This is a genomic window from Streptomyces sp. NPDC006798 (assembly GCF_040635975.1).
Taxonomy (GTDB): Bacteria; Actinomycetota; Actinomycetes; order Streptomycetales; family Streptomycetaceae; genus Streptomyces.
In genome coordinates this window covers 57,672-114,253 of record NZ_JBEYIS010000001.1, presented here as the reverse complement: position 1 = coordinate 114,253, position 56,582 = coordinate 57,672, and the positions used below count along the sequence as shown (strand labels likewise).

The following is a 56,582-nucleotide window of genomic DNA, read 5'->3' as shown; positions in this document are numbered from 1 at the left end:
CCAGGCTGACGCTTCCGCTGTCGGCCTTCACTCCGGCTCCGGAGGATCCGAGACGCGCAGGAAATCCACAGCGATCCTGAAACCAGCGGAGGATCGGTGTTTCACGGCCCGGTAGGGAAGATCGACGACGATGCCAAGGCCCCACCCACCCTCTGCCTCACCGTCAAATACTTTTCGGTGAGGAATGTTACCCATCCGCCCTTCGTCCACAACCGACAGGGTAACGACCCGCTCCGATACCGCATACTCCAGAGTGAATCTACCAAGAATCCCCCCACTGACCGTGTGCCGGATAGCGTTCGCACTCAGCTCGGCCACAATCAGTGCTGCATCATCTGAAAATGACTCACCCTTCAACCTTCCCTTTGCCCAGATGCGGGCCCGGCTGACCTCTTCTTCACGCCCCGGGAACTTCTTCTTCCGAATCTGGCGCTCTGCCACTCCGTGCAAGTCCAGCCAACAATCCGACGGGAACTCGCTCAAGACGGCTCCCCGCGTAACACACGGGCAGGCGCGTAGCTCCGAACCCACCACATCAACCCCTTCTTGCCTAGATACTCGATGACCACCAGGCGCACAGGGGTGCCCATGCACACAATCCGACCGTTCCTATTGACCACGAGGCTTAGCTGCTAGCCTCACTGTCAACCAGGTCCCCGCGCAGGCGGGGTTGATCCCCGATCTCATTGCGTCGGCTGCTTCGAACCGTCGTACTCCCCGCCCAAGCGGGGTTTTCTCCCCTACAGAGGTAATGGACTGCATGCATCCCCCTACAGAATCCGTGCTGACGGCCGAATCCTCCCAGAAAACTCGAGACAGGAGGGTTCAATGCATCCGTACCCAAAGGGATCGCGAGAATTAATACATTTCTCGCGATCCCTTTGGGTACGGATGAACATTGCCCCCAAAGGGATCGGTTCCAATCATCCGCTTCCCGCTCCGTTCAGGTCGTGGGCCACTCCCCACCGGGAAACGACAGCAGGGCCGCCAACAGGAAGACTCCGAGCAGGACCAACACGCGGGGCCGGCGGTGACCGCTCAGCTCCGGGCCGGAGGGAATCCCCGCAGGCCCCGAGGGCTGAGGCCAGGAAGGTCTCCCGGTCTGCCCCCGTCCTGTCGCGCACGACCGGTCCACATGGTCACCGGCACGCCATCGATGCCGTGCTCCGCGCCGCAGTCCTCACCGGACCTCGGCGCCGGATGGTTCCGGACTCACCCTGACGGCCTGGTTCCGCCGGACCGTGGGCCGAGCGCGGACCGTGTGGGGGGTCGCGGATCCCTGTCGCTCACCTCGTCCCGGCGCATGCCTCGGCCTCGGCGATGTACCGCGCCACCGGGCCCATGGTCAGCATTCCGCTCGCGGCGCCGGCGTGTGCGGGCCATGGAGGCGACGGACATCACCGCGCTCTCGGGCCGGCCGGTCGACGAACTCTCCGGCGGGCAGCGCCAGCGGGTGTGGGTGGCGATGGTCCTCGCCCAGGAGACCCCCCTGCTACTGCTCGACGAGCCGACGACCTTCCTCGACATCGCGCACCAGATCGAATTGCTGGAGCTGTTCACCCGGCTCAACCGGGAGGGCCGCACCCTGGTCGCGGTCCTCCACGACCTCAACCAGGCCGCACGCTACGGAACCCATGTCGTCGCCATGAAGGACGGGACCGTCGTCGCCGAGGGCGCGCCCTCGGACATCATCACCGGGGAACTCGTCGAAGAGGTCTTCGGGCTCCCCTGCACCATCATCACGGACCCCGTCGCGAGAAGCCCGCTCGTCATCCCCCTGGGTAGCGCGGGCACCGCCGACCGCACGGCGGCGACCGCCGGTGGATGACCAGGCACCAACCCACGATCGGTCCGCGACCACACCGCCGGTGGCAGGAACGGCCAACGGCGCCGCATCCGTTGGTACATCGACCAGCAAGCCCGCCTCGACTCCCCGGCCTTCGGCCTCGACGGCAGTTGCTACCCCCGAAACGACTCCAGCAACCGCCGTAAAGGACACACCTTAGCTGCCGTTCCAGGGCCGTCCGCAAGACTCTGCGATCCGCTGCCACTCCACTGTCAGCGCTGGCGAGTACGGTGAAATTCCGCACATGCATAGCACGAGGACGGGAGACCGTCCGACAGCAAGGGGGATCGATGGCGCCGAGGCCAGGCGGCGAAGCGGATAAGTTGGGCAACCGCTACGAGGGCATCTGGACGATCAGGCACGCCCTCTACGTCCTGCTTGGCCAGGGCGAGTCGATCACCCTTGAACCGGACGGGGTTCTGGGCGAGGGAGCAGAGTTCGTCTACCGCTCCAACGGCAGAACCGAGGTACACCAGGTAAAGCGACAGAACCGGAATGCCAATGGCTGGAGTGTGGCATCGCTCCACAACAAGGAGATTTGGCGGCATCTCAGGACGCATGCCGAGCTTGGCCACGAGTTCCACTTCGTCTCCACGGTGCCTGCCCGGCCGTTGCAAGAGCTCAGCAACCAGGCCCGCAACTCGGACGACTATGCCTCCTTCGTTCGTCACCGGCTGACCAAAGAGCTTCAGCCGTCCTTCAACGAACTGTCCTCCCCGAAGATCTATGGCACACCCGAGATGGCGTGGCGCATGCTTCGCTCTTTGTGGGTGGCATGGCCCGACGAGCGGGACATCATCGCGATCAATGCCACCCTCGCGGAACAAGTTCTGGCCGGCGCCTCCGGTCAAGTCGCAGCCCTCGGGCTGGGTGATCTCCTCAATGACGCCCTGGGTGTCCGTCTCGATGCCGCAGCCGTCACCGCCCGGCTCCCGCGGTACAGGCTGCGGCGCGTACGTCTGCTGGACGGCGGGGCCGTGGCCGGAGCGGTAGGCGAGGCCACGCAGCGCTGGGCAGCGAGCGCCGAACGCGATCTCCTGCAGCCGGTCATCCCTCGCCCGGAGGCTGACCTGCTCAAGGAGCGAGCGTCCGACGGCCCACCGCTCACCCTGCTCACGGGAGCCGCCGGGGGCGGCAAGAGTGCCGTGCTGCACCAAGCATTCACGGGTCTCAACACCGAGGAGACTCCGGTGCTGGCGTTCCGGCTCGACCGACTTGGTGCCTTCTCCACCACAACCGAGCTGGGCGAATGCATCGGACTGACCACATCGCCTGTCAGCGCGCTCGGTGCCTTGGCGGACGGGCGGCCGTCTGTCCTGATCGTGGACCAGCTCGACGCCGTCAGCGTGATGTCCGGGCGCATCCCGAACGCCTTCGACGCAGTCGCCGATCTGGTCCGTGAGGCGGGTGCCTACCCCGCCATGCGGGTCATCCTCGCCTGCCGGAAGTTCGACGCCGAGCACGACCACCGTATCCGGCAGCTCACCGATCCGGAACGCTGGGCCCATGTCACGATCGGGGAGCTCGATGACGGGCAGCTCGACTCGGCCATCACCGCCATGGGGCTCGATGCCGCTGGCGTCGGTCCGGATCAGCGGCGGCAGCTGCGATCCCCCCTGCATCTGGTACTGCTCGCCCAGGTTGCCGACAGGGAAGGAGCACTGGCCTTCCGGACCGCCCAGCAGCTCTTCGATTCCTTCTGGAACCACAAGGAGAGGGAATGTCGGCGCCGAAATCCAGACGCGAGATTCCAGGAGGCAGTCTCCGCCGTCGCCGAGGCCATCAGCCGTCGGCAGCAGCTGTCAGTCCCTCACACCGTCCTCGACGGAAATGGTCTGTCTGCCAGCAGGGACACGTTGGTGTCGGAACACGTACTGGTGCGGGACGGCCCGCGGATCGCCTTCTTCCACGAGAGCTTCTTCGACTACGCATTCGCACGTGGCTGGATGCACCGCAACGAGACTCTGGTCGCCTTCCTCACCAGCAGCGAACAAGAACTCTTCCGACGCAGCCAGGTGCGCCAGATCCTCGCACATTTGCGGGAGTTGGATCCCGAGCGGTTTATCGAGGAGACCGAGGCGCTGCTGCTGTGCCAGGAAATCCGCTACCACATCAAGGAAGCGACACTCACGCTGCTCGGCAGCTTGGAGACACCGACGGCCGAGGAGTGGGACTCCGTAGCACGGGTACTGGAGACCCGGCCCGCCTATCTGGACCGGCTGGTGCACACCATCGGCTGCGCCAGCTGGTTCGGCTGCGCCGACGCTGACGGGGTAATCGAGGACTGGTTGAGTGGGCACGATTCGCAGGAGCGTGAGTGGGCGCTCCGGATCATGGCGGGCGCCGTCAAGATGTACCCCGATCGGGTGGCCGAACTCCTGGCGCCCCACACCACGCATCCGGATTATCCTCTGTGGCTGCTCGGGATCACTCGTTTCGCCGAGGTCAGAGACAGCAGACCTCTCTTCGACCTGCTTCTCAGTGCGGTGCGGGCCGGGCAGTGTGCGGCCTACGAGCGTGCTCTCTGGGTCTCCGTGCATGACCTCGGTGAGCAGCGGCCGGAGTGGGCGGTCGAGCTGCTCGTCGCCCATCTTTCCGAGCGGCCGGATGCTCTGCGACTCGACGATCACCGGAGGGTCGTCGCTCTTCGCAGCGAAGATCACTTCGTCATGCGCTTGGTCGAGCACGCCTCCACTGGTGCTTCAGCGTTCTTCTGTGACCGGCTGGTCCCCGTTCTTCTGGTGGTCATGGAAGCCACCGCGCATCCTTTGCGGGCCGGCTGGCCTATCAGTGATGGCCACTTCGCCTTCCGATGGCCGAGCCAGGAAGCCAGGGGGTTGGACTCCGCTCTACTGAATGGTGCGGCTACAGCACTGCGAGCCAGCGCGCTGCGCTCCCCTGCCCGGCTCCGCCCGCTCTTGGAGGAGCTGGCGGCTGTCCCGTACGACACGGCTCAGTGGCTGCTGTACCAGGCCCTTGATGCTGCGGGCGAGGCCCTCGCCTCATGGTCGGCCGAGCTATTGATTGAGGGCCGACACCGCCTGCTGGCCGGGTACTCGAACCATGTGGTCTGGAGTGCCCGCGAGGTCATCCAATCTGCAAGCCCCTCCCTTCCCGGTCACACCCTCCGTCAGCTGGAGGAAGCCGTGCTCCATCTCCGTCTTCCCCCCAAGGAGGAGTTCTCGCCCTGGGATGAGTTCGCTCTGCTTTCGGCACTGCCCGAGCAGAGGCTCTCCGAGCAAGGGGCCCGGCGGCTGGGTGAGCTGCGCCGCCGCTATGGCGGTGCGCATCAGCCAGAGGTGCCGAAGGAAATCACCACAGGGACCATCGCGCCTCCCATCGCCGAAGAAGCCGCCCGCAAGATGGGCGATGCCCAATGGATGCAGGCCATGAGGAAGCACAATGAGGACCGCACCAACTGGGACACCTTCACAGGCGGCGCCCTGGAGCAGTGCCATGTACTGGAGGCCCAGACCACCGAGGAACCTAAGCGATTCGCCCGACTCGCCCTGACCTTCGACCGCGAAATTCACCCCGCATACGGCACGTCGCTCCTCATGGGGCTCGGGAAGGCCGAAGAGCTCAGCGATCCGGAACCGGTCTTCGCCGCAATACGGCACCTCGCCGGACTGAACCTGGCCGAGCACGACCGCTGGCTCGGCCAGCCACTCCAGAAGTACCTGGCAACCGCACCGCTCGATCTGGTCGAAATCATCCTCAACCGGGCTCTTGGCGCCGGCCGCCCGGAGGACGAACCCAGTGAGCTGAACAGCCCCGATCTGTACTTCGTCGGCATCAACACGGTGCGCGGCGGTGCCGCCGAGAGCCTGGGCGACCTACTACTCCACGACTCCGACGGCTCCCGGACCGCCTTGGTGGCCCCCCATCTGCACCGCTTGGCCGCCGATCCATCCCCTGCGGTCCGCTCCTGCACCGCCCACGTCCTCCTCACCGCCATGCGACACACCAGCGCTCAGGCGACCGCGGCTTTCCACGTGCTCATCACAGCGGATGACGCGCTGCTGGCCACTCCGCGCGTGGTCCGACTCACCGTGGCCATGGGGTACGAAGATCCTCCCGCGGTCAAGCCGGTGATCCAGCGAATGCTGTCCTCCGCCGACGACACGGTGCGGCGCTCCGGTGGACTCCTCGCGGCGCTGGGAGCCATGCAATGGGACATGCCAGACCTGTTGCAAGCGATCCTCGCGGGTAACGACGGCGCACAGCGCCAAGGTGCCGCTGAACTATGTGCCCAAAAGCTTTCCAGCACCGCCGATCTCGCCCTCGCTCACGAAGCACTCAGCCAGTTCTTCCACGACCCAAACCAGCAAGTACGTGAGGCCGCCGCCACAACGGCTTCAGCCCTGCGAAGCCGACGCCTTCGCCCGTTCCGGAAGCCACTCACCGACCTCATGGCTTCGCCCGCGTTCAGCTATGCCCTCCCCCAGTTGTTGATCACTCTGGAGGAAGCGCCCGACCGAGTCGACGACCTGATCCTGCAGTGCGTCCGCCGCTTCATCGAAGAGCACGGCGCTGATTCCGCAGACATCTCCACTCGTGCGGCAGCCGACGCACACCACATCGGAGAAATACTGGTCCGTGCCTACACCCAAGTCGGCTCCAGCTCACGCCGCTCGGGCGTCCTCGACCTACTGGATAACCTTCTCCTCAATGGGGCACAGGGTTTGACCGAAGCAGTCAACAGCGTCGGTCGCCCGTGATCACACCCACACCGATCAGGCCGAACCCTAGACCTACGCATTACGAGCACGCTAGTGATCGTGCCGGGCCGTGCTGCCTCGTACTGTCCGATGGTGTTTTGCCTGATCAGAGCAGCACTGGTGGTCCGGCGGGTGCCGGTCGGTGTTGCACCGTCCAAAGGCGTCCGCGCTCCCCGTGCGCTCCCCTGGTGGCTGCCCGTGACCGGCGATGTCCGGTCAGCGACTGGTCGGTGGCTCCGGAATGGTCCTTGTCACCATCCCACAGTCACCTGGCCGGGGAGGTCACAGGGTCCTGGGGAGGGGGAAGTGGCAGTCGAGGATCTCGCGGGCTTCCCGCCGGCGGGCGCGGCGGGGGTGGAGCAGGGCGACGCCGACGATGACGACGTAGACGGTGATCCAGATGTACAGGGCGGTGATCAGTGCCCAGGGCAGGGGTCCGGTGGTCGGGAGCAGGGTGGTCAATGTGGTGAGCATGGTTCCTTCTGATGTGTTGCCGGGCTGTGTGCTCCGGCGGTTCCCTTAGATCACCAGGCCCGGTGTGCCCGGCCTGGGTAAAGGTGGGGGGTCTCTATTTCCGAGAGGCGCGTCCTCTTCCGGTGGGGGTGGGTAGGTTCGCGGCATGTCTTCTATGGGTGGTCCGGTCTCCGCTGATCAGCAGCTCGTCGAGCACGCGCGTCGGCACGGTTTCGTGGTGTCGGTGAAGCAGCTTGCGTCGTGGCGGCGGGCGGGGCTGTTGCCGGAGCACACGAGGCAGGCGCTGGGCCGGGGGCGCGGGAGCGCGTCGGTTCCGGACGACGAGGCATTCGGTCTGGTCGTGGCGCTCGCACGGCTGGCGCGGCGGGGCGCTCGGCCTTCTCATCTGGCGCTGGTGCTGTTCGGCGAAGGGCACCCGGTGCCGGAGCGGACCGTGCGGGGTGCCTTCGAGAAGGCGGTCCGGGGCCTGGGCGCCGGGCTCGGTGAGGAGGGTCCGGAAGAGGGGGAGGACGGGGAAGAGTGGGCGGAGCGTGTCGCCGACGAGGTGGTCGCCTCGGGGCGGCGGGTAAGGCTCGTTCCGGCTCGGGTGCGTCGCATCGATGAGGGCATTGCCCGGTACATGCGTGAGCGGGGGGTGGCGTGGCCTCCTCCTGAGCTGGCTGGCCTGGACAAGAATCCGGAACCTCCGAGCCTGTCCGGCGGGGAGGTCACGGCTGCTGTGGTGACCACGGTGCTGCGTGGAGGTGCCGCTGTCACGCCGCAGGGGATCGGTGACGTGCTGCGGGCTATGCAGCCGACGGGGTGGGGCAATCCGGGGGCGTCGCTGGCCGAGTACACGGTCGAGGACGTCCCTGATGCCGCCCGGGAGGTGTTCCTCCCGGACGGTGGGATGAGCACCGTTCCCGACGGTGACGTCCGCGGCGCCCTGCTGGGTCTGGCGAAGACGGCCACCCTGGAGGATCTGCGGGACGCCTGGGAGGTGAGCGGGGCGACCCGAGAGTGGGCGCTGGACCTGTGCGTACGGGTCGAGGCGGAGCTTGGGGCCGGCGAGCTGGGTGACGCGGCCCTCACCTGGCTGATGGGCAGGGCCTTCGTGTCGGGGATGGTGCTGATGGCCCAGGTGGGAGACCGCCACTGGTCCCCCTCGGACCGGGCGTCGGACACCCTGATCCTGTTGATGATGCGGCAGTCGTTCCGCGATCTTGACGGTGAGGTGCCGGGCTGTCAGTGGGAGCTGTTTGAATCCCCCGCCGTGATGCCAGCCCCGCTGGTCCCGTTCCTCCGGCCGCAGCACGCCTCTGCGATCCAGTAGGCAGATCATGAACCAGAACCCTCGTGAGACCGTGGCGGTGGCTACGGCCGAGATGGCGGTACTGCGTGCTCTGCAAGTGGCCGGTCGACGGTTGCTCGCGCGGCGGAGCCGGGCGGTACGGGGCCCTCTGCAGGGCGTCCCTCCGTGGGAGCTACATGTCCACCTGCCGGTCGGCGATACCGACCTGGCGCTCCTGCTGCGGGACGCGTGGGACATCCCTGAAGCCGTCGGCCTGCCCTCGATGATGATCGAGAGCCTGGATGAGCATGTGCGGATTCTGCTTGCTGCGGGGGTCGGGTACCGCCGGGATGACTTGATCAAGACGGTGTCCCGTCTGCCGCTGGAACAGCTTGAACTGCCCTGGGACGCGTGCGGTGGGGCGGACGAAGTTCATGGCGGATGATCCCGTGGAGCTGAGGACGGCAAGCGTTCTCTGGCATTGCACCGGCGAGACGGTCGAACCGTATGACCGTTGCCCTCGGTGTGGCGACTTCCATGACGTGCGGGCTGACCGCAACGGGCGCTTCGACTTCATGTGCGGCCGTGACCGGGCGGTTGAGGTCACACAGGTGACCAGCAGTGTGGCTGAGCAGAACCGGCGTTCCTGGGAGCCGTATCTCAAGGAGCGTGTGGTGCCCGAGTTGGGTCTGGGCTGGCATGTGGTGTTCGAGAGCACGGCGAAGGCGACCTACGGGGGCCGCAAGGGGGGTGCCCGGTTCAAGGATGCGCTGACCGTCATCAGCCCGGCCCTGGCCGAGCTGGAAAGGCGTGGTGTGGACCGCTTCGGCCCCGGTACGGCCTGTATCGAGCAGCCATTCCATGAGGAGGCGTGCCCGTACGGCATCCTGGGCAGTGCTGGGGTGGCCTTCGGTTGTTCCGTGCGCAGCGAGACGGGTACCGGCTTCATCAGCGCCGGGCTGCTGACGGGGTACGACCAGATGCCGGCTTTCAACCCGGCCCACTGGGCCAAGGAAGCTGAGAAGAACCGACGCCGGGGGAAGCCTCCACCGCCGTCTCCGGTACCGGAACCTCCCCAGATGGGCCCGGTGCTGTGGTCGTTCGGACCGGGCTTCATCGCTTTGCTGGAGGAGCGCCGGGCCGAGGACGAACGGAAGTGCGCCGAGTCGATGCGAGCCCAGGTTCCCGGCGGTTTTACCGATGCCGAGCTGGCCGAGCAGGCCCGCCGGGAGGTGAGCGAGCGGATTGCATGCGCGCGATCCTTGACCTGGCGGACCGCGCTTCCGGCGAAGCCGCCGCCCATCGCCGACGCCGACGGTGGAACGGAGCTGGTGAAACTGCTGGAAGTTGAGTTCGGGCTGCACGAGGACCTGGCTCTGAAGCTCAGCGCGGCTTCTGACCGACCGCGTCGAGAGGTGTTCTTCTGGCTCACCTGGATGCGTTCTTCCGCATGGCACCGCCTTGCCGACCCGGGCATGCTGCCCCAGCGGCCTCCGAACGTACCGGCCGGGATCACCGGCCTCTGGGTCGGCTGCCTGCTGGACCAGACCCACGTCCTGCACTGGGACCACGACACCGGGTGGACGCGCCACCCGCTCCCGAACCCACTACCCATCCCCCAATTCCCCGGCTGCCCCTGACCAACGGCTGGACAGCACAGCGGCATTCCGGACCCCTCCTGGACCGAGGTCGGCCTCTGAGGAGGGCAGGTGCTCGTTGGAGATTCCCTCGCGTTCGGTCAGAGGTGCCGAGGTCCAACCCTCGGCACGGACCTACACCTTGACCTGCACGTATAGCTTTAAGCAATGATTTGGGCCACTGTCAGTGCCTCTGAGTAATCTGTCCTGGTGATCGATGAGTCTTCGCCCCACATAGCCCTCCCGCGCTACGCGGACACCGGTTTGATCAAGATGATGCAGAAAGATCTTGCCGAGGCGAGTCAGGGCGATCTGCTCGCCGCCTTCATCTGGTCCCGGGAAGAGAAACGGGCCTGGCAGATCATCTGCGCCCTGGAGCATTGGCAGACGGAGGCGGAGGAGGAAGGAAGACGTGCGCGGCTCCGGGCCTCCGGCGATCACATGAGCGCTGATTTCTGGGCATCGATGCGCGAAGACTGGCAGCGGGACATCGGCCGTACGGCGGCGAAGCTTGAGGGCGGGGCCGATCGGCTCAGCGCTCTGGCGAAGGAGGCTCGGGCAGTCCATGAGCAGCTCATCGACGTGGCGGGTGATTTCGAGAGGTATACCGCCGACAGAGCCGATGGTGAACAGATCCTGGACGAGTCGGCCCGGCTGTACGGTCAGGGCCGCAAGGTGATGAAGGCGGTATCCCGAGCCCTGCGGGAAGAGCGGGACGATGCACACCGGCTGGTGGTGTTCAACGCCGAGTGCCGGGCCTACATGGCTTCGTCGCAGAGTATTTCCCTCAGAAGCATCGACGCGCTCCATCACAGTAAGTTCGAGGAGTGGACGGCCTGGCTGCTCCAGCGGGACGGTTACAAGGTGCAGCGCGGCAAGGGGGGTTCGGGGGACCTCGGAGCCGATGTGATCGCGGTGTCGCCTTCCGGCCAGCGGGTGGTCGTGCAGTGCAAGCACATGGGCACACCAGGGCGCTCCGTCGGGAGCGACGCTCTGCAACGGCTCAATGGCACGGCTCGGGATATCCACGGAGCCGACATCGTGATCATGGTCACGAACGGTGGTGTCTCAAAGCCGGCCCGACTGTTCGCCGAGGACCAGAGGATCAAGAAGATCCATCTGATCGACCGGGCGGTTCTCCAGCGGTGGGCGACCTGGGGGCGGCCGGTGGGTGAGATTCTTGATCTCCCGGAACCGGACGCGGACGCGTCGGCTGCCTGATTCCCATTCGTGCCCGTGAAGCATCAGCTCGTCATGAGGACGCCAGCCGGATCGGCTCTCCGGCTCGGCCGGAGCTTCCTGCGCTGTGCTTCGCGCGGGGCCGGGCGAGCCATACGGCTCCGCAGGGGGCAGGGGTGGTGGGCCCTGCAGGAACTCGGCGGATATCGTCGTACCAAGCCCTCGGACCTCGTCTCGACAGCCGGGGACGTGCGTCTGGCACCGACAGCCAGCAGCACGCCGGGCGGGGTATTTCTCTGACTGTGACGCAAAGGCGGGACCGCGTGACTACGGTGCACGATGCCATCGCGCTTGACCAGGAATCCGGGATGATCTTGATTCCGGCGAGCCAGCGCCACGAGTTCGCTATCGGCGTCTCAGTCTGGGACGGCACCGCGAAGGACGCCTTTGACGCCTTCGTTCAGCGCGAGGCCGCATCAGGCGGCCTGGACCGACTCAGTCGCACATCCGGGCGAAAAAACACCATCCTGCCTCTCACAGTCCAGCTTGTTCCCAGGCCGGACAACGACTACAACCCCCTGGCCATCAGCGTGGCCTCCCCGCCAGGCCACGGGGGGACTGATCACGATCGTCACTTCGGTTACCTGTACGAGCGGAACCTGGTCTCCCTCGGCGGCCCGATACGCAGCCTGGCATACGTCACCGGACGCCCCGTTGGCTGCCACGCCTATGTGGAGCTGCACCGGGTCGACACCCGGGAGTACCAGGAATGCGGCGTTGACTACGGGCCTGTCATCCCCGCCTCCGGCAACGTCCTGTTCGGCTACGGAGGGCTCCGTCTGTTGCTGCCCTGGTGGGAAGACCTGCATCGGATGGCCATCACCTATGCACGGACGGTTGCCCCCGGCCGGATCCTCCCCTTCATCGGGCACTGGGCCTCCTGGGCGCCGGGCGCGCGCCAGGAACTTTCCGCGCGGACCCAGGACCCTCTGTTCCCGATCACGCTGCGGATCGAGGACGGGGAACTGCTTGCGTACCACCAAGACCTGCTACTGGCCTGTCTGTGGCCGTCCGGCAGGGACTTCTTCGACCGCACTGCGGCACACGTGCGGGAACTGGGCGGAACGGCTACCGCGTACGCGGAGGACTACGAGGGCTCCATCAAGGTCTATGTCGAGGACAGCAGCCCGCCGACGAGAGACCGGCCACGTCGACCGCCGCAGCGTCGCTGACCGTCCGCTGTCACGTGGGGAACTGGATCACAGTTCCGTATCGGCGGAATATCCGCTGGTCCGGGACGATTCTCTGCCCAGTCGATCTGCCGATGGGCTGGGGGTTCGTGTGAGTGATCTGAAGGCGTTCCGTGTGGACGGCGGGCGTGTGGTGGAGATGGCGGGGTCGTCGGTCGCGCTGGAGCGGGAGCTGCAGTCGCTGGTCGAGGCGAACATGGAGGCGATGCTGGGGGTCCGGTTCCTGGCGTCGGAGTACGAGACGGGGCGGCATCGGGGGCGGATCGATTCGCTGGGGCTGGACGAGACCGGGGCGCCGGTGATCGTCGAGTACAAGCGGACCCGGGACAAAGAGGTGGTCACGCAGGCGCTGTCGTACCTGGCCTGGCTGAACGACAGCCAGTCGGAGTTCGAGGGCCTGGTGCGGGAGCAGCTCGGCGCGGAGGCGGCGGGGTCGGTGGACTGGAGCCGTCCGCGGATCGTGTGCGTGGCGGGGGACTTCACGCCGCACACGGTGGTGGCGCTGGAGATGATCCGGCACCGGATCGATCTGGTGGCGTATCGGATGTTCGAGGACGTGGTCACGCTGCGGCTGGTGGCCTCCTTCACCGCCCCGTCCGGCGCTTCGGTCGTTTTCCGTTCCCGTACCGCCGGGGCGGCCTCGCCGACGCAGGAGGCGCGGGCCTCGGGCGGGGGCAAGACGGTGCAGGAGTATCTGGACGGGGCGCCGCAGGGTCTGAAGGATCTGTTCGCCGATCTGGACGCGGTGCTGATGGAGTCGGGTTCGGTGCAGCGGGAGACGCTGCAGCACTACGTGGCGTACCGGCGGATCAAAAACGTCGCGTCGGTGAAGGTGCAGCCCCGGAAGCGGACTCTGGTGGTGGGGCTGAAGCTGGATCCGGACTCGGTGGAGCTGGTCGAGGGCTTCACCCGGGACGTCCGGGGCATCGGGTTCCTGGGGACGGGGGATCTTGAGGTGCGGATCAGATCCCGTGCCGACCTGGAGCGGGCCGGGGAACTGATCCGCCGCAGCGTCGAGGCCGGCTGACCCCGAAGACGATTCGAGGGCGGTTGCGGCACCCGGTGTCCCGGGTGCCGCAGCCGCCCTCTTCTCGTTCCGCCCTCGGTCGGGGCCCGGGTCTTCTCACTGCTCCGGTCCGGCGAGGTCGAGGTCGTCCTGGGTGAGGAAGGCTTCGCGCAGGCGCTGTTCGGCGACTTCGGCGTAGTGGTCGGACAGCTCGACGCCGACGAACGAGCGGCCTTCGAGGAGGGCGGCGACTCCGGTGGTGCCGGAGCCGGTGAAGGGGTCGAGGACGGTGCCGCCGGGGCGGGCGACCTGGACGAGCTGGCGCATCACCTCGACGGGCTTCTGGGTGATGTGGACGCGGTCCTTGCGGGGCTGGGAGGCGATGTAGTGGCCGGGGAGGTAGAGGTCCCGGGTCTTGTCGAGGGTGCCCTTCACTCCCCAGAGGATGAACTCGGAGTCCTGCTTCGGGCCTCCCTTGCGGGGGCGGGAGGCGGGCTTGATCCAGGGGATGGTGCCGGACCAGGTCCAGCCCGCCATCTGGAGCGCGTCCGAGGTGGTGGGCTCCTGGCGCCAGTCGGTGAAGACCATGACGACGGCGTGCTCGCGGGCGGCCCGGTAGGACTCGGTCAGCAGATCGGTCAGCCACGCCCGGTACGAGCGCTGGTCGCGGTTCTCGCCGGGGAAGTTCGCCAGGTCGTGGCCGGCGTCGCCGCTGGTGTATTTCGCGCGGGCCGTACGGGCGGTGCGTTCCGAGGACGTGCGCCCGCCGGAGTTGTACGGCGGGTCCGTGATGACGGCGTCGACGGACTCGTCGGGGAGGGTCTTCAGGACGGTGAGCGCGTCGCCTCGGTGCAGGGTGTACGGCACGGCGGATTCTCCTTCGGGAAAGACGGGTGAACGCCCGCCCATTCGATGAGCGCGTGCGGGCGCGGACCGCTCAAGCACCCTGTCCGGGGCGAGCGGTGCCGCGAACGGTAGCCGTCTTTTCCGGCCGCGCCCAATGACCCGGTGGCCGTTGCCGGGGTCGTTTGGTGTGGCCGGATTTCCCTCCTACAGTCCCGTCGTGTTCGCCGCTCCGGGCCCTGCCCAGAGGGCGGTTGACCTGTGCTGTTGCGTGCTGCCCCGTCCAGCGGACGAGGCGGCCGGGACTATCCGATGGGGGCTTTTTCTGTGTGGCGGGTGAGATTACGAGGGCGGCTTGCTGCCGCCTCTGAATGGACGGGCCAGGCGTCCGGGAGTTAGCCGCTCCCGGGTGCCTCCCGGCCCTTCTTCTCTCCTTTTCTTCTTTGACCCGTCCGACTTCCGGTGGCCCTTTTCGACGAGAACGCCGGGGCCGGGCGGCCTACACGCAAGGAGCCGTCGATGCGGCATGCCCAGATACGCCCCTCGCCCCGTCCGGCGGGGTGGTCGTGAAGAAGGTCGCGGTGATCGCGGGCGGGGTCGCGCTGGCCCCGCTGCTGCTGATCGCCCCGATCGCCGTCGCCCTGGCCGGCGCGAGCAGCGCGCAGGCCACCTGCGACACCGGTACACAGGGTGTGGATACCGGGGCGGTGGCCGCGCAGGTGGAGTCGATCCTGAACGGCGGTGACGGGGGCGGTGTTTCGGTGCCGGGCCTGACGAGCCCGAAGGAGCAGATCCCGCACGCGCGGACGATCCAGGCGACCGGGGTGGCGATGAAGGTCCCGGTCCGCGGGCAGATCGTCGCCCTGGCCACCGCGATGCAGGAGTCCGGCCTCCGGAACCTCGACTACGGGGATAGGGACTCGCTGGGCTTGTTCCAGCAGCGCCCGTCGATGGGCTGGGGCACCCCGGAGCAGGTGCGGGACCCGGTGCACGCGTCCACCCGCTTCTTCGAGGGTCTACTGAAAGTCCGGGGCTGGGAGTCGATGACCGTCACCCAGGCCGCCCAGGCGGTCCAGTTGAGCGGTTTCCCGGACGCGTACGCGAAGTGGGAGCCGCTGGCCACCGCGCTGCAGAAAGCCCTCGCCCCCACCCTCACCAACGACGGTGCCGGAGGCGAGGTCGGCGGCCCGGGTGGTCCGGGTGCTCCCTCCGGTTGTGGTCCCGGGGGTGACGGGTCGGAGTTCGGTCCGATTCCGGCCGGGGTGCTGCCGAAGGGGTACGAGATCCCGAAGGACGCGCCGAAGTCGGTGCAGACCGCGATCCGCTGGGGCCTCGGCGCGCTGGGCACCCCGTACCAGTGGGGCGGAACCTGTTCCGCGCCTCGGGGGCAGGATCCGATGGGGCGGTGCGACTGCTCGTCCCTGATGCAGGCCGCGTACAAGGCCAGCGGCGTCACCCTCACCCGGACCACGTACACCCAGGTCAAGGAGGGCAAAGCCGTCAGCGCGACGGCGCTGAAGCCCGGTGACCTGCTGTTCACCCGGGGCACGGCCCAGGTGCCGGAGCACGTCGGTCTGTTCATCGGCTCCGGGCTGATCCTGCACTCGCCCCGTACCGGCGATGTCGTGAAGATCGCCACGCTCGCCGAGTGGCGGCCGGACATCCTCGCCGCCCGCCGCGTCGTCTGACGCGCGCCTCCTCTCTCCCTCTCTCTCTTCCTCCCGGGCATCTCTATGCCCTGAAACAGGAGTTTTGTGGTGACTGTCAGCCAGTCGGGTCAGTTCCTGGCCTTCAACCCCGGTATCAAGCCCGCGGACGGCGGTCTGCCGGGCCTGGACGTTCTGAAGGACGTCATCAGCTCCATCAACCTCTTCGGGATCATCGCGGTCGTCGGCGCGCTCGCGGTGTCGGCGCTGGTGTGGGCGTGGGGCCATCACTCCGGTGGTCACCAGGCCGAGGCGAACGGCAAGAAGGGCACGGTCGTCGCGGCCGGATGCGCCCTGCTGCTGGGCGCCGCGAACGGGATCGTCAGCTTCTTCTCCGCGATGGGCACCCAGGTCAACTGATGCCCACCTCCCAGAAGAAACGTTCCTCCCATCGGAGGAGTCCCCGACCCTCCCGGGGTCCGCTGGTGGCAGGCCCGGCATCGTCGGTGCTGCACCGCTCGCTGATCGTGGCGGTGGTGCTGGCGCTGCTGACCGCGGTCGCCGGGCTGGTCGCCTACCTCACCCGCGAAGAGCCCACCACCACACGGGAGTCCGCGCCCGAGACCCGGCAGTCGGCCCCGCCGACTCCCGCTCCGGTGAAGGCCCCGAAAGGGGGCCAGGTGGCGGCGCCCATGAAGACGACCGATCCGGTGGAGTTCGCCAAGGCGGCGGCCAAGGTCCTGTGGTCCTACGACACCCGCCGCCTCTCCCAGACCGAGCACATCGCCGGGCTCAAGCGCTGGATGACCCGCGAGAAGAAGTACGCCGACTGGTCCTCGGTGGCGGACCTGGTGCCGGATCCGGTGCTGTGGTCGCGGATGGGCGACCAGGCCCAGTACGCGACCGCGACGGTCGGCGAGGGGCACTTCCCGCAGGCGTTCAAGACCGCCCTCGCCAACAACCCGGGGGCGATCACCGACGCGTACGTCTACGCCGTCACGGTCACCGGACGGCAGTCGATCGCCTGGACCGGCTCCGAGAAAGGCACCGGCGCCGAGGCCCGCTCCTCGACCCTCGCCGTCCAGTGCCGCCCCGACCAGGCGTGCCGTCTCGCGGCCGTCCTGCCCGCCACCGCCCCATGAACCGGAAGGAGGTGAACCATGCCTTCAGCATGTGATCTGCCCCTGATGAACACCGTCTGCGACGCGGTCGGCGGCGTCGTCAGCTCGACCGGCCAGGCCGTCACCGACGGGATCGGCGCCTGGATCGCCAAGTCCATGGGCGAGATGGCCCAGGCCGCCGCCGACCTCGCCGCCCAGGCCGTGGACAAGACCACCGCCGTCGACCTCAACGCCACCTGGTTCCGCGAGAACTACGAGCTGCTGCTGCCCATCGGCCTCGTGCTGATCGTCGGCACGTTCTGCCTGCAGCTGATCCGGGCCGCCTGGCAGCGGGACGAGCGAGCCTTGTTCCAGGCGGTGACCGGCACGGTGGCGGGCGTGTTCTTCGCGTTCGCCGCCATCGCCTGCACCACCGTCGCCCTCACCATCGTCGACGCCCTCTCCGCGGGGTTGTTCAAGGCGGCGAACAGCTCGGTGGACGATGCGATCCGCCGGCTGATCAAGGTCAACGGGTACGGGGCGATGTACGGGCTCGGCTGGGGGATCCCCGCGATCGTGGCCCTCGGCGCCACCATCGGCGCGTTCCTCTACTGGGCCGTGATGGTCGCCCGCAAGGTCGGCATCCTGATCCTGGTCACGCTCGCGGTGTTCGCCGGGGCTGGCGGGGGCTGGGAGGTCGCCCGCCGCTGGCGGCGCGGCTGGATCGAGGCCACCAGCTCGCTGATCGTCTCCAAGCTGCTGATGACGATCGTGTTCCTGCTGGGCACGTCCGCGATGGGCAAGACCGACCCCTCCGACGGTCTCAGCGCGCTGTCGGACGCCATGGCCGGGATCGTGATCATGGTCCTCGTTCTGCTGTGCCCGTACGCGACGTACAAGTTCGTGCACTGGGCGGCCGAGGGCAGCGGGCAGGACGACCTGCACCGCACCGGCGTGGCCGGTGTCGCGGTTGCGGCCGGGGCGGCGAAGACCGCTGGCCAGCTCGCCATGCAGGCCGGAACCGGTGTCCCCGCCCCACAAGGTCCCGCGAAGGTCCCCGGCCAGGGCGCCGGGGGCGTCGCCTCCGGGATCAACCCTGCCGGAAGCAGCAACACCTCTCCGGAGGGGATCTCCGGGGACGAGCCGCCGCAGACCACCTTCCGGTTCGGCGAAGACCCGAACGCCACCGGCGATAAGGGCCAGCCGCTGATCCGCCGGCCCCGCGCCGACGGCGACCGCGGGCAGCCGCTCATCCAGCGCCCCGGCGGCGGTGCGGGTACTGGGTCCGGCGGTGGGGTGACCGGGCCAGCGACCGGAGCGACCAGCGCCCCCGCCCCCTCCGCGCCAGGCGCCGGACCGGCGGCCTCGGGCCCAAGCGGGACAGCGACCGCCACCGGTCCGGCAGCCACAGGGGCACCGACCGGTCCGCCCCCGGTGATCCAGGCGGTGACCGGCCCGTCGGCCGCGCCCCGGCCGCCGGCTCCGCCTGGGCTGAGTCCGCAGGGCGGTACGACCCCGGCCCGGTGGGTCTACCCGACGCCGCCCACCGGCACGGGCCGGCCCTGACCGGCTGACCGGCACCCCTGGGGGCGGGCCCGTCGCCCGCCCCCAGGGCCCCCCTTCTTCCCTCTTCCTCTTTGGACGGCTCCGCCCATGCACCCTGACACCACAAGCTCTCCGGCTCCGGCCACGGTGAAGTTCCCCCACCGCTCCCGCCGGGGCATATTGCTCGGCCTCACCGCGCCGCAGCTCGTCGCCGTCGCCCTGACCGGCCTGCTCCTCCTCGCCGTACTCATGGCATCCGGCGTCCCCGGCGCCCTGAAACTGATCCCGCTCTGGGCACTCATCCTGGCCGCCGTCTTCGTCCGCCACCGGGGGCGGTCGCTGGCCGACTGGGCCCCGATCGCCCTGCGGTACGCGTCCCGTCGGGCGAAGGGCCAGCTCGTGTGGCTGACCCGCCCCTCCACCCGGCCCCGCCGCGAGGGCCTGCTCCACCTCCCCGGCACCGCCGCCTCCCTCCGGGTAGCCACCTCCCCCGACCGGCGTACCGGCGCCGTCCACGACCCGCACCTGGGCACCCTGACCGCGGTGGTCCGGGTCTCGTCCCGGGCGTTCGCCCTCCTCGACCCGGCAGCCCAGAACGCGAATGTCGCAGGGTGGGGACGGACCTTGGCCGCACTGTCGCGTACGGGGCACATCGCCCGGGTGCAGGTGCTGGAGCGGACCGTTCCCGATTCGGGTGACGCGCTCCAGCGGTACTGGTCGGAGTACGGCGACCCGGCCACCCATCTCGCCGGACCGGTCTACACCGACCTCCTGGCCGCCGCCGGGCCAGCGGCGGCGCCGCACGAGAGCTACGTCGCCATCGCCCTCGACCTGAAGGCGGCCCGGCGTCTGATCAACCAGGCCGGCGGCGGACTGACCGGCGCGTTCGCGGTGCTGACCCAGTTGACCGCGACGTTCGACCAGTCCGTCCGCAACGCCGGACTCACCCCCGGCGGATGGCTCTCGGCCCCGGAGATCGCCGCCGTGATCCGGACGGCGTACGACCCGAAGGCGGGCGCGGCGCTGGATCAGTGGTCGACTTCCGACCGGCCGCAGGCCGACCCCGCGGCGGCCGGGCCGGTGGTGCTGGTGGAGAAGGCGGACCGGATCGAGACCGACTCGGCCCACCACGCCACCTTCTGGATCGAGAACTGGCCCCGCATCGAAACATCACCGGGGTTCTTGCACCAGCTCCTGTTCACCTCCGGCGTCCGGCGCACCCTCTCCCTGACCTACGCCCCGAAGGGCCTCGACGCGGCGCTGAAGGACGTGCAGCGGAAGAAGGCCACGGTCATCGCCGACGCCACGGAGCGGCAGCGCAAGGGCCAGGTTGACTCCGAGGAGGACTCGGTGGAGTACGCGGACATCAAGAACCGGGAACGCGAGCTGATCGCCGGACACGCCGACGTCGCCCTCACCGGCCTCGTGACCGTGTCCGCGGACACCCCCGACCAGCTCAACTCCGCGTGCGCGGCGATCGAGACGGCGGCCGTGGCGGCGCTGGTCGATCTGCGTCCGCTGACCTGGCAGCAGGCCGAAGCCTTCACCAACGCCGCCCTCCCCCTCGCCCGCCCGTGAACCACAGACCGGGAACCCCATGCCGACCGACCTGGCGTTCGCCACCGAGGCCCTCGATTTCCACCGGGCGATCACCGTCCCCGACGGACCCTTCGCGGCCAGTCGCCCGGAGCTGGACGCGCTCCACCAGCACTGCCTCGCCCTCTACGCCCTCCTCGACGCCCACACCACCCGCACCACGCCCGTCGACCGGGCCGGGGGTGAGGCGCTCAAGGCGGCGCGGGTGCGGCTGTGGCAGGCGGCCGAGCATCTGCACGCCGCCTGGCACCGCGCCCCCGCCCCAGACGCCGACCGGCTGCTGACCGCCGGCGGCTGCCGACCCCGGCTCCCCGTCTGCGGGCGTCATCTGCGGATGTCCGTACGGGTCCGCCGCACCCACACCCCCGCCGAACTCCGGGCACCCTTCACCGGCCCCCACCACCTCTGACCGACCGGAGCCACCCTGTGTCTGTTCGCCCCCGCGCGACCGCGAGCCCCCTGTTCACCCCCCACCGCGCCGACCGCCGCACCAACCGGCGGGCGAAGGCGGAGTTCACCGCCGCCCAGGCCAAGGCCCGCCACGCCGCCCGCCCCACCACCCGCCGCACGGTCTCCGGCCCGGATCCGGAGCTGCAACCGACCTACCCCGCCAGCGGGCGACCGGGCCCGGCCTCCGCCCGCGGCGGCCGGCTCCGTCTTCCAGCCCACCGGATGACCACCGCCGTCGCCAGCGGGGCGTATCCGTTCCTCGCCGAGGGTGGGCTCGGCGCCCAGGGCATCTACGTCGGCCAGGACGTCCACGCCGAAGCCGCGTTCACCTACGACCCGTTCTCCCTCTACGGGCGGCTGGACGGGTTCACCAACCCGAACATCCTGCTCGCCGGGATCATCGGCATGGGCAAGTCCGCCCTCGCCAAAAGCCTGGCGCTGCGGGCCACGGCCTTCGGCTACCGGATCTACGTCCCCTGTGACCCGAAGGGCGAGTGGACGGTCGTGGCCCGGGAGCTGGGCGGGCAGACCATCGCCCTCGGCCCCGGCCTCCCCGGACGCCTCAACCCCCTCGATGCGCCGGAGAAGCCGTACGGGATCAGCGACGAGGACTGGACCACCGAGGTCCGCAAGCGCCGCCTGCTCCTCCTCGGCTCCCTCGCCAAAACCGTGCTCCGCCGCGAGCTGCACCCCATGGAGCACACGGCGTTGGACATCGCGCTCGACCAGGTCGTCGTCTACACCCACCAGACCGGCACCACCCCGCTGCTGGGCGATGTCGCGTACGTCCTCGGCTCACCCCAGCACCTCGACGCCGCGACCGGCGAATCCTCCGGGCGACTCGGGCGGGCGGCCGAGGACCTCGCCCACGCTCTGCGCCGGCTCATCCACGGTGACCTGGGCGGGATGTTCGACGCGCCGTCCACCGTCCGGTTCGACCCGGCGGCCCCGATGCTGTCGATCGACCTGTCCCGCCTCGGCGGCACCGGCGACGACACCGGCCTCGTCCTGGCGATGACCTGCGCGTCGGCGTGGATGGAAGCGGCGATCTCCGACCCCACCGCCGGACGTCGCTGGGTGATCTACGACGAGGCGTGGCGGGTGATGCGGCATGTCGCCCTGCTGGAACGCATGCAGTCCCAGTGGAAGCTGTCCCGGGGCCTGGGCATCGCCAACATGATGGTCATCCACCGGCTCTCCGACCTGCTGACCGCGGGCGAGGCCGGCTCCCGGGGCCGCGCCCTCGCCGAAGGTCTTCTCACGGACTGTTCGACGCGGATCATCTACCGGCAGGAGGCCGACCAGCTCGCCTCCGCCGCCACCCTCCTCGGCCTCACCGGCGTCGAGACCCAGGCCGTCGCCGCCCTCACCAAAGGCCGGGGCCTGTGGAAAGTCGCAGGCCGGAGCTTCATTACTCAACATCTGCTCCACCCGGCCGAGCGGGAACTGTTCGACACGGACGCCCGGATGTCCGCCTGACCCGGGCCCTCGCCGGCAGGGCCGCCGTCCTCGGGTCCGGTGACCCTGCCCTCTCCCCTTCTATACAAGGAGCGTTGCGTTGCTGTCCCGACGCCGCCTGCGCCGAGCGATCGGCAAACTCGTACGGCTCTACCTCGATACCTGCACGGCCCAGGCCGGTCACGGCCGCGTTCACCTCGGAGCCAGTCCGTTCGGCCCCGAGCCAGAAACCAGCCGCTCCCGCCGCCATGACCGGGCACGATGACCGTGGAGGACGCGTACGAACGTCTCGCGGCGTCGGTCGAGGCCGGGGAGAAGGTGCTGGCCGACTGGGACGCCGTCTCCGACAGCCTCTGCGACGCCGACGGCTGGGCCCTGGACGACCGGTACGACCTGCGAAAGCAGCAGCGCGACGCCGACATGTGGACGCTGTTCGCCCCCTACCTCACCGAGGGGGCGGCGCTGATCGTCCCGGCCGAGGACGTTCTGCCGGACCTGGACCCGAAGCAACGGCTCGAACAGCGCTGGGACCAACGCCTGCGAACCCTGCGGGAAGCCCTCGACGGTGGCCGGCACGTCCGTGACGAGTGGCTCGCCGTCGAGAACGCCCTGGTCCCCGGGCATCCGCGGACTGGTGAGGTCCGGGCCGAGGCCCTGGTCGAGCGCAACGCCGAGGGCTGGCACTACTCGCTGACCTGGGCCGAGAACGCCGGCGCTCTCGTCGAGATCGCCCGCGCGGCCGAACCGCTCGCGGGCCCGACGCCCCCGGCGTCACAAACCCTCCGGGCCGAGGCGGCGCTCGCCCGCTCACCCCAGGCCGGCCTCTCCCCTCCCACACCAGCACCGTCACCCGTACCGACGACCGGTTCCGTACCCGACCGGCGCGGCGGACAGGTCCGCTAACCCGGAACCCTCGGCCGCGCAAAATCGCCTCCCCGGCCCGATCATCGGGCTCCCGTACCGGGCTGCCGGTTGGGACGCCTTCCAAGGAGTTGGTCTTGTGCTGCAGTTGGATCCCGATGTGACCTTCGGGGCGCATCCAACGTTCGGTGTGGTGGCGGAGACAGCCGACGACCGGCCGTTTTACGCCGAGGTCCTACGCCGCCACCAGTTCGCCTACAGCGACCACCTACGCCTATGGCACCTCACGCCCGGCACGCCGTTCAACACGGCGGTTCGGCTGGTGGCGTCGGCGTCGCGGGATTTCCAGAACTCGGGGCTGGATGTGGTGGCCGACCTGCGGGCCATGCTTCCGCCGGTAATCCTGAGCCCGACTGGGAAGGCGATGCGGGAGCCGCTGCCGGGGCTGTCGCTGACCGCGGTGACGGCCGAGCTGTCCGGGCTGAAGCGGGCGATGGATGTCGCCGACGCGCTGGATCCGGTCCTGGACGAGGACCACGGGGTCTTCGCCGGGCTGGAGGGCGTCTTCGCCTCGGCGGCCTCGTGGTGCGAGCAACTTGGTACGAAGCATGGACGGGAGCTGGCCGAGGAGTTGCGGGCCGGGGTGCACCAGGTGGTCACGCTCGGCGAGCAGCTCCTTGAGGTCCAGCTCGCCCTCTCGGTCATGCCGGACACCGTCCGGGAGAACGCCCCGGCCCCGGTGCGGGAGCGGTCCGCGGTGCCGGAGGTGTCCGAGGCCGCCCGTGTCCGGTCCACAGTCGCCGCCCCGCCCCGGCATCCGTTCACCGCCGCGCCGACTGCGGGCACCGCCTTCCCACCGGCGGAGTCCGCGCGTCCCGGCCGCACCCGCTGAACCCCCTTCCCTCCTTCTTCTGTTCGTCTCGTATCGAGGAGCACGCTCATGGCCGTCAAGACCATCTGGCCCGTTGACCACGTCTGCGGACATACCGCCGAGGTGGATCTGGCCGCCCGTCCGGCCGATCAGCGGGCGGGGTACGCCCGGTGGCTGGCCGGGCGGGACTGCACCGACTGCTGGCAGGCCGCCCGTACCGGCGACGCCGAGGCCACTGCCGAGCGGATCGCCGTACTGCGGGCCGCCGAGGCCGGCTCCGCCCGCGCGTGGGAGGAGGAGTTCCGGATGCCGCCGCTGGAGGGCAGCGAGCGCGCAATCGCCTGGGGCGCCCGGTGCCGCCACCAGCTCGTCACCGCCGCCTACGCCGCGCTCGTCACCGAGGGGACCACGAGCGAGGCGGAGTGGGCAGGGGTGGAGGACGCGGTACGGCCGGTGACACGTGCCGGTTGGTGGATCGACCAGCGCGACGCCGACCCGGCCGACCTCCCCGAGCTGCTGGCCGCCGCCAGCGGGGCCGACCGGCCCACCGAGAACCCCCACTTCTGACCATCCTCCTTCCACCGATCCCCTTGGAGTCCCGTGATGACCGAGCCCGAGCAGCCCCATGTGGTGATCGTCCGCGAGCAGGGCGGCAACGTCGCCGCCATCCCCCACCGGGGCTTCCAGCGGGCGGAGCACGGCGTGCTGGCGATGGAGATGCTGCGGCACGCCGGGTTCATCGACGACCACGGACCGGCCTCCCGGCAGTACCGGCTGCACTGGGACATGGGCCGGGAGTACGAGAACCGGCAGTCCACCTCAGCGGCGAAGATGCTCACCGCAGCCGGCTTCCGGGTCGATCTCGACCCCTCCCTCGACACCGAGCTGTTGGCCACCCCCTCCGACCCTGTCGGCCGGCTCGTGCACGGGCAGCAGCTTCTTCGGCTGACCGACCGGCTCAACGGCGCCGGGTCCCCGGCCGAGGCGGCGGATGTCGCCGAGCAGGTCCTCGACCCGGTCGACGGGGTGCTGGCGCGGCTGTCGGAGTTCTTCGAGGCGGCGGTCGAGCAGGCCAAAGAGGCCGGGACGGACGAAGGCTGGGACCTCTCGTACCTCTTCGAAGACGCCGCCGCGACCGTCACCGCGCTCGGCGAGGACCTCCACATCGCCGCCGACCGGATGCGCGCCCTGGCAACAGCCACTGACCAGGGCCGGGAACCCGGACTGCACGAGGCGGCCCGTGCCCAGTCCCCCACCCTCACCGGCCGCACCGTCTCCCCCTCGCCCACCCCGGCCGCTGCCCCGCTACCGTCCGCCGTCCCGGACCGGGGACGGACCCGGTGAACCACCTCCGCCTGCCGAGCGGCTCAGCCAAGTGCGCGGACATGGGCCCTCGTGCAGGTCCTGCCCAGGCAGCCCGTCCGGTCTGGTTCAGCGCAATGTGGAGGCGATGCGCTCCATGATCTTCCTGTGGTCCAGCGGCTTGACGATGTAGTTCTTCGCTCCGGCGATCAGAGCCTTCTTCACCGCCTCCTGGCTGCCGATGGCGGCGGCCATCACCACCCGGGCCTTGGGGTCGAACTTGATGATGTGCTCCAGCGCGGTGAGGCCGTCCATCTTCGGCAGCGTGATGTCCATCGTGACCAGGTCGATGTTCGGGAAAAGCTCCTTGTACTTGCTGACGGCGTCTTCCCCGTCGACCGCCGTCGCGGCGACTTCGAAGCCTTCGGAGCCGAGGATCTGAGCCATCTGCTTGACGACGAAGAGCGAGTCGTCCACGACCAGGACACGGTACGGCGTGCCATCAGGCTTGTGCCCCACAGGCACCCGGCTGTTCATGATCTCCGACATCAGCAGTCTCCTCATCCCCCCGGGCTTCAGCGGCCCAGCCACTTGTTCATGATCATCAACGCCATGAGCAGGTGAAGGCTAGTCAGTCCCGGCAGGTTCCGTCGACCCGCCGACGCCTCCGGCTGCACTCCTTCCGCCCTTCCTCTCTGCCAACTTCCCCCCTCCACCGCCTTGCAGGAGTCCGTCGTGTTCGTGATCGCCAGAGCCCCGAGCCGCCCCCGCCCCGTCCTCCTCTCCACTTCGCTGTCCGGGACTGCTCTGTGTCTTCTTCTCGTCCGCCCTCGTCCGCCACCGGTACGGACTTCCTCCTTTATCTGATGCTCGGCGCCGCCGCGCTCGGCATGGGCGCCGGGTCGCTCGGCTGGCTGTTCGGGAACCTCGCCAACCTCGCTATCGGCTCCGGCGTCTGGGTGTCCTACGACCCCACCGCAGCCCTGACCCGTCCCGGGGATGTGTGGCCCGGTCTGCCGCAGGCCGTACTGGTCACCACGACCTGGGTGCTGCCCGGCCTCGCCCTGACCACCGCCACCGTGGTGGGGGCGCGGCTGTGGCTGCGGTGGCGCGGAGGCAAGGACGGCCTGGCCCGTGCCCGGGATCTCGCGTCGCTGTTGCCGAAGGAGAGCGCGGCGAAGGCGATCGGGCTCCGGCCGAGTCTGAAAGGCACGGCGCCGAAGGATGTGCCGCCGGACGACCGCGGGGTGCTGCTCGGCACGCTGAAGCCAGGTCGTCACGAGGTGCGTTCCTCGTGGGAGGACGTGCTGCTGGCAATCATGGCCCCACGTTCCGGGAAGACGTCCGGGCTGGCGATCCCGGCGATCCTGCGGGCCCCGGGCCCGGTGCTGCTGACGTCGAACAAGGCCGCGAACGACGCCTTCACCGCCACCGCCACCGCCCGCGCCGAGGTGGGAACGGTGTGGACGCTGGACCCCCAGCAGATCGCCCACGCTCCGAGGACGATGTGGTGGGACGTCCTCGCCGACGCCCACGATCTCGCCGGGGCACGGCGACTGGCCGGGCACTTCGTCACCGCCTCCGTCGACGAGTCGTCCGCAGGGGACTTTTGGTCGACGGCCGCCGCGAACACGCTGACCGCGCTGTTCCTGGCGGCGGCGAGCGACGGCCGTCCGATCACCGATGTGCTGGCCTGGCTCGCGTCGCCCGCGGACCGCACCCCGGTCGATCTGCTGCACGACGCGGGGCTGGACGCGGTCGCCGCGCAGCTCCAGGGCACCGTGGCCGGTGCCGTCGAGACCCGTGACGGCATCTATGAAACGGCCCGCCAGTACGCGAGCTGTCTCCTCGATCCGGAGATCGCGGCCTGGGTCACCCCGCCCCGCCGTACGGAGAAGATCGCCCAGTTCCGCCCCGAGGCGTTCGCCACCAGCAAGGACACGCTGTTCCTGCTGTCCAAGGACGGCGGCGGCTCCGCCTCCGCGATCATCGCCGCCGCAGCGGACGCGGTGATGCGCGCGGCGGTCATCCAGGCCGAGCGCGACGGCGGCCGGCTTAACGACCCGCTGCTGGCGATCCTCGACGAGGCCGCCAACGTCTGCAAGATCCAAGATCTTCCGGACCTCTACTCCCATTTGGGGTCCCGGGGCGTGATCGTCGTGACGATCCTCCAGTCGTACCGGCAGGGCGTACGAGTGTGGGGCGAGAGCGGGATGGACGCGCTCTGGTCCGCGGCGACGATCAAGCTGATCGGCTCCGGAATCGACGACGCCGACTTCGCCGACAAACTCTCCCGCCTCGTCGGCGACCACGACGTCCGCACGATGTCGGTCTCCACGAGTGAGTCGGGCAAGTCGACGTCGGTGTCGATGCGGCAGGAGCGGGTGCTGCCCGCCGACGCGATCCGCGCGCTCCCGAAGGGCTCGGCCTTGCTGCTGGCGACCGGCATCCGGCCCGCGCTCCTCGACCTGAAGCCCTGGTACAAGGAGCCGGACGCCACCCGCCACGGTGCCGCGTCCGCGGCGGCGACCGCCGCGATCACCGAGCGCGCGCTCGCCAAGACCCTCGGCCGCGACGAGATCTGGCCCGCCGCATGACCGCCACGTACGCCTCCCGCCGGCGCAGACGGACTCCCCGCGCCCGCCTCCCCGTTCCGCCTCGCACTTCCCGGAGTCCTCTGTGCCCTCCCCACCCTCTCTTTCCCAACTGCTTGGTGATGCGCCGGTCGTCCGCCGCAGCGGCGAGTGGTGGCTCACCACCGCCACCCTCTCAATCCGGCTCGACGACCCCGCGTTCACGGCCGGCCTGGACCGGTTCGCCGCCGACTTCGCCGACGCCCAGCAAGCCGTCGCCTCCCTCCGCTCCCGCCAGGGGCTGGCGTGAACCCCCTCGCCCACGCCGAACAGGCCGTGATCGGCGCCATCTTCCTCGACCCCGGCCAGCTCGACCGGCTCACGCCGTGGCTCCGGCCCGAGCACTTCTACCGGCCCGCCCACCAGGCCCTCTACGCCTCCACGCTGGCCCTGCGCGAGCGCGCCCACCCCGGGAGCACGGCGGTGGTGGGGGCGGTGCCGGTGTCCTGGGTCGCGGACGCGGTCACCGAGGCCGGCACCCGCACCCGGGGCGTCACCGCCTCATACGCGCACCAGCTCGTCACCGCCTGCCCGAACCCCGGGAACGCAGCGGTGTACGGGCGGATGGTGCTGGAGGGCGCCATCCACCGCACCGTCGCCGAGCACGCCGTCCGCCTCCACCAGGCCGCCCGCGCCGACACCGTCCGCGGCAGCGCCGAGGAAACCCTCGTACGCGCCGACGCCCTCGCCGGGACGCTGGCCGATCTCGCCCGCCGCTGGGGCACCGACGCCCGACCCGTCCCACCACCGGCCAGCCCCCAACCGGCACCCCGGACCACCGTGGTGACGGACGGGGATCTCCACGCGGATGAGGAGTTCCTCCTCGCCTGCCTGGCGGCCCGCCCGGACCAGTTCGGCACGGTGGTCGGCTGGCTGCGACCGGAGGACTTCGCCGACCCGGGGCACCAGCACCTCTACCGGGCGCTCGGGGCCCTGAACCACCGGGGCGAGCCGGTCGATCAGCTCACGGTGCTGTGGGAGGTCCAGCGGCGCGGTGCCCTCAACGGCCACATCCTCGACACCGAGCGGGTCGTGCACCTGCTCGACCCTCTGGCGGTCGCCGGGGCGGCCGACTTCTTCGGCGAGCGGGTCGTCGGGGCGGCCCTGGTGCGTACGGCGGCCGAGTCCGCCCAGCAGGTCCGGGCGCTGGCCGAGGACGCCGCTGTTCCCGCCGGGCGGCTGATCGGTCACGCCCTGCACGCCCTCGGCCCGCTGGACGAGGTCCGCCGCCGTTGGCACACCGCCCGCACCGGACCCGCGCCCGAGGAGAAGTCGTACACCCGAAATGGGCGTCGCCGGAACGGGCAGAGGCCGCCCGCGCTCGCAGCCGACCCCGCCGTGCCGCCCCGCCGCCCCCGGCCGCCGCTGCCCTACCCCCTGTTCCTTCCCGTACGTCCCGACGGAGCCCCGCATGAACGAGCACACCGGCCGCGCCACGATGGAGAAGGAGGAGCTGTACGCCGTGGCTGCCGAGGTCGATGAACTCCGCGAGGAGATCACCGTGCCCTCCTCTCCGGCCGAGCTGCCCGGTCTCGTAACCGCCTCCCGCCGCCTCACCGAGCTGACCGGCCTGGTCACCACCCTGGCCGACGAGGTCCAGTCCCGCGCCGACGACGATACGGCCGGGCTCGACCTCGGGCCCGTCATCCACGCCTACACCGCCGCCTCCGTCCACGCGGGCCAGGCACTGGCGAACTACACCGAGGCGTACCACCAGCTCGGTACCCTCCGCCGCCATGCCCTGGCTCCGGACAGCGGGGACCTGAGCGACACCCGGGAAGCCGCGTTCCGGATGGCGCAGTGGCGGCTGGAGCTGACCCGGGACGGTCTCGGCGCGGTCAGCCGGAGCCTGCGGGAGTCCTCCGACCGGATCGACAGCACACCGCCCCGGATCCTCGCCGCGCTCAGCCGCTCGGCCCGTCCGGCGAACTCGATCTACCGCCCGCCCGCGTTCGACCTCGCCAAAGCTCCGGTGTCCCGGCTCGCCTACACCCCGGAGCCGCGCCGTGGCCGCTGAACCGCCCGCGCCGGGCGGGCGGCTGATCGGGAGCCTGTGCTCCGGGTACGGCGGCCTCGACCTCGGGGTCCAGTCGGTCCTGGGCGGGCGGATGGCCTGGCACGCCGACACCGCCCCCGGGGCGTCGAGGATTCTGGCCCGGCACTGGCCCGGGGTGCCGAACCTGGGCGACATCTCGGTGGTGAGCTGGGCGGATGTCCAGGGGGTGTGTTTCCTGACGGCGGGTTTCCCCTGTCAAAGACGTCTCGGTCGCCGGTCGCCGGGCCGGGCTGTCCGCGGGCACCCGGTCCGGTCTGTGGCACCACGTCGCCCGCGCTATCGCCGTCCTCCGACCCTGTCTGGTGGTGATCGAGAATGTCCGGGGGCTCCTCACCTCCCCCGCCGCCCCCTCCTCTGGCGAGCTGGAACCCTGCCCGTGGTGTCTGGGAGACCACGCAGGTCAGCCTGCTGTGCGGGCACTCGGTGCCGTACTCGGATCCCTGGCCGACATCGGGTTCGATGCGCGCTGGCGCGTGCTTCGCGCCTCCGACGTCGGCGGGCCACATCGGCGTGAGCGGGTCTTCCTCACTGCCTGGCCCCGCTCTGTTGAAGACGCCGACGAGCAACATCGGCACGAACGGGGGCAGCCAGCATCCGGCGAAGAGGAAGGCAGGCGGGCACGGTCCGAACCTCGCGGACGAGGTGGAGTGGCTGCTGCCGACCCCGAAGGCGTCGGACGGGATCAAGGGGTCGCCCAATCAGCGTCATGGCAACGGCGATTTGACGCTGCCGTCGGCGGCGGCGCGGCTGCTGCCGACTCCGCGGGCCACGGACACGGGCACCCCGGGGCGCCGTGCGGGCAAGGGGTTCCGGCCCCCGCTGTCGGCGGTGGTCCTGCCGCTGTTCACCACGGAACCGGCGACGGGGGCGACCCCGTCGGAGCGTGGGGGCCCTACGCCGCAGCCGTCGCCCGGTGGGAGAACGTCACCCGCCCGGCGCCGGAGCCGACCGATGGCGCGGGCCGTCTGAGCCCGCGGTTCGTGGAGTGGATGCAGGGCCTGCCGCCCGGCTGGGTCACCGACACCCCCGGCCTGGGACGCCCAGCCCAGCTCACCGCCCTCGGCAACGGCGTCGTCCCCCAGCAGGCCGCCCGCGCGGTCGAACTGCTCGCCCCGCCCCTGGGCCACTGCCCGCACCGGGCGGGGTGAGCACCCCTCTACCCCGGATCTCCCGGCCGGGCCAAACCGGGGTTCGTCCGGACCATCTGCAGCCCAACACCCGTCCGATCCGCGGAAACGAGGGCTGTCCATGTCTGTATCCCCTGATGAGCCGGTGCGCGTCGCGGACCATGATCTCGGCGATCTGGTCTCCACCGTGCACCGGCTGATGGCCGAGACCCAGCGGCACGGTGAGACCATCGCCCGCCTCGCAGAAGGTCCCGGCGACGAAGTCGACGCCGAGAGTCCTGGCATCTCCGGGTCCGCCGCCGGGGACGGCGCCCCAGCCGAGCCGGAGGGCCCGTCGTCGATCTTCATTCTGGCGCTGGCCGGGCAGGCGTACGAGGACGAACTCGCCGCGCTCGGCACGTGGGTGGAGCGGCTGCTGGTGCCGGTCTACGGCCGGGAGATCACCACCGGCCGACCGTGGTGCTTCCAGTGGCGGGAGCATCCCGAGGCCATCGCCCGGCTTCACGGGCTGTGGCTGGCGTGGCAGCAGCTCACCGACATCGAGGCCGGTCCGGTCGGTCCGGCGACCTGGCACCGCGACCACCTCGATACGACGTTGCTCCAGCTCCGTGCCCCGGACGGCCCGTTCGGCGCGTGCACCACCAGCGCGGCCCGGCCGAGTCACCGGCTGCTGCCCGCGCCCGGTGCCGAGGGGGCTTGATCATGACCGAGCAGTTCTCCTCCTGGCTGGATGACCGGCCCGATCTCTTCGCCTCCCCGGATTACCGGCTCGACGGCTTCACCGCCGCCACCGAGGAGATCGAGGACTACTTCCACCGCGCGACGCTCGACGACAGCTCATTCGTGCTTCTGGCCGCCCACCACAGCGCCGACAGCCGCGACAGCTACCTCCTGTTCCACGACCCGACGTACATCTATGACGTCCCCGGCACCGCCTCCTACGTCGCCATGCACCTCACCCGGGACACCGAGCAGCACACCTACCGGTTTGCCGAGCAGAAGCACCCGCTCGTGCCGCTGGCGCAGCGGTGGCTGGTCCAGCGGGGGTGCCCGCCTACGGAGGTCGAGCTGTCGGGTGCGGGCGGGCCCCGTGCGGCGGATGCGGTGACGGTGCGGCTGGAGGAGCTGCTGCGGGCCAACACCGATGACCGGTACGAGGTTCTTGACCACCACACCGGCGAGGTGGGGGACTTCAGCGCAGGGATGGAGACCTGGGTCATGGTGCGTGACGCGCATCCCGACTCGGCGCAGTTCCCGTACCGGATCTTCCTCGAAGAGGTCGCGCCGAGCCTGACCACGTACACCGTGCGGGAGGCGGCCTTTCCTACGGCCGAGGCCGCCGACGACTGGGTCTGGGACAGGGACAGGGGCTGGCCGGCCGCCCCCGAGCCCGCCTCGGTACGGGCGGAGGCCGCCGTCGCCCGCTCTCCCCGTGCCCCGGGCCGCCTCGCCGTTCCGCCGAACCCGGTCACCGCGCCCAGCACCGGCATCTCCGCCGGGGTGGCCCGGACCGGCCGGGGGCGGTCGTGAAGTCCGCGCGGTACGCCTTCGCCGCGCACCCCGAGGCCCTGGAGGACCTGCGGAACGTCCCCGGGAACATCCGGGATCTGGCCCTGCTCGAACTCCAGCACCTCGTCCACGGCAACGAGCGCGGGGCTCGGATGCACCGGGAGCTGGCCGGCTGCCACAAGGTCTACGTCGACCCGCAGACCCGCTGGCGGATGGTGTTCCAGTTCCGCGACGCCCCGCCCTCCTCGCAGCACCGGCGGGAGATCTTCCTCGTCGCGGTCGGGGAGCGGTACGACAACACGGTCTACCGCACCGCCGCCGACCGCCTGCGCCGCGAGGCCGACGCCGGGGCACCGGACCAGCGCGCGGAGGCGGCACGCTCCCGCTCCCCCCAGATGCGAACGACCGGCACCCCGCTTGCACCCCCGGCCCCGGCCTCCGCGCCAACCCCGGCACCGGCCGCGCAGCGCCGGTGCCGGACCTGAACCCATCCCCCTCGTCTTTCTGGAGTTGTTGTGCACGGCACCCCGCCGCCCGGTCTCGGGACCCGTCTCGTCCGCGAGTCCCTCGGCGTCGACTCGGCCGCCGATCTCCTCGGCCGCCATCCCTTCCTCAGCCCGTACGGGCAGTTGACCGCGCTGATCGCGGACGCCACCTTCAAGGTCGACGACCTCGATCAGAAGGTCCACGAGCGCACCGCCTACATCGCCCGGGAGCTGGACTCCGTCCGCGGCGGGCAGAGCGCCGCCGTCCTCGGCTCCGCGAGCACCGAGATAGCGCTGCTCAGTGCCCGGCGGGACCAGAGCGCCGAGCATCTGCGGACCATGGCCGGCGCCTACAAGCGCTCCCTCGCCAACGACACCGCCGTCCCGGCCCCAGTGCACGGACTCGCCTCGCGGGCGGAGGCCGCCGTCTCCCGCACCCCCGGGAGCCCGGCCTCCGCCGTGGCCCCGGTGCCGCCGATCACCGGCCTGCCCACCACCGCCGTCCCGGCCCGCCGACCCCGCTGACCCCGGAGGAGCCCCGTGCCCACCCTTCGCGCTGCCCTCACCGGGCGGACCGAGTCCGTCGACCACGCCCTCGTCACCCTCTCGCCCCGCTGGACCACCTGGACCCTGCAGACCCTCCGTCGGCACGAGACCATGCGCCCGGCGGAGATCGGCGCGGCCATGCCGTGGAACAGCTACCCGACCACGATCCAGGTCCTCAACCGCATGTACGCCCAAGGGCTCGTGGACCGCCACGGCCACGGGACCTACGGGGTCACGGCGGTCGGGCGCGCGGCCGAGCCGGTCCACCGTGCCCTCGCCGACTGGCACCGGGCCCACTTCACTCCGGCCACTGCGGACGCGGAACGGGCCGAGGAGACCCTCGCCCGGCTGCGGCCCGTCGGAACGACCGCCACGCTCGGCGCGCTGGACCGGCACGGACCGCTCCGGTACCCCGAGGTCGTCGAGACGACCGGGCTGCAGCCCAGTTCGGCCCACCAGCGCCTCGCACGCATGGAGCGGGACGGTCTCATCGTCCGGGACTCCCCACGGAAGGGCGCCCGGTACGAGCTGAGCCCGGCGGCCGAGCAGCTCGGCGACGCGTACGCGGCCCTGGCCTCCTGGAACCCCAGCGCCACCACGATGTCGGCGGCTCCGACACTGCCGGTCCTCGTCCGCCCGCAGACCATCAGCAACGAATGGGCGGCGGTCGCCGTCCAGCGCGCGCCTGCCGCAGCGGCGGTCCCGGGGTTGTTCTCGCATCCGCCCGCGGCTCAGCCGCTGGTGCCCGCCGCCGTCACCGCGGTCTCCCGCCCGCACCTCACCCGCTGACCACCCGAACCGCGAGGAACGGAGCCATCCGCCATGCCCGCTGCTGAAGAGATCGACGGGGACGTCTTCGTCTCCCCGGTGTACCTCGCCGGCTCCACCTTCACCGGGGACCCGGCCCTGGTGCCCCTGCTGGAGGCGGGGTTCAACCGCCTGGACGACGACCTCGGCAACATCTACCTGTCCTCGCAGGACCAGCGGATCAAGGTGGGGTGGCTGCCGGAGGGCGAGGATGACGCGCTGTGGCGGATCACCGGCCACCAGCAGCCGTTCGCCCCGCCCCGGTGGCTGGCCACCTTCGACCACTCCACCCCCGTCGAGGTCGTCGCCGCGTTCACCACCGCCCTCGCCGGGGACCACGCCCGAGGAGCTGGCACAGCCGTCCAGAACCACACGCTCGCCTCGAAGGTCGCGGCCTTCCGCCCACTGCTCGATGCGGGGTGGCGTACGAACGACGGGCCTTACCTGAGCACAAGCCAGCCGCCCGACCGGCTCGCCCTGGTCAGCTACGTCCACGGTCGGCTGGACCACCAGGACGAGATCAACGATCTCCGGTCCCGGTGGACGATGGGCGGCGGCGCAGCCGGGTACTCGTCCGAGTGGCTCGGCACCTTCACCACCCACACCCCGGTCCACCTGATCGCGGCCACCACCGCCCGGCTCGCCGACCCCGCTCCCGTCGCCCGCTACAAGGACTACTTCCCCGCACGCAACCGGTCCGCCTCCCGCATCACTCCCGTCAAGCCGCCCGTGCCCAGCCCGCTCGATATCTCCCGTGCGGCAGCCGCCCGCTCCCGTTCCACCACCGCCCGCACGGTGATCCCCGCCCCGGCCACGGTGTGGCGGACCACGACCCCAGCCCCGGCCGCCGCCCCGGCCCGGCACCGCTGAACCGAGCCCATGGAAACTCCTCCAACCGGCGGCCCGCCGACCCCGTATCAGCCCGTGGCGTGGGCGACCGACCCCGAGCTGACCGGCCGCCTGCGCCGCGCGACCCAGACCCTCCTGGACTCCCTGCCCACCGTCATCGATGCCGGGGAACCCTTCTCCACCGCACTCCACGGCGGTGCCGAGCACGTCTGCGACGCGGCCGAACTCGACTACTCCTGGGCCCCGATGGTCGAGGCCGAAGCCGTCCGTGCCGTGACCAATGCCTTCGGCAACCCGGATCAGGCCCTGTTCGTCTCCGGCCTGTCCCGGATCGTCCAGCACATCGACGCCCTGCCCCTGGACGAGCAGCAGCGGCTCGTCCAGCGGGCGGCCGACCGCTACACCGGCGGCCCCGTCTGGCTCCTGCCCCGCAGTACTGCGGCCAGGGCCGTCTCCCCGGCCCTGGGCGCGGCACCACCTCGGCGGGAGAGCAGGCCCGATGTCGTCCCGGACCGGTCCAACGTCCTCCCGTTCAACCCCCGTACCCCGAACCCGCCGCGCACGCCCGGTCGCTGACCGGCAGCCGCCCCCACTGAAGGAGCCCCGTCCCTCATGTCCCAGCCCACGGCCCTGGCCTCCGCCGACGCCATCATCGAGGCCGCCTGGCAGCGGCCCGTCGACACCCTCCAGACTCTTCGGCGCGAAGGCCACACCACCGATCCCGCTCTGCTCACCGTGCTGCGGATACGGCAGAGCATCGTCTTCGCCGACTCCGAGATCAGCGGTAATCAGGAGCGGGTCCACCACCTCACCCGCCCAGGCCACGTCCCCGTCCTCCACGAACTGGACGCCATCACCTCCGCCGCCACCCAGCTCCATATCGCCCACGCCGAGGCCAACGCCCGCGTCCGCGCCCTCTGCGCCGTGATCGACGCCCACCCCGAAGGCCATCTCACGGAAGCCTTGACACGCGAACTGGCCCGTACCGGTGAGCCGCGCGCCGACGCCGCCCGCGCCCGCACCACCACCGGCTTCAACACCGCCCCCGCAGCCCCGGCGGTCACGGTGGACCAAGGACCGGTACGGCACAGCGACCCGGCGGCCGTCCCCCGGGCCGGACGGCGCTAGGACTCCCTGGGCTTGCCCTCTGACCGTACGAGATCGGCGAGTTCGTCCACGGTGAGTTCGATCCGGCGGCCGTCCGCCATCCGGGCCCGCGCCCTCGACGCCGCCTCGGCGTCGTCGGCCAGTTCCGCGTACTCCCGGGCCTCGTCCCTGTTCACGCCCATCCCCTCCTTCTTCTTCTGTTCCTTCGTCGGTGCCGCTCGTGGACAGCGTCCGCGGGCGGCCCTTTCCTTCCCTCCGCCGGCCCCTGCGGGTGGGATTCGCCCACGGCAGACGCTCACCGGCCCGAACGGACTGGAACACCGCTTCGGACCCATGTTCAAGTACGGGTGTCGGGAAAAACCGCAGGTCAACGAAGGGATACCCGTACCGTGACGCACTTTGCCCTCGCTCTCCCCCGCCCCGCCAAGCTCAGCCCCATCCTCCCCTCCGCCGTACGACAGTGGCCGCTGGGCTGCGGCTGCGCGGGCCCGGTCCTGGCCATGCTCGACGCCCAGGGCTGGACCGTGATCACCGACCCGGACGCCAACGTCCACTGCACCAGCCCGGACGGCGGCCTGTACGTCGGGTTCCTCCCCGAAGCCCCCGCCGCCCACCACGGCGACCTCTGGCACATCCGCATGCTCAACCCGGACGGCGAACCGGTCTGGCAGCAGACCTTCCCCGACGGGGTTCCCGCCCTGGCCGTCGCCGGGTTCCTCGCCGCCCTCATCGCCACCCCCACCGCCCTGTGCGGCCACTGCTCCTGACCCTCTGTCCTCTCCCCGAAGGACTGCCCTGTGCCCCACAAGATCACCGTGAACGCGTACCACCCCGACGGCACTGTCTGCCCGCCCGATCACAAGTTCACCACCGGCAACAGACCCCTCGCCGAAGACTGCACCGGCCGGACCGTGTTCGTCGCCACCTGCGCCTGCGACACCTGGACCGGGACACCCTCCTCGACCAAGGGCTATGCCGCCGAAATGGGCCGCCGCCACCGCACCGCCACCCGCTGACCCCTCTGCCCGTCTTCCACACCCGGAGGTACCGCCCTGTCCCAGCCGCTGACCGTCGCCCAGCTCGTCCACCAGCTCCAGACCCTCAACCCCGCGCTCCCCGTCTTCCTCGCCGTCAACCCCGACTGGCCCTTCGCCCACGCCATCGGCCGGGTCATCGAGGGCACGAGCATGGACGGCCCCGCCGTCTACCTCGCCGAGAACGGCCAGGACCACTACCTCCCGCCCGACATCGCCACCGAACTGAACTGGACCGACGCATGACCCCGTCGTCCACCAGCCTCTTCCCCCTGCGCAAAGCCGCCCTGCGGCCCATGCCTTCCGGTGTGCGGGGAGCCCTCGTCCGCGAGGTCTCCCCATGCCCCGGCGACATCCTCCGCACCACCTGGCACCCCGCCCCCACCGGCCGTCACCACCGGCTCGGCCCCGGGGCCCTCCTCCTCACCTGGACCCGCACCTCCTCGGGCGGCGGTATGGACGTCACCGCCCACCTCGGTCTGGACACCATGGAGGTCACCCTCGCCACCTGGCCGAACCTCCACGGCGACTGGAGCCGAACCGTCCACCCCACCGTCTACGAAACCCTCGCACTCCACGCCGCGCTCCGCGTTGCCACCAAGGCTCTGCGCCCTGCCAGCCACCAGGCCAACGCCTGACCCTTATTCCACGACCACGGTGCGGGCCGTCCGGATTCACCGGACGGCCCGCACTGGCGTGCGCCCTGGGTCCTGGTTTCACGGAACGGACAGCAAAGGCAGACACATGCCATCAACAGGCCGGCGCTCCCGGGAATCAAGGGATATTCGAAGTTGGCTACCCCTCAACAGAGCACTATATTCACCACCTTGTCCAGTAAGTACGTAACGCCCGACCTTCTATACAGTGGCGGCAACAGGGGCCGTTCGGGCCCTGACCGTCCGCTTGCCTCCGGGAGGATGTTCCGTGGCCGTCACCAGCGCCGCCGTCTACGAAGACGAGTTCCGCCAAATGGAAGAGACCCTGCGCCGACTGCGCCAGGAGGCCAATGCCAAAGCAGTGTTCCTGATCGACACGAACGGCCAGAAGGTGGCTGCGGCGGGCGAGATCGAGCAGTTCGACACGACCTCGCTCGCCTCCCTGACAGCGGGCAACGTCGCGGCCACTGACGGTCTGGCCAAGCTGATCGGTGAACGTGAGTTCTCAGTGCTCTTCCACGAGGGGGAGCAGGACCACATCCACATCTCGATCGCGGCGAAGCGCGCCGTCCTGGTCGTTGTCTTCGACGACAGTTCCTCCCTGGGTCTGGTCCGGCTTCGGGTCAAGCGGAGCAACGGGGACCTGGAGCGGATCTTCGAAGCGTTCATGGAAAAGGCTTCCGCATCCGGGGAAGAGACCATCTTCCCCGAGATCACCGACGACGACCTCGACGCCCTCTTCGGCGAGTAGCTCTCGTGCTGGGCGCAGCACGGCGATGCCCAGCACGATGCCCGGCGGTCCAGGGCCGCCTGTGCCGCTGGGCCTCGGGCCGGGAGGGCTGGCTGCCCCGGGACAGCTCTGCGGTCCCGGGCGGCACAGCATCCGCAATGGGGTTCCGCACTGCCTATTCACTCCTGGCCTGGATTGGCAGCCCAAGGACGAGGCTGGGTCAGGTATATGCCGGTGAAGGTGCCGTCGTAGCCGGTGGCGCGGGCGGCGTCGTCCAGGCTCGGATACACCGGGCCCGTGCCGTCGCCGACCATCACCTCGAAGTCGGCGCGGGTGAGTTCGGACTCGTGCCACTGGTGTGCGCAGCGGCAGCGGATGTCGATGCGGTTGCCGTCACAGATGATCATCCAGTCGCGGCGGGCTCCGCAGTTCGGGCAGATGACGACGAGGCCGGTGATGAAGAGTTCTTCGGGGTGGTTGACGCTGCGCATGCGGATGCGGACGCCGTCGGGGCGGTACTCCTGCTGGAGCCGGAGGACCGGGTCGTCGCCGGAGGCCGACACCGGTGCGGGCTGTTGGGTGGTTCTGGGCTGCTGGTGGGTGTCGTCGTGGATCACGGTTCTCCTCGGGGGTCTCTTCTTCGAGCCATAGCAGTGGGGCTGGTGGGAGTCCAGGGGTTTGTGCTGGTCAGCGGCGGGCCCGCCGCTGCTCGGCCGGGGCCGGGCTGGTGCGGGCGGTGGTCTCGGCGAGCGTCGAGATGGGGGTGCGGGCCGGTGCCGGGCGGGTGGCCGGCTTCGGTGCCGTGGGGAGGCCCGTAGTGTGGCGGATGCGCCAGATGAGGACGTCGGTGACGTTGTCGGCGGTGTCGAGTTCGCGCTGCCCGACCACGATCTTCAGGAGGGCCGTCGGGTCGTGGCCGGCCTGCTGGGCCTGGTCGAGGGTGGCGAGGAGGGCGTCCCAGCCCGGTTCGCCCCGGAGCCGGTCGGCCTGTTCCGGGAGGGCGTCCGCGACGGTGGCCGTGTGCCGGTGGCGTACGGGTTCGGGCAGCCGCTGACCGTGGTGACGCATCGCCCTCAGCGGCGGTGCGGCGGTGGTCTGGTAGGCGGTGCGGAGGTGCTGGGCGGTCTGGTGTGCGGCTGCTGCCTGTTGGGCGTGGCCGTGGGCGGAGTGCCAGCGGGCGGCTGCGAGGGTGACGAGGACGAGGGTGGACAGGACCATGGCGGTGGCGCCGCCGTCCTCGCCCCGTCCGAGCGCGTCCCCGGCACGGAGGACTCCACGGGCGGCCGTGCGCAGAGCGCGGTGATCGGCGCGGGCGGCACGTTCGTGCGTACGGGTCGCCCGCTCGAAGGCACGGGCAGCCTGGGACAACTCCCGCCGGGTAGTGGCCGGGGCGGTCAGGGCGAGCGCGTCGAGGAGTTCCCCCGTGCCGACGAGCTGCGCGACCGCCGTACCGTCGTCGTCCTGGTCGAGGGCGGTGGCGGCCCGTACGGCAGGGGTGACGGCGTCGCGGCGAGCGGCGGCCGGGCGCGGCCGGGAACCCTCCTCGGGATCGAGGGCTCCGGTTTCCAGGCGTTGGCGGATCTTGGGGAGGGAGAGGTCGGGGGCGAGTTTGGAGCCGGAGAACCAGACCGGCTCGCCCGCCCGGTTGCGGTCGCCGGGGAGGGCGACCTTGTAGCCGAGGACGTCCCCGGACGGGGCGATTCGCCGTTCGACGCGGAGGCCGGCAGCGGCGAGCCGGGCGAAGAACTCGCCTTCGTCCACGGCTCCGGCCAGTGCCTGGCGGACGGCTTCGCGGAGCGTCTCGCGTGGCGGCTCCGTACGTCCGACGCGTTCGGCCTTGGAGCGCTCGGCGCTGGTGGGCCGCTGGGCGGCGGTGCGGTCGCCCGGGTTGAGCTGCTGGAGCCCCCACTCCTTCTCGATCTTCCGGCACTCTGCCTGGGCACGGGCGCTGTCGTTGTGACGGCGGGGGCTGCGACCGTCCTGCCGCTTGAGGGTGGCGACGATGTGGATGTGATCGTCGGCGTGGCGGACGGCGATCCATCGGCACGCCCGGTCGTCGCCCTCGGGCGCGATGCCGGTCGCGTGGACGATTCGGCGGGCGACCTCGCCCCACTCGGCCTCGGTCAGGAGCCGGTCGCCGGGGGCGGTGCGGACGGGGCAGTGCCAGACGTGCCGCTTGGGCCGTCGGCCGACGGGCAGGGCGAGGAGGGGGAGGTCGAGCCGGTCGGTCAGCTCCCTGAGCGTGACCGCCGGGTCCCGGCCCGGGTCCGGGGCTAGACCGGGTTGCCAGGCAGCGACGATGTGGGGGTCGGTGTGTTCGTCGCGGCGGCCTGGGCCGTAGAGGTAGGCGAGGAGCCCGTACGTGCGGCTGCCGGTGGAGATGTCCGGGACCACGGTCAGCGCCTCTGGGCGATCTCGACCGTGGCGGCCTCGACCCGGACCGCCGCCCGCTGGACGCGGCCGACCGTCTGGTCGACCGCGTCGCTGTGACCGCCGGAGTTCAGCACCCTCGCCACCTGATTGAGGTTGTTCCCGGCGCGGGCGAGCTGCGCGGTGGCGGTCATCAGCTCCTCGACCAGGGCCCGCTGGTCGGTCAGCCAGAGCCGTGCGTCGCCATGGGTACGGGCGACGGCCACGGCCGCGTCGGCGAGGAACCCGGCCGTGGTCAACCCGACCGACTTGGCTGCGTGCTGGACGGTGGCGAGTTCGTCGGCGGTGAGGCGGACGCTGCGGACGTGGTCGCGCTGGACGGTCTGGCGCAGGCGCGGACGCTGACGACGTACGGACGACAGCTCGGCTTCTCCTCCTGGCTGCGGTCCGCCCCCGGTCCCAGCCTCACCTCCTCCCGGCACCCCCTGGTGCCGGGAGGGTTCCCCCTCCCCGTTCGGGGTGGGGGCAAGCGCGTCCGAAACTCCTCCGCTGCCCGTGGCTGCGGAGGAGTTTCGGACGATATAGCTTGCTCGGCCTCGTGCCGGGCAGTCGCCTCCCTCCACCACGGTGGCGGGGTCGGCCGGTTCGGGTCGGGTCATCGGGGGGCCTCCGGGGCGGTTCGCCGGAGTTCCAGGAGGATCTCGGCGGCGTAGTCGAGGGCGAGGGCCGGGTGGTGCAGGGTCCACGGCCGGCTGTCGGCGGTGCGGCGGACGGTCCAGGACCCGTCCGGGCCGCGTTCGGCGTGATGGAGGTGTCCGCGGGTGAGCAGAGTGGTGATCCAGGCGTCGGCTTCGGCAGGGGTGACCGGGATGGTGCGCACGAAGGTCTCCGATACGAGCAGCAGGGGCCGCCACCGGTGGGCGGTGTCCGGGGCGGGGTGACCGGGCCGGTCGGTCTCCGGGCCGGTCACCCCGTGGGGCGGTCGGTCAGCCGGTCAGAGTGACCTGGGCCGGTCGGTCCTCGGTACGGAGCTGGGTGACCAGGGCGGTCAGCCGGTCGTTGGCGAGCGGGATGCCCTGGCCCCGGATCGCGTCCGCGACGACCTGGCGGGTGACCCGGTTCGCCCGGGTGACCGCCACGCGGGCGATCGGGAGGAGTTCGTCCTCGTCCTCCGGACCGGCCGGTGCGGTGGGTGGGGTGTCCGTGGTGGGTCTGCTGTCCGGGTCACCGGATGGTGCGGCCCCGGCGCGGCCGGTGTCCTCGGGCTCCGGGTCGGGGAGGGTGACCGGCTGACCGGGCCGGTCGGCCGGAGCGTCCGGGGTGACCGGGCGGGTGTCCGGGGCGGAGGGGGCGGGTGCGGTCAGTTCGGCCACCGGGTGTCCGGCGGTCACCGAGGCCGGTCGGTCAGTGTCCGGAGGCCCGGTCAGTTCCGGACGGCCCCGGTCGGCCGGGCCAGCCGGATTGGGCCGGTCAGTCTCCGGCACGTCGGTCAGTTCCGGTCGGTCGGTGGCGGGCCGGTCGGTGCGGACAACCCGGGTGTCCGGCTGTCCGGGGTGTCCGGGCCGGTCGGCCACCGTGGTGCCGGCGGGTTGGCGGGCGATGAGGATGTAGAGGTGGACGGCTCCGGCGAGGGCGAGCGGGGCGACCGTGGAGAGCACGCCGACCGTGAGGTCGCCGAGCTGGAGGCCACTCGCGGATGGCCCCTGCTGGTTGAGGCGCAGGGCGTGGAGGGCGTTGGCCCAGATGCTGACCGCCGAGGCGGTGCCGAAGAGCGTCCAGACGTAGACGCGGGAGGCGAGCGGTGCGGCGTGCAGGACGAGGAGTCCGCGGACGCCGTAGGCGATGAAGCCGTCGATGATCAGGGGGAAGAGGTAGGTGAGGGCACCCCGGATGTGGATGGAGGCGGCCATCTGCTGGAGCGCGTCGTAGGAGAGGGCGCAGGCGGCGGCGCCGAGGGTGACGACGGCGGCCTTGTCCCAGGCGGTCGTGGGTGCCGGTATCGGCGCGGGGGCGCTCACGCGGCCTTCCCGAGGTCGGTGCGGGCCGGGGCCTTCGTCGCGGTGATGGGTGCCGCCTTCGTAGTCCTGGGGGTCTTGGGCTTGGTGTTGCGGTTGCGGATCTCGCGGGCGGCGGTGCGGTAGAGCTTCTGGGCGTGCTCCTTGGTGATCTTCAGGAGGCGGGCGAGCCGGTCGGCCGGGATTCCGGCCTGGTAGGCGTCGCGGGCGACCGCGCGGCGCTCGGCCCGGCTGAGGTGGACGTCGCCGCCGGCGAGGACGGCGTTGATCCGGCCGTAGTCGAGGCGCTGGGCCAGCTTGCTGTGGAGAGCGTCGCGTTCCTCCTCGGTGAGGCCGCCCCGGATGCCGTCGCGGTCGCCGTTCTCCAGCGCGGCGTCCAGGCAGGTGCGGCGGACCGGGCACCGGGCGCAGAGGGTCTTGGCGGCCCGGATCCGGTCGATCTCGTCGGGCTCGGGGAAGAACAGGTCGGGGTCGCCGCTGGGGCTGGTGTGGCAGGCGGCCTGGTTCTGCCAGGTCTGGTCGCCGAGGGTGCGCGGCCCGTCGACCGTGCTGGTGGTGCTGTGCATGGGGGTCTCCAGAGGATCCCGGGGCAGGGGTGTGCGCGGCCGGGGTCGGTGAAGGCAGGCCCGTGGCGGTTTGGGGCCCGGAAGGTGGTCGGCGGGGTCAGGCTGCGGCGACGGGGCGGCGGTGCCCGGCGGCGTGGGCGCGTCTGCGGTCGGGGCCGTCGAGGATGACCTTGTCGGCCATCTCGGCGAGGCGGGAGGCGACGCGGTCTCCGGTGTGGGCGCGCAGGTCGGCCATGCCGAGGTTGGTGGTGACCAGGGTCGGGAGCATCTCGTTGTAGCGGTGGTTGATCAGCCGCATCGTGATCTCCTCGGTCCACTCGCTGTACTTCGCCGCCCCGAGGTCGTCGATGACCAGCAGCGGGCAGCGGGCCAGGTCCCGCAGTTCGCGTTCGCCGTCATGCCCGGGGCGCGGGCGCAGATCGGCGTAGAGGTCGGCGGCCGTGGTCGCCTTCCAGCGCAGCCGGACCCCGGCGCCGATGAGGCTGCGGATCGCTCCGTAGGCGAGGTGGGTCTTGCCCGTGCCGGTGGTCCCGGCGATCAGCAGCGACCGGCCCTGCGCGATCCCCGGGGCGCCGCCCGGCCCCGGGCGTCCGGCCTCGGCGATGGTGCGTACCCAGGCGGCGACCGCCGGGTGGTCCGCCGTGGCCGCCCGGTAGCGGGCCGGGATGCGGGACTCGGCGGCCAGCAGGGCCGGGACCGGCTCCGGCCCGCCGTCCGGCGTCGCGGTGGGGTCGATGCCCCGGGTGGTGAGGATGTGGGCGAGGCGGCGGGCGAGGCCGCCGACGGGCTGGGGCTGGGCGAGGCGGTCGCGCATCACAGCTCCTCGGCGTAGGCGGCGGCAGGGTCGGCAGGGTTGGCCCAGGCCCGCTGACCGGGCAGGTTAGGCGGGTTTCCCGGCCGGTCCAAACGGGCGGCGGGGGTGGCGTTCATGGCCTCGTGGACCAGGCTCGGCAGGGTGCTGGGGTGCAGGGCCTTGACCCGGTGGCGGGCGAGCCCGGCGCGGACGTGGCCGGGGTCGATGCCCTCGGCAAGGAGCTTGGCGGTCTCCCGGCCGAGATGTCCGAGCACGCTGTTCGGGGGTGTGTGGGCGCAGGCGGCGGCGTACTCGTCGACGAGCTGCTTCGCCGAGGGGGTCTGGGGTGCGGGGGCGCTCGCGCCCCACAAAGTAGTTCCTAGGTCCCTGTTCCTAGGTCCTAGATCCGGACCGTGAGTCCTCACTGAGGGCTCACTGAGGGCTCCGTGAGCACTCAGTGAGGACTCACTGAGTGCCGTTTGAACTGCGGTTTTGTCATGTGTGGCGGATTGCGTGAGGGCTCCGTGAGGACTCACTGAGCCCTCAGTGAGTCCTCCGTGAGTGCTCACCGCGTCCTCCGTGAGCCCTCCGTGAGCCCTCACCGCAGGCTCCGGTACAGCCGTGGCCGCAGGTGGCGCGGCGGGGGTCTCGTGGTGGGGGCAGGGCGGGGTGCGGACCCCGGAGGGCCGGTTGATCCGCTGGTGCCTGCGGAAGGAGACGATGTGCGCGTAGCGGCGGTTCTCGCCGTCTTCGTGGACGGTGTAGCGGCAGACGAGGTGGTGTTCGGCGAGCTGGGTGAGGTCGTCTTCGACGCCGAGGGGGCCGTGTCCGGGGCGGTAGGACCAGAGGGCTCCGGCGAGGACGGCGGGCTGGTCTCGGAAGCGTCCGTGGTCGTCGGCTTCGGTGAGGAGGCCGAGGAAGGTCCGTTCGGCGGTGAGGGAGACCGCGGCGAGGGATTCGGAGCGGAAGGCTTCGGGCTTGATGGTGCGGATCCTCGGCATCGTCAGCGGCCCCCGGCGGTGGCGTACGCCTCGGCGGCGGGGCGGAGGGTTCCGGTGGTGAGGTCGAGGTCGTGGGCTTCGCCGGTCCAGTCGACCGTGGGGTGGGCGCGGATGATCCAGCGGGCGGCGGTCAGCGCCTTCGCCCGGGTGACCGGGAGCTGGTGGCCATGGGCGTCGTATGCGCGCAGGTGGGGGCTGGGCCAGACCTGGGCGGGGTCGCGCTGGGAGACCCGGGCGGTGGCGGCTTGGGGGATCATCGCGGCGACGGCGCGGGCGAGCCGCCGGCTGCGGTCGGCGGGGTCTGCGGCGGGCGGGGTTATGCGGGCCCTTCCGCTGTGGTGCGCGGGCATGTAAGAATTCCCTACTTGTAGGTGGAGCAGGTCGGCCGTTCTCGTCGAAAAGGCCAGCCGACCCGCTTCAGTTATGGGCATCCTTCGGGGTGTCGGATCGGCGCTCGGGAGCGGCTAACTCCCGGGCGCCGTTTCCTTTACCCGCCGCGCGGTGGCAGGTCGTTCATCCTCTCCCCCTCCTTCTTCTGGTTCCGTCCGGTCTTCGTTGCCGGGACCAACAACATATGCATGACGCGTCCAACACTCCAGCGCACAAAGGGTGTTCGGGGACATCGACACCAACACGACATCTACGCCCGGAAAGTGCACCGGAGGGCTCCCCGACCATGCCGGGCCCGGCGCATCGGGGATTCCCGGCGGCATTGCCCGCCGCACGATGCGGGACCGGCCCGGATTACCCCGCCGTGAGCTTTCAGCGGAAAGGTCCTGACGGCGGACCGGTGCACGAGGAGGTGTCGGGCGGGGGCGGGGCCGGCGGTCGCGCCCAGGGTGCGGTGCCTCGCCTCATCTCTTCCGCCCTCCCCGGTCCGCCGAATGCCCCGCTGATCACGGGGCCCTTTGGTTTTAAACCGGGCGTCATCCCCTCGTCAACGCCCCGTAAACCACGGACGGAACCGCCGCCGGGCAAATCCGGGAGCCGATCCGGGAATCAGTCGGCGACGCCAATTCCCTTGACCAGTGGATGGTTTACACGCGTAGCGTGAAACCGGATTACAAGATCGCCAATTCGCGGGGGCCGCTCACCCCGGCGGGCGTGCACAGAAAAATGGGCGTGCCCAAAAAAATGAGCACGCCCGGAAATAAGTCATACCAATGTCCGCTTCAGCCCGTAATCAACAAGATCGCCCATCAGGCCGGGCGGGAACATTGGTTCAATCCCGAACAACATCAGAGTCGGGGTCGCCCGTCAATTCCCCGGACGGCAATTCCATGATCGCTTTGCGCATCCTTTACTCTGGTTACCGACACGTAGGGCGGGGGCACCACAAGTGCTCCCGCCCTTTTCCGTGCGCCCGGCGCCTTCCGGGTCCGCATTCCCCCCACACCCTGGAGGAACCCCATGGCCGACAGCGCTGTCGCGCTCCGCACGGACACCGGCTCCGAGCCGCTGTCCCCCGGACAGCTCCTCGGGCACCCCGGCCTGCTGCGTGCCTGGCGCGCGGTCGCCGGGGAGAAGCTGGGACTGGGCGGGCCTCTGTCGCAGACGGACGTCGCGGAGGCCATCGGCCGCAGCCGGGGCTGGTACCAGAACCTGGAGAACGGCGCCCGCCCGAAGATGGACCGCGAGGTCCTCGACGCCCTTGCGAAGACCCTGCTCCTGGGCCGTGACGAGCACCAGGCCCTCGTGCTCGCCCTCCTCGACGGCGCGCTGACCACGATCCCGGACTCGTTCGGCAGCGCAGCGGTACGGCGGGACCTCCAGTTGATGCTGGACCAGCAGCTCCCGAACCCGGCGTATCTGACCGACCGGGTGTGGAACATCATCGGCTACAACGCCGCCATGGCCGCCCTGTGGCCCTGGGTCCGCGAGCCCGGCGCCAACCTCATCCGCTGGGCCATGCTGTCCCCCGAAGCGCGCTTCCAGTACGTCGACTGGAACCACCACGCCGCCGAGTACGTCAAGCTCCTCCGGTACGCGAGCACCCGCTACCCGCACGACGCCGACCTGTCGAAGCTGATCACCGACGTGAAGGCCGACCGGGTCTGCGGCCCGTTCTGGGACACCGACGTCGCCGCCGTCTCCGAGTCCCGCGACGGCCACCTGTTCAAGATGGCCCTGCCCTCGATGGATTACCAGCCCATCGAGGTCATCTCCCACGTCCTGTTCCCCGCGTCCCTGCCCGGCGCCCGCGCAGTAATCATCACCTGGGCCGGAACCGACGAGGACGCCCCCGGCTCCCCCGCCACCGTGACCGGGCAGCCGACCCGCCGCACCCCGGAACGCCCCTCCGTGCCCTGGCCCGGCCTGCCCTTCGCCTCCGAGCGCACCGCGGCGCCCCGCCTCACCGCCACCCCCACCGAGGCCGTCGAACTCGCCGGCCCCGGCGCCGTCCCCCTGCCGCTCCTCAGCGCCCTCCTCGGCGGGAACGACTGCCACCTCGTCCTGGCCCCGGAGACCGGTTCCGTGATCCACTCCACCCGCCACCCGGACGGCCAGTGGGACTTCTCCGAGACCTCCGCCGCCGACCTCCTCCACCAGCTCCCCGCCATCGCCCCGGCCAGCGACACTCGGGCCGAGTACAAGCGCCTCCTCTGGGCATCTCTCTCCACCGACCCCGCTGAGGCGTCTCACGCCTGTGATGCCCAGCTACGAGAGGCACAGGCCCGTGTGGAGATGCTGGCTGAGATGCGCCACGAACTGGCCGACTCGTGGGCTGCCCTTGTGCCGTTGACGTAAGCGGATGGCTGATCCCGGGCGACTCCTGAGGAACGGGGACCGGGGTCAGTCATCGAGCCTTCTCTGCTTCTCGGATCGTGTGAGCGCTCCTCCGTAGCGCGACGGTGAGCTGGGCAAAGAGTTCGTCGGGGATCGTCCCGGCTCCCAGGGCGCACGCGATCACGAGGTCCCGGCACCGCTTCTGCTGCACGTCGGTGGCGAGGGCAGTGAACATCGGGTGCGTGAGGTTCTCACGGGCTGCGTATCCGTCGTTCAACGCCGTCGCACGGCGATGCAGATGACCGACGAGGCAGCGCGCCCGGTGGGCATCGGCGTTCCCGGTGATGTCCAGGATCGTCAGGCCGAGGCGGGTGTTGAAGACGACCGTACCCGGTTCGGGTTCCAACCGTTCGTACATGTCCGACAGGATGGAGGTAGGACGGTCGGCCGGCAGACCGCTTCCTCTGCGGCATATCGCCGTGAGGCACACGGCCACTGCCTGCTCCCAGGGCTCGCCGGGTGCGGAGTCGTGAAGGAGGCCGACCGCCTCGGCAGTTCGGCCTGCGGTGAGCGCGGCGAGGACGGCGACTTGCCGCCCGTCGAGCAGCCGCTGTCCCACACCGCGGTGGCTCTCGATGTGGGTGAGGGCTTCGTTCCACCGGCCCTGGCTGGTGAGTGCTCGTGTTCCGTCGGCGAGGAGGACCGTCCACAGCCAGGTCCGGACTTGGCGTCGGTCCTCGGTCGTCGCGGTGAGGTGTGCCGGGACGGTGATGCTGTCGAGCTGCACCGCCGTGCCCGTGGTGACGGCCTCGTACAGGGTGCGGAGATATTGCCGAGCGGTGTCTCCCTTCCCGGCACGGGCGTGGAGGCGAGCGAGATTGACGACCGGTTCGAGTGCCCGGATGGCGCTCTGGCCGGGGAGGGGGCAGGCCCGGAGGTAGGCGTGGGCGTGCTGGTGGCACAGTTCCCGGGCCAGGCTGGGGAGGCCCAGGTCGGAGGCGATCAGGGCGGACTGGTTGTAGACGGCTGAGGCCCGCACCGGATCGGCCTGTTGTACCGCTGTCTCGGAGAGGTCGAGCAGTCCGTGCACACGTTCGGCGAGCGGCAGGCAGGCGGGACGGGGCCGGGCAACGAGGGGGAAGCGCCGGGCGATGGGGTCGTTCGGGTCCATGGGTCCCTTCTCTGCGAGCGGTCCGGTGTGGTCAGCGGCGCGTCCGGGCTGTACCGGAAGCGGTGGGGCCCGTTGCGGCGGGGTCGGGACCGAAGACGACGTCTTTGGCCGTGGCGGCGAGGGCGGCCTGTGTGTCGTAGGGCAGACCCAGGCGGTTCCACGCGAAGATCACGTGGTGCGCAAGGACGTCACGGAGTCCGCGATGGAGGGCTCCGGCAGCGGTGAGGCTGATCAGTTCGCGCCCCGTGGCGGTGTACGCGCGGGCCCATTCCGTGGTGCGGGCGAGGAGGCCGTGGTCGTGGGTCTGGTCGTCCGTGTCCACGGTGATCAGCCGGTGTACGGCGGCACGCTGCCGGGCGGTGCTCTGCTGGCCAGCGGGCGGGAGGCGGTGGGCGGCAACGCGGGCCCAGACGTCACCCTGCTCGTACCAGTCGAGGTCGGCCGCGCGCATCAGGGTGCTGCACAGCAGGAGGGATATCTCCCTCCGGTGCCCGCCTGCGGCTTCGTCGTCGCGGAGATGGGTGAGCAGACCTCGGCTGTCGTGGTGGAAGAAGCGGTGCGCCGTCTCCATGGCTTCGGCTCCGCCGAAGGCGTGGACTTCGGGTTCGTACACGATCGGGGTCCAGCCGGTGATGTGCCCGGCGGCGGCCAGAGCGTCCAGTTCCCGGCCGATCCGCAGGTGGGCACCGGTGGATGGGAGGTAGCGGAGTCGCCAGCACGGCCGTTTGCGGATGTGGAACCAGGTGGTGATCGCGCCTTCGTCCTCGGCGGCGAACAGCAGGGGCGCGAGGTGGGCCAGGGCAGTGTGCTCGGCACGGGTCCAGTCAGGGAAGGCGATGTTCACCTGGGGCCACGCGGGGGTGTCCAAGTCGTCTCCAGGGGTGTTCAGGACAGAGCGAGAAAGGCGTCCCAGTACGGGGCGGAGGCTTTTCCGGTGCCGACGGTGTGCAGGACGAGGGCCGCTCCGGCGACGCCGTCGAGGAGTTCGGAGTCGTGGTCGGACCGGTCCAGCGCGGTCATCAACCGGTCGGCGATCTGCGGCAGCTCGGCCGCGATGGCCGGGTTTCCGGTCTGGTCGGCCATACGCCATGCGGCGTGGAGCAGGCCGGCCGTTCCGTGGCAGAGCCCGATCTCGGGCACCAGGTCCAGTTGGGCCGGGTCGCGCAGGGCCGCGAGCATCGCGTTCTCGGCGGCGGTGACGCGTGCAGGTTCGCCCAGGGCGAGCCCGGCGAGCTGTTGGGCGCGGGCGGTGCCCGCAACGCCGTAGCACCAGGAGGGCCGGGGTCGGAGAGCCGGTTCGTTGTGCCCACCGGCCGCTTGACCGGCCGTGATGAACCCCGGCCACCAGGGTCCCGCCTCGTCGTCCTGCCGCCACCGGTCGGTCCAGGCGCAGATCCGGCCGACGGCGTCGGCCAGTCCGGGTACTTCGGCACCGCGCAGAAGGGCCAGGGACGTGACCGACAGGGTCGCGCCGATGCCGTGGGCCAGCCCGAAGTTCCCATGGCCCCTGGGGAAGTCCGGAGTCGGCTCACCGCTGGGAGAGACGTCGGTCCACCACGGAGGCAGTGGTCCGCGCCCGCTGAGGGGTTCGGTCAGGCGGACGAGGTAGCCGAGCGTGTCGGCGGTGATCTCGTGGCCCGGGTGGCGGGCGAGGTGGTGGGCGGCGAACCCGGTGAGTCCGCGGATGAGGTCGAACTCCTTCATCGCGGGCCGTTCACCCCGGTCGATACGGGCGTGGGCCTCGGCCAGACGGCGCCGGGTGAGCGTGATGGTGGCGTCGTCCAGCTTCTTGAGCGCGTTGCGGTAGCGGCCGGTCGAGCCTGCGGCGGTGTGCAGGAGGAAGGCGAGGGCCGGGGCACCGAGGTAGAGGCCGGCGTTGGGGGCGGCGGTCAGGTCGTCGGAGGCCGCCTGGGAGATCCAGGTGCGTGCGGTGTCCCAGTCGCCGTGTCCGGTGCGTGCCCGTATGACGTGGAGGAGGGCGATGCCCGCCGCGCCTCCGGCCAGGGACTGTGGCCACGCCCGTCCGCCGTCGGCCTCGGAGTCAGCGGGGCGCGGGTCGGCCAGCTCGGCTGCGATGGCGTCCGCGACTCCGAGGGCTTGCGGTATCGGTTTCACGAGCTGGTCCTTCCTCGGGCGGTCCAGCTCAGTGCGGCGGCGCGGGCTAGGTGCAGACACTGGCCCTCGGCGTCGAGATCGATCCCGGCGACGCGGGTGTGGTGCAGATGCAGCAGCTCGGCCAGCAGAACGTCCGCTTGAACCGTCCCTGCGGCATCGAGCACGGCCTTGTAATCGGCCAGGCTCTTGCGCCGCCGTGCCCAGGAGGCGGTGATCCGTTCGCCGCCGGGCTGCCGGGTCAGGACACCGTGGTCGTACGGGTTCCCCAGGGCGACGGCCTGCTCGTATACGTCGCGGGCGGGCGCGGGGCTGGTGGTGCGGGCGCGGTTGATCAGCCAGGTCATCGCGTCGTCGGGGTTCCCGATCAGGCCGGTCGTGAGGTCGAGCATGCTGGCGGCGGTCAGAGCCTGCGCTGGGGGTCCGCCGGCCATCGCGCTGGCCACGGTCTGCGCTACGGCGGCCTCGGAGTCGGCCGCGAAGAACCCTTCGGCCGCGTCGATCGCCGTCGGCCCGCCGAAGCGAGCGGTCTCGGGGAAGTCGGTGTCCCACCGCACCCGCGAGATCAGCCCGGCCCGGCGGAGTGCCCGGGTCCAGCCGCCGATCGCCGCCGGGGCGCCCACGGCGTGGTCGGCCGGTACGACGAGGCGGAGGCGCAGGTGCTCGTCGGGATCGCGGTAGGGCAGGAACCACCACCGGTTTGTGCCGCCGAGTTCCGCGAGCAGTTCGGGAAGGCGGCGCAGGATGCCGCCGTGGCGTTCGGGGCGGGCGTAGAGCTTGACGAGGAACCGGCCGTCGCAGCCGGGTAGATGACCGTATCCGTTCGCGGTTCCGGTCGCGCGGTCCAGCCACCATGGTGCCTTCTGTCCTGGGCCGGTCCGGGTGAGGGGGACGACCAGCTCGTGGGGGCGCCCGCCGATCCACCCCGTATCCGGGGCCGCGTCCGCGCGGAGCACGGCGGTGCCGGAGCGCTGCACCTGCGCGCGCAGCAGGACCCGGTGCGCGGGTTCGTCCAGGTCGAGGCGGAGGCGCTGGTCGCCGTCACCGGCGTAGGCCGTGCTCGGGGCGCCGACCTCCTCCCGCCACACGGCCAGGGAGGTGTCCCAACCCGGTTGGTCCGCCTCGCGGCCGGCGAGGTCGGCGGTCGTGAGTAGCCACCGTGCCGGGGAAAGGATGGTGCGCCCGTGGCGCACTGCGGGGAGGAACGGCAGCGTCGTCGCGGCGCCCCAGTCGAAGACCGCGCACGGGGTGCTCATCGCGTGGGTGGCTTCGGTGAGGAACCGGATCAGCGGATGGGTGCGGTGGACCGGCTCCACCGCGTTGAGGGTCACGAACTCCAGCGGGCGCCTCCGTGAGCGCGAGACGAGATAGAGGCGGTGGACGTCGGCGGTCACGGCTACGTCGTCCAGCGGAACCTGTTCGTCGTCGGGGCCGTGGTACTCGCCCCAGGTGAGGAGCGCGGGCATCACCGCCGGTACGCGGGCGACGTTCTCGGTGGCGGTGTGGAGCGGGGGCGCGGAGATCTGTACGGGCAGAGCGCCGTCGGGGGCGGTCGCTGCCGTCGCGTACGTCTTCGCCATCCGGTCGCGGTCGTCCGGGTCGAGGAGGTCGAGGAACCGTCCGGTCACGGTTCCGGCGGTACGGGACACTCCGGTGACCGCGAGTGTGAACTCTCCGTCCGCGAGGGCCTTGGTGCTGGGGGCGTTGACGCGGACGATCAGCTCCGTTGTCGGCTGGACACCGGTATCGGGGCCCGCCCCGTCGAGTTCGGCGATCATGGCGTCGTCCAGGATGATCTCGTGTTGTCGGCGCAGGGCCGCGTTCTGCGCGAGCGCCAGCAGTTTCCCGTCCCGTTCGCTCAGCGGGGTGTTGGCCGGGGCGGGCGGGCCGCCGAGGAACCCGGCCGGGTAGCCGAGGCCGGTGTCGCTGTCCACGGCGTCGAGGACCGGTACCAGGGCACGCGGGCCGTACCGTTCGAGGAAGCGTCCGTGCCAGCTCGACCAGGCGCGGCTGAGGAAGGGCTGCCGGGCCAGCCGTACGAGTGCCGTCGCGGCGCGGGCCGCTTCGTCGGCGACCGCGGGTGGGATCGTCGCTTCTCCGTCGATCCGCAGGTCGATCCCGAGCTTCGGCCCGGAGCCGGAGGCGGGCCCGGCCGGGTGCTCTCCGGTCCGGTGCTGGGCCAGCGTGTCGGCCAGAGCCCGCACTCGTGCGACGGTGGCGGTGGTCGTGGGCGCCCTCTCCGCTCCGGCGGCTTCAAGGGCGCCCAGGAGGTGGTTCAACGGGTTCGTCGTGGTGATCGGAGGGCGGAGGTTCGTGGTCAGGAACCGTTGGGCGGTCAGATCCGCCAGCAGCTTGCCGATGACCTCGGTCGGTGCCTGGGGGAAGTCGGCGGCCAGTTCGGAGAGAAGGTCCGCGACCCGGATGGGGCGGCGTGCCGCGTCCAGGGCGGACCGGACGGGCGGGGTGGCCCGGACCTGAACCCGGGCCGGTGCGCCGCCCGCGCTGCCGGGTCCCCGGTGGTCGAGCACCAGGTGGCCGTCTTTCTCGACCACCAGGGCATGGGCCTGAACCGTCAGCAGGGGCAGTAGGGCGCGGTCTGCTTCCAGGTGCTCGATCGCCTCGGCGAGCCATACGGCGTCGGGCCTGGCGACGACCCGGTGCCCGGTGCCAATGCGGACGCCCGCCGCGTCGGCTATCCGTACCGGCGCCACTCCCGCGAAGAAGCCGAACGGGGTGGCCCGGCTCGACGCCCGCAGTAGATACCGCAGAACGGCGAACGTCGCCTTCCGTACGGCGGCGGCGGGCAGTTTCTTCCCATCACGGATGCCCTGTACGCGGTGTGCCAGTGCCGGGCTGGCCTGCTCCAGTGCTTCCACGAAGCCGGGTATCCGAAGGGTTCGCTCCAGCCACGCCCGCCATGAACTGGTGTCTCCGTCCGGGTCCGGCCACGGCTGGGCGAGATCACCCGGGCCCCAGGTCCCAGCCCGCAGAAGCGATGCGTCGAGGTACTCGTACACCGGCAGCTCCCATCGTGGAGCGTGGTGCCCGACCGACTTCGGCCGGGCACCACGGTTCAGGGCTTCGGGCCTGCTACGGGCAGGTGGTCGAGCAGGCGGACTCGCACGTCACGCCGCAGCCGTCGTCGGTCATCCGGATGAGCCGGTCGGCCGACGGGCCGGACTCCACGATCGAGACATCCAGGTCCCAGTCCTCGAAGCTCCCTTCCTCACCCGCGCCCTGCGGATCCGGCGCTATCGCCGCGTCTTCGATCTGCTGAACGGACACAACAACCTCCCTGATAGTTGGGTGGTGCGAATGCCCCATGCCCCCGTGCCAAGGCCGCAGGAGCCGGGGAGCCTACGACCAGGAGAAGGCGACGGCGCCGAGCCGCTTCGCCACGACCCCCTGGGACGGTTCGGCCGTACCGGCGGGCAGCGGCCGGTACGCGATACTGGCCGCGCCGCGCCGCTGATGGTCCGACGCCCACCGACGCAGCAGTTCGACGTAGCGGGCCGCGACGGCTTCGGCGTCGGGGCCGTGGGCGAGGACGCCGCTCTCGAAGCCGCCGGTCTCCTCGTTCTGCCGCTTGGTGCGGTACGCGAAGCTGCCGCCGCTGACCAGCGCCGGCACTCCGCGCGTCACCGAGAGCGCGAGGAGTCCCTGATCGACCAGGTCCTTGCTGCCGTGGAGCATCACCATCTCCGGCGTGTTCGTCACCAGGAACAGCTCCAGCTCGTCCGGCAGATCGAAGGCGGCCCCGGACCACACCTCCAGTCGGGGCGAGCGCACGGCGGCGGCCAGCGCGTCGGTGTCGAAGTCCTGCTTCTGGTCGTCCACGCGCAGCGCGAGGCCGTCGGTGATGTGGACGAGCCGCTCGGTGTACGCGCTGGCCCCCTGCATGGGCACGAAGCCGCACAGGCGGTAGCTGTCGCTGACCAGCTCCGCTTCGGGACTGGCGGCACGGTCGAACGCGATCGACCGGGTGAGTCCGCGCATCCGGAGCGGGACGACGATCCGGCCCCGGTCGGAGAGCTGGTCCAGCCACGCCGACGGAATGTCCCAGGCCCCGGCGGTGACGATGATGCGGTCGAACGGCGCCAGCTCCGGCACCCCGGCGGCGGCGTCCGCCCGCACCACCTCGACCTGTTCGTACCCCGCCGCGTCCAGGCACTTCCGGGCCCGCTCGACGATCTCCGCGTCGATGTCCACCGAGATCGACGCGCCCTCCTTGCCGACGAGTTCGGCGATCAGCGCGGCGTTGTAGCCGCCCGAGCCGACCTCCAGGACCCGCATCCCGGGTTCGATCCCAGCCTGCTCCAGCATCACCGCCTGGATGTGGGTGGCCGACAGCGAGCTGAGCGCCGTGCCGTCCTCGTCCCGCTTGATCACCAGAGCCTGGTTGGCGGCGTACGCGGCCTCCAGCGGCTCACCGACGGCGAACAGATGCCGGGGCACCGCCGCCACCGCGTCGGCGACGGAATCGGAGGTGATCGCCCCAAGATTCCGCAGTTCACGCACCATCGCCGCCCGCAGCGAGGCCGCTTCCTCATCGATGTTCTTGTCTCGTACCGTAGTCACTTCGTCACCCTACCGATCGCGTTTCGTGGTCCTGTCCCATCACGGAAATCAACGAGATTCCCCCAGCAGACCGCCTGGAATCGGCCCGTTCCTGCGCGCGGAGTCGCCCGGAGCTGCACCCTGATCAGGACTGTTGGTGGCGGCGTCCAAGTACTGCTGAACAGGCAGATAGAGCCCGTCGGGGATGTAGTGGAAAACGTCGCGGAGCGGCACCCACCTGATGTCCGCGACCTCTTTCGGTGCGGCACGGTGCGCGGTGCCGGACTGGATCGCGCAGGCGAAGTAGACGATGCGAACGCCGGTCGCCGGGTGGGTTCGCTCCCTCAGTTGTTCCGTGACGGTGACGACGAGGCCGGTCTCCTCCTTCACCTCCCGTACGACGGCGTCCGCGGGGAACTCGCCCGGTTCGACCTTCCCGGCCGGGAACTGCCAGGTGAGCGAACCCTCGGACACGGCCCGTTTGACGAGCAGAAGGCGTCCGTTCTGGAGGATCACCCCGGCCGCCACCCTGATGGCCTGGTGGTTGTCGGGGGATGGTGGTGTCACCTTCTCCATGGCCTTCGCCTCACCCGGCGGCGAGGGCGCCGACCGGCTGCCGGTTGAGAATGTCGGCGAGCAGGTCGCCGTCGAGGGTGAGCCGGACGACGTGGTGGTC

The 56,582-nt window shown here is 70.7% G+C and carries 59 protein-coding genes and 3 pseudogenes (1 of these 62 only partly in view); 40 read left to right on the top strand and 22 right to left on the bottom strand.

Going from position 1 to position 56,582, the window contains the following annotated elements:
• Positions 1 to 27: 27 nt before the first annotated feature.
• Positions 28 to 483, bottom strand: a complete 456-nt coding sequence (locus tag ABZ714_RS00540; RefSeq protein ID WP_358822887.1) for an ATP-binding protein — start codon at positions 481 to 483, stop codon at positions 28 to 30.
• A gap of 895 nt (positions 484 to 1,378) precedes the next feature.
• Between ABZ714_RS00540 and ABZ714_RS00535 the strand changes: the two are divergent.
• Together ABZ714_RS00535 and ABZ714_RS00530 are read left to right on the top strand one after the other, a co-directional pair.
• Positions 1,379 to 1,828: pseudogene (locus ABZ714_RS00535) on the top strand (ABC transporter ATP-binding protein); the annotation flags it as partial.
• A 308-nt stretch (positions 1,829 to 2,136) separates the two neighbouring features.
• A complete protein-coding gene (locus tag ABZ714_RS00530) occupies positions 2,137 to 6,567 on the top strand; it encodes an ATP-binding protein (protein ID WP_358822886.1) in 4,431 nt (1,476 codons plus the stop codon).
• 282 nt (positions 6,568 to 6,849) lie between these two features.
• On the opposite strand, the gene ABZ714_RS00525 is transcribed toward ABZ714_RS00530, so the two are convergent.
• Positions 6,850 to 7,041, bottom strand: coding sequence for a hypothetical protein (locus ABZ714_RS00525; RefSeq protein WP_358822885.1), 192 nt, complete (start codon positions 7,039 to 7,041; stop codon positions 6,850 to 6,852).
• 145 nt (positions 7,042 to 7,186) lie between these two features.
• Between ABZ714_RS00525 and ABZ714_RS00520 the strand changes: the two genes are divergently transcribed.
• The 6 genes from ABZ714_RS00520 to ABZ714_RS00495 all read left to right on the top strand — a co-directional run bounded on the left by ABZ714_RS00520 (position 7,187) and on the right by ABZ714_RS00495 (position 13,404).
• Positions 7,187 to 8,353 carry a hypothetical protein gene (locus ABZ714_RS00520; protein ID WP_358822884.1) on the top strand — a complete coding sequence of 389 codons (1,167 nt, stop codon included), beginning with the start codon at positions 7,187 to 7,189 and terminating at the stop codon, positions 8,351 to 8,353.
• Positions 8,354 to 8,360: 7 nt separating this feature from the next.
• Positions 8,361 to 8,756, top strand: coding sequence for a hypothetical protein (locus ABZ714_RS00515; RefSeq protein WP_358822883.1), 396 nt, complete (start codon positions 8,361 to 8,363; stop codon positions 8,754 to 8,756).
• A complete protein-coding gene (locus ABZ714_RS00510) occupies positions 8,746 to 9,951 on the top strand; it encodes a hypothetical protein (RefSeq protein WP_358822882.1) in 1,206 nt (401 codons plus the stop codon). The genes ABZ714_RS00515 and ABZ714_RS00510 overlap by 11 nt, the downstream gene beginning before the upstream one ends.
• Before the next feature lie 207 nt (positions 9,952 to 10,158).
• Positions 10,159 to 11,169 (top strand): restriction endonuclease, encoded by a 1,011-nt coding sequence (locus ABZ714_RS00505; protein WP_358822881.1) that lies wholly within the window; start codon positions 10,159 to 10,161, stop codon positions 11,167 to 11,169.
• 281 nt (positions 11,170 to 11,450) lie between these two features.
• Complete coding sequence (locus ABZ714_RS00500; protein ID WP_358822880.1) at positions 11,451 to 12,359, top strand: hypothetical protein; 909 nt, start codon at positions 11,451 to 11,453, stop codon at positions 12,357 to 12,359.
• 109 nt (positions 12,360 to 12,468) lie between these two features.
• Positions 12,469 to 13,404, top strand: a complete 936-nt coding sequence (locus ABZ714_RS00495) for a DUF5655 domain-containing protein (RefSeq protein WP_358822879.1) — start codon at positions 12,469 to 12,471, stop codon at positions 13,402 to 13,404.
• 96 nt (positions 13,405 to 13,500) lie between these two features.
• On the opposite strand, the gene ABZ714_RS00490 is transcribed toward ABZ714_RS00495, so the two are convergent.
• Complete coding sequence (locus ABZ714_RS00490) at positions 13,501 to 14,250, bottom strand: site-specific DNA-methyltransferase (RefSeq protein WP_358822878.1); 750 nt, start codon at positions 14,248 to 14,250, stop codon at positions 13,501 to 13,503.
• Between the two features lie 542 nt (positions 14,251 to 14,792).
• On the opposite strand from ABZ714_RS00490, the gene ABZ714_RS00485 reads away from it, so the two are divergent.
• The 11 genes from ABZ714_RS00485 (at position 14,793) to ABZ714_RS00435 (ending at position 25,097) form a co-directional block, all read left to right on the top strand.
• A complete protein-coding gene (locus ABZ714_RS00485; RefSeq protein ID WP_358822877.1) occupies positions 14,793 to 15,914 on the top strand; it encodes a C40 family peptidase in 1,122 nt (373 codons plus the stop codon).
• A 69-nt stretch (positions 15,915 to 15,983) separates the two neighbouring features.
• Positions 15,984 to 16,292, top strand: coding sequence for a DUF6112 family protein (locus ABZ714_RS00480; protein ID WP_358822876.1), 309 nt, complete (start codon positions 15,984 to 15,986; stop codon positions 16,290 to 16,292).
• A gap of 65 nt (positions 16,293 to 16,357) precedes the next feature.
• A complete protein-coding gene (locus tag ABZ714_RS00475) occupies positions 16,358 to 17,014 on the top strand; it encodes a hypothetical protein (protein WP_358822875.1) in 657 nt (218 codons plus the stop codon).
• Positions 17,015 to 17,059: 45 nt separating this feature from the next.
• A complete protein-coding gene (locus ABZ714_RS00470) occupies positions 17,060 to 18,538 on the top strand; it encodes an ATP-binding protein (protein ID WP_358822996.1) in 1,479 nt (492 codons plus the stop codon).
• Between the two features lie 87 nt (positions 18,539 to 18,625).
• Complete coding sequence (locus ABZ714_RS00465) at positions 18,626 to 20,095, top strand: SCO6880 family protein (protein WP_358822874.1); 1,470 nt, start codon at positions 18,626 to 18,628, stop codon at positions 20,093 to 20,095.
• A 19-nt stretch (positions 20,096 to 20,114) separates the two neighbouring features.
• Positions 20,115 to 20,522 (top strand): DUF6238 family protein, encoded by a 408-nt coding sequence (locus tag ABZ714_RS00460; protein WP_358822873.1) that lies wholly within the window; start codon positions 20,115 to 20,117, stop codon positions 20,520 to 20,522.
• Positions 20,523 to 20,539: 17 nt separating this feature from the next.
• Complete coding sequence (locus ABZ714_RS00455) at positions 20,540 to 22,042, top strand: ATP-binding protein (RefSeq protein WP_358822872.1); 1,503 nt, start codon at positions 20,540 to 20,542, stop codon at positions 22,040 to 22,042.
• A 240-nt stretch (positions 22,043 to 22,282) separates the two neighbouring features.
• Positions 22,283 to 22,924, top strand: coding sequence for a hypothetical protein (locus ABZ714_RS00450; protein ID WP_358822871.1), 642 nt, complete (start codon positions 22,283 to 22,285; stop codon positions 22,922 to 22,924).
• Positions 22,925 to 23,021: 97 nt separating this feature from the next.
• Positions 23,022 to 23,774 carry a hypothetical protein gene (locus ABZ714_RS00445; RefSeq protein WP_358822870.1) on the top strand — a complete coding sequence of 251 codons (753 nt, stop codon included), beginning with the start codon at positions 23,022 to 23,024 and terminating at the stop codon, positions 23,772 to 23,774.
• A 48-nt stretch (positions 23,775 to 23,822) separates the two neighbouring features.
• Positions 23,823 to 24,320, top strand: a complete 498-nt coding sequence (locus tag ABZ714_RS00440; protein ID WP_358822869.1) for a hypothetical protein — start codon at positions 23,823 to 23,825, stop codon at positions 24,318 to 24,320.
• Between the two features lie 36 nt (positions 24,321 to 24,356).
• Positions 24,357 to 25,097 carry a hypothetical protein gene (locus ABZ714_RS00435; RefSeq protein ID WP_358822868.1) on the top strand — a complete coding sequence of 247 codons (741 nt, stop codon included), beginning with the start codon at positions 24,357 to 24,359 and terminating at the stop codon, positions 25,095 to 25,097.
• An 87-nt stretch (positions 25,098 to 25,184) separates the two neighbouring features.
• Here the strand turns inward: ABZ714_RS00435 and ABZ714_RS00430 are convergent, their stop codons facing one another.
• Positions 25,185 to 25,604 carry a response regulator gene (locus ABZ714_RS00430; RefSeq protein ID WP_358822867.1) on the bottom strand — a complete coding sequence of 140 codons (420 nt, stop codon included), beginning with the start codon at positions 25,602 to 25,604 and terminating at the stop codon, positions 25,185 to 25,187.
• A 317-nt stretch (positions 25,605 to 25,921) separates the two neighbouring features.
• Between ABZ714_RS00430 and ABZ714_RS00425 the strand changes: the two genes are divergently transcribed.
• The 16 genes and pseudogenes from ABZ714_RS00425 (at position 25,922) to ABZ714_RS00350 (ending at position 36,195) form a co-directional block, all read left to right on the top strand.
• On the top strand, positions 25,922 to 27,652 hold the full coding sequence (locus tag ABZ714_RS00425; protein ID WP_358822995.1) for a TraM recognition domain-containing protein: 1,731 nt from the start codon (positions 25,922 to 25,924) through the stop codon (positions 27,650 to 27,652).
• Between the two features lie 82 nt (positions 27,653 to 27,734).
• Positions 27,735 to 27,938, top strand: coding sequence for a hypothetical protein (locus ABZ714_RS00420; RefSeq protein ID WP_358822866.1), 204 nt, complete (start codon positions 27,735 to 27,737; stop codon positions 27,936 to 27,938).
• Complete coding sequence (locus ABZ714_RS00415; RefSeq protein ID WP_358822865.1) at positions 27,935 to 29,170, top strand: DnaB-like helicase N-terminal domain-containing protein; 1,236 nt, start codon at positions 27,935 to 27,937, stop codon at positions 29,168 to 29,170. Before ABZ714_RS00420 ends, ABZ714_RS00415 begins: the two co-directional genes overlap by 4 nt.
• Positions 29,100 to 29,705, top strand: a complete 606-nt coding sequence (locus tag ABZ714_RS00410; RefSeq protein ID WP_358822864.1) for a hypothetical protein — start codon at positions 29,100 to 29,102, stop codon at positions 29,703 to 29,705. The genes ABZ714_RS00415 and ABZ714_RS00410 overlap by 71 nt, the downstream gene beginning before the upstream one ends.
• Positions 29,695 to 29,883 (top strand): annotated as a pseudogene (locus ABZ714_RS00405) (DNA methyltransferase); the annotation flags it as partial. The gene ABZ714_RS00410 and the pseudogene ABZ714_RS00405, both read left to right, overlap by 11 nt.
• Before the next feature lie 91 nt (positions 29,884 to 29,974).
• Positions 29,975 to 30,229, top strand: a pseudogene (locus tag ABZ714_RS00400) (C-5 cytosine-specific DNA methylase); the annotation flags it as partial.
• A gap of 61 nt (positions 30,230 to 30,290) precedes the next feature.
• On the top strand, positions 30,291 to 30,713 hold the full coding sequence (locus ABZ714_RS00395; RefSeq protein WP_358822863.1) for a hypothetical protein: 423 nt from the start codon (positions 30,291 to 30,293) through the stop codon (positions 30,711 to 30,713).
• A gap of 11 nt (positions 30,714 to 30,724) precedes the next feature.
• A complete protein-coding gene (locus ABZ714_RS00390) occupies positions 30,725 to 30,892 on the top strand; it encodes a hypothetical protein (protein WP_003953678.1) in 168 nt (55 codons plus the stop codon).
• Between the two features lie 100 nt (positions 30,893 to 30,992).
• Complete coding sequence (locus ABZ714_RS00385; RefSeq protein WP_358822862.1) at positions 30,993 to 31,571, top strand: DUF4913 domain-containing protein; 579 nt, start codon at positions 30,993 to 30,995, stop codon at positions 31,569 to 31,571.
• Positions 31,572 to 31,573: 2 nt separating this feature from the next.
• Positions 31,574 to 32,401, top strand: a complete 828-nt coding sequence (locus tag ABZ714_RS00380; protein ID WP_358822861.1) for a hypothetical protein — start codon at positions 31,574 to 31,576, stop codon at positions 32,399 to 32,401.
• On the top strand, positions 32,398 to 32,865 hold the full coding sequence (locus ABZ714_RS00375; protein ID WP_358822860.1) for a hypothetical protein: 468 nt from the start codon (positions 32,398 to 32,400) through the stop codon (positions 32,863 to 32,865). The genes ABZ714_RS00380 and ABZ714_RS00375 overlap by 4 nt, the downstream gene beginning before the upstream one ends.
• Before the next feature lie 30 nt (positions 32,866 to 32,895).
• Entirely contained in the window at positions 32,896 to 33,390 is a 495-nt protein-coding gene (locus tag ABZ714_RS00370) for a hypothetical protein (RefSeq protein WP_358822859.1), read from the top strand.
• 15 nt (positions 33,391 to 33,405) lie between these two features.
• Entirely contained in the window at positions 33,406 to 34,200 is a 795-nt protein-coding gene (locus ABZ714_RS00365) for a MarR family transcriptional regulator (protein WP_358822858.1), read from the top strand.
• Between the two features lie 33 nt (positions 34,201 to 34,233).
• The gene (locus ABZ714_RS00360) at positions 34,234 to 35,088 is read left to right on the top strand and encodes a DUF317 domain-containing protein (protein ID WP_358822857.1); all 855 of its coding nucleotides are present in this window, start codon (positions 34,234 to 34,236) and stop codon (positions 35,086 to 35,088) included.
• Between the two features lie 54 nt (positions 35,089 to 35,142).
• Positions 35,143 to 35,643, top strand: coding sequence for a hypothetical protein (locus tag ABZ714_RS00355; RefSeq protein ID WP_358822856.1), 501 nt, complete (start codon positions 35,143 to 35,145; stop codon positions 35,641 to 35,643).
• 36 nt (positions 35,644 to 35,679) lie between these two features.
• Positions 35,680 to 36,195: a hypothetical protein gene (locus tag ABZ714_RS00350; protein WP_358822855.1), complete on the top strand. Its 516-nt coding sequence runs from the start codon at positions 35,680 to 35,682 to the stop codon at positions 36,193 to 36,195.
• Here the strand turns inward: ABZ714_RS00350 and ABZ714_RS00345 are convergent.
• Positions 36,192 to 36,350, bottom strand: a complete 159-nt coding sequence (locus ABZ714_RS00345; RefSeq protein WP_358822854.1) for a hypothetical protein — start codon at positions 36,348 to 36,350, stop codon at positions 36,192 to 36,194. The genes ABZ714_RS00350 and ABZ714_RS00345 overlap by 4 nt on opposite strands.
• A gap of 213 nt (positions 36,351 to 36,563) precedes the next feature.
• Between ABZ714_RS00345 and ABZ714_RS00340 the strand changes: the two genes are divergently transcribed.
• From ABZ714_RS00340 to ABZ714_RS00325, 4 genes are all read left to right on the top strand, one after another.
• Positions 36,564 to 36,941: a DUF317 domain-containing protein gene (locus ABZ714_RS00340; protein ID WP_358822853.1), complete on the top strand. Its 378-nt coding sequence runs from the start codon at positions 36,564 to 36,566 to the stop codon at positions 36,939 to 36,941.
• Between the two features lie 30 nt (positions 36,942 to 36,971).
• Entirely contained in the window at positions 36,972 to 37,190 is a 219-nt protein-coding gene (locus tag ABZ714_RS00335) for a hypothetical protein (protein ID WP_358822852.1), read from the top strand.
• Positions 37,191 to 37,450: 260 nt separating this feature from the next.
• Complete coding sequence (locus ABZ714_RS00330; RefSeq protein ID WP_358822851.1) at positions 37,451 to 37,846, top strand: esterase; 396 nt, start codon at positions 37,451 to 37,453, stop codon at positions 37,844 to 37,846.
• Positions 37,847 to 38,132: 286 nt separating this feature from the next.
• Positions 38,133 to 38,615 (top strand): roadblock/LC7 domain-containing protein, encoded by a 483-nt coding sequence (locus tag ABZ714_RS00325; RefSeq protein WP_358822850.1) that lies wholly within the window; start codon positions 38,133 to 38,135, stop codon positions 38,613 to 38,615.
• A gap of 158 nt (positions 38,616 to 38,773) precedes the next feature.
• Here ABZ714_RS00325 and ABZ714_RS00320 read toward each other — a convergent pair whose 3' ends face one another.
• From ABZ714_RS00320 to ABZ714_RS00280, 9 genes are all read right to left on the bottom strand, one after another.
• Positions 38,774 to 39,211 carry a hypothetical protein gene (locus ABZ714_RS00320; protein WP_358822849.1) on the bottom strand — a complete coding sequence of 146 codons (438 nt, stop codon included), beginning with the start codon at positions 39,209 to 39,211 and terminating at the stop codon, positions 38,774 to 38,776.
• A gap of 70 nt (positions 39,212 to 39,281) precedes the next feature.
• A complete protein-coding gene (locus tag ABZ714_RS00315) occupies positions 39,282 to 40,988 on the bottom strand; it encodes a mobilization protein (RefSeq protein WP_358822848.1) in 1,707 nt (568 codons plus the stop codon).
• A gap of 2 nt (positions 40,989 to 40,990) precedes the next feature.
• Positions 40,991 to 41,446 (bottom strand): plasmid mobilization relaxosome protein MobC, encoded by a 456-nt coding sequence (mobC, locus tag ABZ714_RS00310; protein WP_358822847.1) that lies wholly within the window; start codon positions 41,444 to 41,446, stop codon positions 40,991 to 40,993.
• Between the two features lie 173 nt (positions 41,447 to 41,619).
• On the bottom strand, positions 41,620 to 41,934 hold the full coding sequence (locus ABZ714_RS00305; protein WP_358822846.1) for a hypothetical protein: 315 nt from the start codon (positions 41,932 to 41,934) through the stop codon (positions 41,620 to 41,622).
• A gap of 16 nt (positions 41,935 to 41,950) precedes the next feature.
• The gene (locus tag ABZ714_RS00300; RefSeq protein WP_358822845.1) at positions 41,951 to 42,982 is read right to left on the bottom strand and encodes a DUF2637 domain-containing protein; all 1,032 of its coding nucleotides are present in this window, start codon (positions 42,980 to 42,982) and stop codon (positions 41,951 to 41,953) included.
• Entirely contained in the window at positions 42,979 to 43,545 is a 567-nt protein-coding gene (locus tag ABZ714_RS00295; protein WP_358822844.1) for a WhiB family transcriptional regulator, read from the bottom strand. The genes ABZ714_RS00300 and ABZ714_RS00295 overlap by 4 nt, the downstream gene beginning before the upstream one ends.
• Before the next feature lie 97 nt (positions 43,546 to 43,642).
• Positions 43,643 to 44,359: an ATP-binding protein gene (locus ABZ714_RS00290; RefSeq protein WP_358822843.1), complete on the bottom strand. Its 717-nt coding sequence runs from the start codon at positions 44,357 to 44,359 to the stop codon at positions 43,643 to 43,645.
• On the bottom strand, positions 44,359 to 45,339 hold the full coding sequence (locus ABZ714_RS00285) for a hypothetical protein (RefSeq protein WP_358822842.1): 981 nt from the start codon (positions 45,337 to 45,339) through the stop codon (positions 44,359 to 44,361). The genes ABZ714_RS00290 and ABZ714_RS00285 overlap by 1 nt, the downstream gene beginning before the upstream one ends.
• Before the next feature lie 2 nt (positions 45,340 to 45,341).
• Entirely contained in the window at positions 45,342 to 45,689 is a 348-nt protein-coding gene (locus tag ABZ714_RS00280) for a hypothetical protein (protein WP_009996538.1), read from the bottom strand.
• Between the two features lie 1,060 nt (positions 45,690 to 46,749).
• Between ABZ714_RS00280 and ABZ714_RS00275 the strand changes: the two genes are divergently transcribed.
• Positions 46,750 to 48,087, top strand: a complete 1,338-nt coding sequence (locus tag ABZ714_RS00275) for a helix-turn-helix transcriptional regulator (RefSeq protein ID WP_358822841.1) — start codon at positions 46,750 to 46,752, stop codon at positions 48,085 to 48,087.
• A gap of 49 nt (positions 48,088 to 48,136) precedes the next feature.
• Here the strand turns inward: ABZ714_RS00275 and ABZ714_RS00270 are convergent, their stop codons facing one another.
• The 8 genes from ABZ714_RS00270 to ABZ714_RS00235 all read right to left on the bottom strand — a co-directional run.
• Positions 48,137 to 49,237 (bottom strand): hypothetical protein, encoded by a 1,101-nt coding sequence (locus ABZ714_RS00270; protein WP_358822840.1) that lies wholly within the window; start codon positions 49,235 to 49,237, stop codon positions 48,137 to 48,139.
• 31 nt (positions 49,238 to 49,268) lie between these two features.
• The gene (locus ABZ714_RS00265; protein WP_358822839.1) at positions 49,269 to 50,105 is read right to left on the bottom strand and encodes a thiopeptide-type bacteriocin biosynthesis protein; all 837 of its coding nucleotides are present in this window, start codon (positions 50,103 to 50,105) and stop codon (positions 49,269 to 49,271) included.
• Between the two features lie 17 nt (positions 50,106 to 50,122).
• Positions 50,123 to 51,352, bottom strand: coding sequence for a lanthionine synthetase C family protein (locus ABZ714_RS00260; protein ID WP_358822838.1), 1,230 nt, complete (start codon positions 51,350 to 51,352; stop codon positions 50,123 to 50,125).
• Positions 51,349 to 54,225: a lantibiotic dehydratase gene (locus tag ABZ714_RS00255; RefSeq protein ID WP_358822837.1), complete on the bottom strand. Its 2,877-nt coding sequence runs from the start codon at positions 54,223 to 54,225 to the stop codon at positions 51,349 to 51,351. Before ABZ714_RS00255 ends, ABZ714_RS00260 begins: the two co-directional genes overlap by 4 nt.
• A gap of 214 nt (positions 54,226 to 54,439) precedes the next feature.
• Positions 54,440 to 54,634: an FxLD family lanthipeptide gene (locus ABZ714_RS00250; protein WP_358822836.1), complete on the bottom strand. Its 195-nt coding sequence runs from the start codon at positions 54,632 to 54,634 to the stop codon at positions 54,440 to 54,442.
• A 72-nt stretch (positions 54,635 to 54,706) separates the two neighbouring features.
• Positions 54,707 to 55,927 (bottom strand): methyltransferase, FxLD system, encoded by a 1,221-nt coding sequence (gene fxlM, locus ABZ714_RS00245; protein WP_358822835.1) that lies wholly within the window; start codon positions 55,925 to 55,927, stop codon positions 54,707 to 54,709.
• Positions 55,928 to 55,975: 48 nt separating this feature from the next.
• Positions 55,976 to 56,482 (bottom strand): NUDIX hydrolase, encoded by a 507-nt coding sequence (locus tag ABZ714_RS00240; RefSeq protein ID WP_358822834.1) that lies wholly within the window; start codon positions 56,480 to 56,482, stop codon positions 55,976 to 55,978.
• Positions 56,483 to 56,492: 10 nt separating this feature from the next.
• Positions 56,493 to 56,582: the end of an endonuclease/exonuclease/phosphatase family protein gene (locus tag ABZ714_RS00235; protein ID WP_358822833.1), read on the bottom strand. 825 nt of this gene lie beyond the right edge of the window; 90 of the gene's 915 nt are visible here — the last part of the coding sequence; its start codon lies off the right edge, out of view; its stop codon occupies positions 56,493 to 56,495.

Coding starts and splice junctions, on each gene's coding strand:
- ABZ714_RS00530 (WP_358822886.1), top strand. CDS start 2,137: ATGGCGCCGAGGCCAGGCGGCGAAGCGGATAAGTTGGGCAACCGCTAC.
- ABZ714_RS00525 (WP_358822885.1), bottom strand. CDS start 7,041: ATGCTCACCACATTGACCACCCTGCTCCCGACCACCGGACCCCTGCCC.
- ABZ714_RS00520 (WP_358822884.1), top strand. CDS start 7,187: ATGTCTTCTATGGGTGGTCCGGTCTCCGCTGATCAGCAGCTCGTCGAG.
- ABZ714_RS00515 (WP_358822883.1), top strand. CDS start 8,361: ATGAACCAGAACCCTCGTGAGACCGTGGCGGTGGCTACGGCCGAGATG.
- ABZ714_RS00510 (WP_358822882.1), top strand. CDS start 8,746: ATGGCGGATGATCCCGTGGAGCTGAGGACGGCAAGCGTTCTCTGGCAT.
- ABZ714_RS00470 (WP_358822996.1), top strand. CDS start 17,060: ATGAACACCGTCTGCGACGCGGTCGGCGGCGTCGTCAGCTCGACCGGC.
- ABZ714_RS00465 (WP_358822874.1), top strand. CDS start 18,626: ATGCACCCTGACACCACAAGCTCTCCGGCTCCGGCCACGGTGAAGTTC.
- ABZ714_RS00460 (WP_358822873.1), top strand. CDS start 20,115: ATGCCGACCGACCTGGCGTTCGCCACCGAGGCCCTCGATTTCCACCGG.
- ABZ714_RS00450 (WP_358822871.1), top strand. CDS start 22,283: ATGACCGTGGAGGACGCGTACGAACGTCTCGCGGCGTCGGTCGAGGCC.
- ABZ714_RS00440 (WP_358822869.1), top strand. CDS start 23,823: ATGGCCGTCAAGACCATCTGGCCCGTTGACCACGTCTGCGGACATACC.
- ABZ714_RS00435 (WP_358822868.1), top strand. CDS start 24,357: ATGACCGAGCCCGAGCAGCCCCATGTGGTGATCGTCCGCGAGCAGGGC.
- ABZ714_RS00430 (WP_358822867.1), bottom strand. CDS start 25,604: ATGTCGGAGATCATGAACAGCCGGGTGCCTGTGGGGCACAAGCCTGAT.
- ABZ714_RS00425 (WP_358822995.1), top strand. CDS start 25,922: ATGCTCGGCGCCGCCGCGCTCGGCATGGGCGCCGGGTCGCTCGGCTGG.
- ABZ714_RS00410 (WP_358822864.1), top strand. CDS start 29,100: ATGAACGAGCACACCGGCCGCGCCACGATGGAGAAGGAGGAGCTGTAC.
- ABZ714_RS00385 (WP_358822862.1), top strand. CDS start 30,993: ATGTCTGTATCCCCTGATGAGCCGGTGCGCGTCGCGGACCATGATCTC.
- ABZ714_RS00380 (WP_358822861.1), top strand. CDS start 31,574: ATGACCGAGCAGTTCTCCTCCTGGCTGGATGACCGGCCCGATCTCTTC.
- ABZ714_RS00360 (WP_358822857.1), top strand. CDS start 34,234: ATGCCCGCTGCTGAAGAGATCGACGGGGACGTCTTCGTCTCCCCGGTG.
- ABZ714_RS00350 (WP_358822855.1), top strand. CDS start 35,680: ATGTCCCAGCCCACGGCCCTGGCCTCCGCCGACGCCATCATCGAGGCC.
- ABZ714_RS00330 (WP_358822851.1), top strand. CDS start 37,451: ATGACCCCGTCGTCCACCAGCCTCTTCCCCCTGCGCAAAGCCGCCCTG.
- ABZ714_RS00295 (WP_358822844.1), bottom strand. CDS start 43,545: ATGCACAGCACCACCAGCACGGTCGACGGGCCGCGCACCCTCGGCGAC.
- ABZ714_RS00290 (WP_358822843.1), bottom strand. CDS start 44,359: ATGCGCGACCGCCTCGCCCAGCCCCAGCCCGTCGGCGGCCTCGCCCGC.
- ABZ714_RS00285 (WP_358822842.1), bottom strand. CDS start 45,339: ATGCCGAGGATCCGCACCATCAAGCCCGAAGCCTTCCGCTCCGAATCC.
- ABZ714_RS00280 (WP_009996538.1), bottom strand. CDS start 45,689: ATGCCCGCGCACCACAGCGGAAGGGCCCGCATAACCCCGCCCGCCGCA.
- ABZ714_RS00275 (WP_358822841.1), top strand. CDS start 46,750: ATGGCCGACAGCGCTGTCGCGCTCCGCACGGACACCGGCTCCGAGCCG.
- ABZ714_RS00270 (WP_358822840.1), bottom strand. CDS start 49,237: ATGGACCCGAACGACCCCATCGCCCGGCGCTTCCCCCTCGTTGCCCGG.
- ABZ714_RS00240 (WP_358822834.1), bottom strand. CDS start 56,482: ATGGAGAAGGTGACACCACCATCCCCCGACAACCACCAGGCCATCAGG.